The sequence below is a fragment of the Methylomarinovum tepidoasis genome (assembly GCF_030294985.1).
Taxonomy (GTDB): domain Bacteria; phylum Pseudomonadota; class Gammaproteobacteria; order Methylococcales; family Methylothermaceae; genus Methylohalobius; species Methylohalobius tepidoasis.
Genome location: NZ_AP024718.1, coordinates 2,341,273 through 2,394,769 on the forward strand (window position 1 = coordinate 2,341,273; position 53,497 = coordinate 2,394,769).

General features: G+C 64.8%; 63 protein-coding genes and 1 tRNA gene (2 of these 64 running past the window's edge). 24 read left to right on the forward strand and 40 right to left on the reverse strand.

The genetic code is table 11. The annotated features are described in order from the left end of the window. The 3 genes in view from MIN45_RS11795 to MIN45_RS11805 are tightly spaced (each overlapping or abutting the next) and all read right to left on the reverse strand, a layout consistent with a single transcriptional unit that may run on beyond the window. On the reverse strand, positions 1-843 hold the 5' portion of the coding sequence (locus MIN45_RS11795) for a phosphotransferase enzyme family protein (protein WP_286292474.1). 180 nt of this gene lie to the left of the window's left edge; only the first 843 of its 1,023 coding nucleotides appear in the window; it begins with the start codon at positions 841-843; its stop codon lies off the left edge, out of view. Beyond that, positions 840-1,412, reverse strand: coding sequence for a DNA endonuclease SmrA (gene smrA / locus MIN45_RS11800; RefSeq protein ID WP_286292475.1), 573 nt, complete (start codon positions 1,410-1,412; stop codon positions 840-842). The genes MIN45_RS11795 and smrA overlap by 4 nt, the downstream gene beginning before the upstream one ends. After that, positions 1,402-2,208: an alpha/beta fold hydrolase gene (locus MIN45_RS11805; protein WP_286292476.1), complete on the reverse strand. Its 807-nt coding sequence runs from the start codon at positions 2,206-2,208 to the stop codon at positions 1,402-1,404. Before MIN45_RS11805 ends, smrA begins: the two co-directional genes overlap by 11 nt. Before the next feature lie 66 nt (positions 2,209-2,274). Here MIN45_RS11805 and MIN45_RS11810 point away from each other — a divergent pair, with 66 nt between their 5' ends. Genes MIN45_RS11810 through MIN45_RS11825 form a run of 4 tightly spaced genes read left to right on the forward strand, consistent with a single transcriptional unit; the run spans position 2,275 to position 5,763 of the window. Further along, positions 2,275-3,408: an MlaE family ABC transporter permease gene (locus tag MIN45_RS11810; RefSeq protein ID WP_286292477.1), complete on the forward strand. Its 1,134-nt coding sequence runs from the start codon at positions 2,275-2,277 to the stop codon at positions 3,406-3,408. A 3-nt stretch (positions 3,409-3,411) separates the two neighbouring features. After that, positions 3,412-4,167 carry an ABC transporter ATP-binding protein gene (locus MIN45_RS11815; protein WP_286292478.1) on the forward strand — a complete coding sequence of 252 codons (756 nt, stop codon included), beginning with the start codon at positions 3,412-3,414 and terminating at the stop codon, positions 4,165-4,167. Then, positions 4,160-5,122, forward strand: coding sequence for an MlaD family protein (locus MIN45_RS11820; protein WP_286292479.1), 963 nt, complete (start codon positions 4,160-4,162; stop codon positions 5,120-5,122). The genes MIN45_RS11815 and MIN45_RS11820 overlap by 8 nt, the downstream gene beginning before the upstream one ends. Next, positions 5,119-5,763 (forward strand): PqiC family protein, encoded by a 645-nt coding sequence (locus tag MIN45_RS11825; protein WP_286292481.1) that lies wholly within the window; start codon positions 5,119-5,121, stop codon positions 5,761-5,763. Before MIN45_RS11820 ends, MIN45_RS11825 begins: the two co-directional genes overlap by 4 nt. Here MIN45_RS11825 and MIN45_RS11830 read toward each other — a convergent pair. Beyond that, complete coding sequence (locus MIN45_RS11830) at positions 5,687-6,481, reverse strand: M48 family metallopeptidase (protein WP_286292482.1); 795 nt, start codon at positions 6,479-6,481, stop codon at positions 5,687-5,689. The two genes, MIN45_RS11825 and MIN45_RS11830, sit on opposite strands and share 77 nt — an antisense overlap. Before the next feature lie 101 nt (positions 6,482-6,582). On the opposite strand from MIN45_RS11830, the gene MIN45_RS11835 reads away from it, so the two are divergent. Both MIN45_RS11835 and MIN45_RS11840 read left to right on the forward strand, forming a co-directional pair. After that, the gene (locus MIN45_RS11835) at positions 6,583-7,029 is read left to right on the forward strand and encodes an Rsd/AlgQ family anti-sigma factor (RefSeq protein WP_286292483.1); all 447 of its coding nucleotides are present in this window, start codon (positions 6,583-6,585) and stop codon (positions 7,027-7,029) included. Beyond that, positions 7,026-7,586, forward strand: a complete 561-nt coding sequence (locus MIN45_RS11840; protein WP_286292484.1) for an NUDIX hydrolase — start codon at positions 7,026-7,028, stop codon at positions 7,584-7,586. The genes MIN45_RS11835 and MIN45_RS11840 overlap by 4 nt, the downstream gene beginning before the upstream one ends. Before the next feature lie 19 nt (positions 7,587-7,605). On the opposite strand, the gene MIN45_RS11845 is transcribed toward MIN45_RS11840, so the two are convergent. From MIN45_RS11845 to MIN45_RS11920, 16 genes are all read right to left on the reverse strand, one after another. Further along, positions 7,606-7,690 (reverse strand) — tRNA-Leu (locus MIN45_RS11845). An 8-nt stretch (positions 7,691-7,698) separates the two neighbouring features. Beyond that, positions 7,699-8,070 carry a preprotein translocase subunit SecG gene (gene secG, locus MIN45_RS11850; RefSeq protein WP_286292485.1) on the reverse strand — a complete coding sequence of 124 codons (372 nt, stop codon included), beginning with the start codon at positions 8,068-8,070 and terminating at the stop codon, positions 7,699-7,701. 1 nt (position 8,071) lies between these two features. After that, positions 8,072-8,833, reverse strand: a complete 762-nt coding sequence (gene tpiA, locus MIN45_RS11855) for a triose-phosphate isomerase (protein WP_286292486.1) — start codon at positions 8,831-8,833, stop codon at positions 8,072-8,074. Positions 8,834-8,880: 47 nt separating this feature from the next. After that, a complete protein-coding gene (gene glmM, locus MIN45_RS11860; protein ID WP_286292487.1) occupies positions 8,881-10,230 on the reverse strand; it encodes a phosphoglucosamine mutase in 1,350 nt (449 codons plus the stop codon). Positions 10,231-10,452: 222 nt separating this feature from the next. After that, positions 10,453-11,697 (reverse strand): bacterial ammonia monooxygenase, subunit AmoB, encoded by a 1,245-nt coding sequence (gene amoB / locus MIN45_RS11865; protein ID WP_286292489.1) that lies wholly within the window; start codon positions 11,695-11,697, stop codon positions 10,453-10,455. Between the two features lie 49 nt (positions 11,698-11,746). Next, on the reverse strand, positions 11,747-12,490 hold the full coding sequence (gene amoA / locus MIN45_RS11870; protein ID WP_286292490.1) for a bacterial ammonia monooxygenase, subunit AmoA: 744 nt from the start codon (positions 12,488-12,490) through the stop codon (positions 11,747-11,749). A gap of 134 nt (positions 12,491-12,624) precedes the next feature. Beyond that, positions 12,625-13,446 (reverse strand): bacterial ammonia monooxygenase, subunit AmoC, encoded by an 822-nt coding sequence (gene amoC / locus MIN45_RS11875; protein ID WP_286292491.1) that lies wholly within the window; start codon positions 13,444-13,446, stop codon positions 12,625-12,627. 237 nt (positions 13,447-13,683) lie between these two features. Beyond that, positions 13,684-14,010, reverse strand: a complete 327-nt coding sequence (locus MIN45_RS11880) for a DUF4389 domain-containing protein (protein WP_286292492.1) — start codon at positions 14,008-14,010, stop codon at positions 13,684-13,686. A 2-nt stretch (positions 14,011-14,012) separates the two neighbouring features. Further along, positions 14,013-15,068: a DUF2333 family protein gene (locus tag MIN45_RS11885; protein WP_286292493.1), complete on the reverse strand. Its 1,056-nt coding sequence runs from the start codon at positions 15,066-15,068 to the stop codon at positions 14,013-14,015. 50 nt (positions 15,069-15,118) lie between these two features. After that, a complete protein-coding gene (gene xerC, locus MIN45_RS11890) occupies positions 15,119-16,024 on the reverse strand; it encodes a tyrosine recombinase XerC (protein ID WP_286292494.1) in 906 nt (301 codons plus the stop codon). After that, the gene (locus tag MIN45_RS11895; protein WP_286292496.1) at positions 16,021-16,722 is read right to left on the reverse strand and encodes a DUF484 family protein; all 702 of its coding nucleotides are present in this window, start codon (positions 16,720-16,722) and stop codon (positions 16,021-16,023) included. The genes xerC and MIN45_RS11895 overlap by 4 nt, the downstream gene beginning before the upstream one ends. Beyond that, positions 16,719-17,528 (reverse strand): diaminopimelate epimerase, encoded by an 810-nt coding sequence (gene dapF / locus MIN45_RS11900; protein WP_422732692.1) that lies wholly within the window; start codon positions 17,526-17,528, stop codon positions 16,719-16,721. Before dapF ends, MIN45_RS11895 begins: the two co-directional genes overlap by 4 nt. Positions 17,529-17,545: 17 nt before the next feature. Next, on the reverse strand, positions 17,546-18,793 hold the full coding sequence (lysA, locus tag MIN45_RS11905; RefSeq protein WP_286292497.1) for a diaminopimelate decarboxylase: 1,248 nt from the start codon (positions 18,791-18,793) through the stop codon (positions 17,546-17,548). After that, a complete protein-coding gene (gene lptM / locus MIN45_RS11910) occupies positions 18,794-18,904 on the reverse strand; it encodes an LPS translocon maturation chaperone LptM (RefSeq protein WP_286292498.1) in 111 nt (36 codons plus the stop codon). It lies immediately after the preceding gene. A gap of 1 nt (position 18,905) precedes the next feature. After that, positions 18,906-20,291, reverse strand: a complete 1,386-nt coding sequence (locus MIN45_RS11915; RefSeq protein ID WP_286292500.1) for a TRAP transporter large permease — start codon at positions 20,289-20,291, stop codon at positions 18,906-18,908. Positions 20,292-20,295: 4 nt separating this feature from the next. Continuing rightward, entirely contained in the window at positions 20,296-20,820 is a 525-nt protein-coding gene (locus tag MIN45_RS11920) for a TRAP transporter small permease subunit (protein ID WP_286292501.1), read from the reverse strand. Positions 20,821-20,884: 64 nt separating this feature from the next. On the opposite strand from MIN45_RS11920, the gene MIN45_RS11925 reads away from it, so the two are divergent. The 4 genes from MIN45_RS11925 to MIN45_RS11940 are packed head-to-tail and all read left to right on the forward strand — an operon-like array spanning position 20,885 to position 25,662. Next, entirely contained in the window at positions 20,885-23,266 is a 2,382-nt protein-coding gene (locus tag MIN45_RS11925) for a Lon protease family protein (RefSeq protein ID WP_286292502.1), read from the forward strand. 50 nt (positions 23,267-23,316) lie between these two features. Then, positions 23,317-23,808 (forward strand): LEA/WHy family protein, encoded by a 492-nt coding sequence (locus tag MIN45_RS11930; protein ID WP_286292504.1) that lies wholly within the window; start codon positions 23,317-23,319, stop codon positions 23,806-23,808. Next, positions 23,808-24,659, forward strand: a complete 852-nt coding sequence (locus MIN45_RS11935) for a radical SAM protein (protein WP_286292505.1) — start codon at positions 23,808-23,810, stop codon at positions 24,657-24,659. Before MIN45_RS11930 ends, MIN45_RS11935 begins: the two co-directional genes overlap by 1 nt. 58 nt (positions 24,660-24,717) lie before the next feature. After that, the gene (locus tag MIN45_RS11940) at positions 24,718-25,662 is read left to right on the forward strand and encodes a hypothetical protein (RefSeq protein WP_286292506.1); all 945 of its coding nucleotides are present in this window, start codon (positions 24,718-24,720) and stop codon (positions 25,660-25,662) included. On the opposite strand, the gene MIN45_RS11945 is transcribed toward MIN45_RS11940, so the two are convergent. Further along, positions 25,659-26,828 carry a mitochondrial fission ELM1 family protein gene (locus tag MIN45_RS11945; protein ID WP_286292507.1) on the reverse strand — a complete coding sequence of 390 codons (1,170 nt, stop codon included), beginning with the start codon at positions 26,826-26,828 and terminating at the stop codon, positions 25,659-25,661. The two genes, MIN45_RS11940 and MIN45_RS11945, sit on opposite strands and share 4 nt — an antisense overlap. On the opposite strand from MIN45_RS11945, the gene MIN45_RS11950 reads away from it, so the two are divergent. The 10 genes from MIN45_RS11950 (at position 26,757) to rfbD (ending at position 34,550) form a co-directional block, all read left to right on the forward strand. Next, the gene (locus MIN45_RS11950) at positions 26,757-27,923 is read left to right on the forward strand and encodes an ABC transporter substrate-binding protein (protein WP_286292508.1); all 1,167 of its coding nucleotides are present in this window, start codon (positions 26,757-26,759) and stop codon (positions 27,921-27,923) included. The two genes, MIN45_RS11945 and MIN45_RS11950, sit on opposite strands and share 72 nt — an antisense overlap. A 4-nt stretch (positions 27,924-27,927) precedes the next feature. Further along, complete coding sequence (locus MIN45_RS11955) at positions 27,928-28,887, forward strand: PQQ-dependent catabolism-associated beta-propeller protein (RefSeq protein WP_286292509.1); 960 nt, start codon at positions 27,928-27,930, stop codon at positions 28,885-28,887. Further along, positions 28,884-29,618 (forward strand): ABC transporter ATP-binding protein, encoded by a 735-nt coding sequence (locus MIN45_RS11960; RefSeq protein ID WP_286292510.1) that lies wholly within the window; start codon positions 28,884-28,886, stop codon positions 29,616-29,618. The genes MIN45_RS11955 and MIN45_RS11960 overlap by 4 nt, the downstream gene beginning before the upstream one ends. 159 nt (positions 29,619-29,777) lie before the next feature. Continuing rightward, complete coding sequence (locus tag MIN45_RS11965) at positions 29,778-30,578, forward strand: ABC transporter permease (RefSeq protein WP_286292512.1); 801 nt, start codon at positions 29,778-29,780, stop codon at positions 30,576-30,578. Continuing rightward, positions 30,575-31,633, forward strand: coding sequence for a dTDP-glucose 4,6-dehydratase (gene rfbB / locus MIN45_RS11970; protein WP_286292513.1), 1,059 nt, complete (start codon positions 30,575-30,577; stop codon positions 31,631-31,633). The genes MIN45_RS11965 and rfbB overlap by 4 nt, the downstream gene beginning before the upstream one ends. After that, positions 31,630-32,511 carry a glucose-1-phosphate thymidylyltransferase RfbA gene (gene rfbA / locus MIN45_RS11975; protein WP_286292515.1) on the forward strand — a complete coding sequence of 294 codons (882 nt, stop codon included), beginning with the start codon at positions 31,630-31,632 and terminating at the stop codon, positions 32,509-32,511. The genes rfbB and rfbA overlap by 4 nt, the downstream gene beginning before the upstream one ends. A gap of 29 nt (positions 32,512-32,540) precedes the next feature. Continuing rightward, positions 32,541-32,801: a DUF4160 domain-containing protein gene (locus MIN45_RS11980; RefSeq protein WP_286292516.1), complete on the forward strand. Its 261-nt coding sequence runs from the start codon at positions 32,541-32,543 to the stop codon at positions 32,799-32,801. 2 nt (positions 32,802-32,803) lie between these two features. Then, the gene (locus tag MIN45_RS11985; protein WP_286292517.1) at positions 32,804-33,082 is read left to right on the forward strand and encodes a DUF2442 domain-containing protein; all 279 of its coding nucleotides are present in this window, start codon (positions 32,804-32,806) and stop codon (positions 33,080-33,082) included. Beyond that, positions 33,079-33,636, forward strand: coding sequence for a dTDP-4-dehydrorhamnose 3,5-epimerase (gene rfbC, locus MIN45_RS11990; RefSeq protein WP_286292519.1), 558 nt, complete (start codon positions 33,079-33,081; stop codon positions 33,634-33,636). Before MIN45_RS11985 ends, rfbC begins: the two co-directional genes overlap by 4 nt. Continuing rightward, positions 33,633-34,550: a dTDP-4-dehydrorhamnose reductase gene (rfbD, locus tag MIN45_RS11995; protein ID WP_286292521.1), complete on the forward strand. Its 918-nt coding sequence runs from the start codon at positions 33,633-33,635 to the stop codon at positions 34,548-34,550. Before rfbC ends, rfbD begins: the two co-directional genes overlap by 4 nt. On the opposite strand, the gene MIN45_RS12000 is transcribed toward rfbD, so the two are convergent. From MIN45_RS12000 to sdhC, 6 genes are read right to left on the reverse strand one after another with little or no spacing between them, the layout of a single operon-like run. Continuing rightward, a complete protein-coding gene (locus MIN45_RS12000; protein ID WP_286292523.1) occupies positions 34,524-34,940 on the reverse strand; it encodes a protein YgfX in 417 nt (138 codons plus the stop codon). The two genes, rfbD and MIN45_RS12000, sit on opposite strands and share 27 nt — an antisense overlap. Beyond that, positions 34,913-35,149: an FAD assembly factor SdhE gene (locus tag MIN45_RS12005; protein WP_286292525.1), complete on the reverse strand. Its 237-nt coding sequence runs from the start codon at positions 35,147-35,149 to the stop codon at positions 34,913-34,915. The genes MIN45_RS12000 and MIN45_RS12005 overlap by 28 nt, the downstream gene beginning before the upstream one ends. Continuing rightward, on the reverse strand, positions 35,146-35,928 hold the full coding sequence (locus tag MIN45_RS12010; RefSeq protein WP_286292526.1) for a succinate dehydrogenase iron-sulfur subunit: 783 nt from the start codon (positions 35,926-35,928) through the stop codon (positions 35,146-35,148). The genes MIN45_RS12005 and MIN45_RS12010 overlap by 4 nt, the downstream gene beginning before the upstream one ends. 1 nt (position 35,929) lies before the next feature. Next, positions 35,930-37,720 carry a succinate dehydrogenase flavoprotein subunit gene (gene sdhA, locus MIN45_RS12015; protein ID WP_286292528.1) on the reverse strand — a complete coding sequence of 597 codons (1,791 nt, stop codon included), beginning with the start codon at positions 37,718-37,720 and terminating at the stop codon, positions 35,930-35,932. Then, entirely contained in the window at positions 37,717-38,118 is a 402-nt protein-coding gene (sdhD, locus tag MIN45_RS12020) for a succinate dehydrogenase, hydrophobic membrane anchor protein (protein WP_286292529.1), read from the reverse strand. The genes sdhA and sdhD overlap by 4 nt, the downstream gene beginning before the upstream one ends. Further along, the gene (gene sdhC / locus MIN45_RS12025) at positions 38,109-38,474 is read right to left on the reverse strand and encodes a succinate dehydrogenase, cytochrome b556 subunit (RefSeq protein ID WP_286292530.1); all 366 of its coding nucleotides are present in this window, start codon (positions 38,472-38,474) and stop codon (positions 38,109-38,111) included. Before sdhC ends, sdhD begins: the two co-directional genes overlap by 10 nt. A 207-nt stretch (positions 38,475-38,681) precedes the next feature. Here sdhC and ygfZ point away from each other — a divergent pair, with 207 nt between their 5' ends. From ygfZ to MIN45_RS12040, 3 genes are all read left to right on the forward strand, one after another. Beyond that, positions 38,682-39,554 carry a CAF17-like 4Fe-4S cluster assembly/insertion protein YgfZ gene (ygfZ, locus tag MIN45_RS12030; RefSeq protein WP_286292531.1) on the forward strand — a complete coding sequence of 291 codons (873 nt, stop codon included), beginning with the start codon at positions 38,682-38,684 and terminating at the stop codon, positions 39,552-39,554. Between the two features lie 32 nt (positions 39,555-39,586). Beyond that, a complete protein-coding gene (locus tag MIN45_RS12035; protein WP_286292532.1) occupies positions 39,587-40,417 on the forward strand; it encodes an HDOD domain-containing protein in 831 nt (276 codons plus the stop codon). Between the two features lie 90 nt (positions 40,418-40,507). Then, on the forward strand, positions 40,508-41,557 hold the full coding sequence (locus MIN45_RS12040) for a COX15/CtaA family protein (protein ID WP_286292533.1): 1,050 nt from the start codon (positions 40,508-40,510) through the stop codon (positions 41,555-41,557). On the opposite strand, the gene MIN45_RS12045 is transcribed toward MIN45_RS12040, so the two are convergent. The 7 genes from MIN45_RS12045 to MIN45_RS12075 all read right to left on the reverse strand — a co-directional run bounded on the left by MIN45_RS12045 (position 41,455) and on the right by MIN45_RS12075 (position 46,924). Next, positions 41,455-42,177: a hypothetical protein gene (locus tag MIN45_RS12045; protein ID WP_286292534.1), complete on the reverse strand. Its 723-nt coding sequence runs from the start codon at positions 42,175-42,177 to the stop codon at positions 41,455-41,457. The genes MIN45_RS12040 and MIN45_RS12045 overlap by 103 nt on opposite strands. After that, positions 42,174-42,911 (reverse strand): type III pantothenate kinase, encoded by a 738-nt coding sequence (locus tag MIN45_RS12050; protein ID WP_286292535.1) that lies wholly within the window; start codon positions 42,909-42,911, stop codon positions 42,174-42,176. Before MIN45_RS12050 ends, MIN45_RS12045 begins: the two co-directional genes overlap by 4 nt. Next, positions 42,911-43,891, reverse strand: a complete 981-nt coding sequence (gene birA, locus MIN45_RS12055; RefSeq protein WP_286292537.1) for a bifunctional biotin--[acetyl-CoA-carboxylase] ligase/biotin operon repressor BirA — start codon at positions 43,889-43,891, stop codon at positions 42,911-42,913. Before birA ends, MIN45_RS12050 begins: the two co-directional genes overlap by 1 nt. Positions 43,892-43,927: 36 nt before the next feature. Further along, positions 43,928-44,518 (reverse strand): PilZ domain-containing protein, encoded by a 591-nt coding sequence (locus MIN45_RS12060; RefSeq protein WP_286292538.1) that lies wholly within the window; start codon positions 44,516-44,518, stop codon positions 43,928-43,930. Next, the gene (locus MIN45_RS12065; RefSeq protein ID WP_286292540.1) at positions 44,518-45,369 is read right to left on the reverse strand and encodes a flagellar motor protein MotB; all 852 of its coding nucleotides are present in this window, start codon (positions 45,367-45,369) and stop codon (positions 44,518-44,520) included. Before MIN45_RS12065 ends, MIN45_RS12060 begins: the two co-directional genes overlap by 1 nt. A gap of 2 nt (positions 45,370-45,371) precedes the next feature. Next, on the reverse strand, positions 45,372-46,127 hold the full coding sequence (pomA, locus tag MIN45_RS12070; protein ID WP_286292541.1) for a flagellar motor protein PomA: 756 nt from the start codon (positions 46,125-46,127) through the stop codon (positions 45,372-45,374). A 71-nt stretch (positions 46,128-46,198) separates the two neighbouring features. After that, entirely contained in the window at positions 46,199-46,924 is a 726-nt protein-coding gene (locus tag MIN45_RS12075) for a metallophosphoesterase (RefSeq protein WP_286292542.1), read from the reverse strand. A gap of 93 nt (positions 46,925-47,017) precedes the next feature. Between MIN45_RS12075 and ispG the strand changes: the two genes are divergently transcribed. After that, entirely contained in the window at positions 47,018-48,262 is a 1,245-nt protein-coding gene (gene ispG, locus MIN45_RS12080) for a flavodoxin-dependent (E)-4-hydroxy-3-methylbut-2-enyl-diphosphate synthase (protein ID WP_286292544.1), read from the forward strand. A gap of 85 nt (positions 48,263-48,347) precedes the next feature. On the opposite strand, the gene MIN45_RS12085 is transcribed toward ispG, so the two are convergent. The 6 genes from MIN45_RS12085 to trpB all read right to left on the reverse strand — a co-directional run. Further along, a complete protein-coding gene (locus MIN45_RS12085; protein WP_286292545.1) occupies positions 48,348-48,770 on the reverse strand; it encodes a YybH family protein in 423 nt (140 codons plus the stop codon). A 206-nt stretch (positions 48,771-48,976) separates the two neighbouring features. Beyond that, on the reverse strand, positions 48,977-49,405 hold the full coding sequence (locus tag MIN45_RS12090) for an SPOR domain-containing protein (RefSeq protein ID WP_286292546.1): 429 nt from the start codon (positions 49,403-49,405) through the stop codon (positions 48,977-48,979). After that, entirely contained in the window at positions 49,389-50,678 is a 1,290-nt protein-coding gene (gene folC / locus MIN45_RS12095) for a bifunctional tetrahydrofolate synthase/dihydrofolate synthase (protein ID WP_286292547.1), read from the reverse strand. The genes MIN45_RS12090 and folC overlap by 17 nt, the downstream gene beginning before the upstream one ends. Next, complete coding sequence (gene accD, locus MIN45_RS12100) at positions 50,662-51,618, reverse strand: acetyl-CoA carboxylase, carboxyltransferase subunit beta (protein WP_422732665.1); 957 nt, start codon at positions 51,616-51,618, stop codon at positions 50,662-50,664. The genes folC and accD overlap by 17 nt, the downstream gene beginning before the upstream one ends. Further along, the gene (gene trpA / locus MIN45_RS12105) at positions 51,615-52,436 is read right to left on the reverse strand and encodes a tryptophan synthase subunit alpha (RefSeq protein WP_286292548.1); all 822 of its coding nucleotides are present in this window, start codon (positions 52,434-52,436) and stop codon (positions 51,615-51,617) included. The genes accD and trpA overlap by 4 nt, the downstream gene beginning before the upstream one ends. Continuing rightward, a protein-coding gene (trpB, locus tag MIN45_RS12110) for a tryptophan synthase subunit beta (RefSeq protein WP_286292549.1) crosses the window boundary here: on the reverse strand, positions 52,433-53,497 show its 3' portion. It continues 156 nt past the right edge of the window; only the last 1,065 of its 1,221 coding nucleotides appear in the window; its start codon lies off the right edge, out of view; the stop codon is at positions 52,433-52,435. Before trpB ends, trpA begins: the two co-directional genes overlap by 4 nt.

A 53,497-nucleotide genomic window follows, 5' to 3' on the forward strand; every position in this document is an offset into this window, starting at 1 on the left:
GAACGGCAGGCGCCAGACCGCCTCCGGCACCCAGGCGCGTTCGGCGCGCGTCAACACCGGCCGGGCCTCCCGCCACCAGGCACCCAGCAAGGCCAGCGCCCGCTCGAAATCGAAACGACCAGCGGCGCCACAGGCGGAGCGCACGCAATCGCCCACGTCCCACAACCACAGGCCGGGTTTGAGGGTGTCCGGATCAATCCAGGCCAGGGGCGTGCGGGAGCGGGGATCGAACAGCACGTTGTCGAGCTTGGGATCGCCGTGGATCACCCGCCGGGGCAGGCCGGCCTCCTCCAGGGCCGAAGCCCGGACCCGGCGGGCTTCGATGAATTCGATCAGGGGGGCGATTTCCACATCGACGGGGCCGTCGGCCAACTGCCGATCCAACTGCGCCAGGTAATGGACCATCTCGTGAAACCCCGGCAGGGTGTCGTAGAGGCGGCTGGGTTCGAGATCGGCCAGCCCCCGGTGCAACTGCCCCAGGCTGCGGCCGAGGGCGGCGGCGTCATGAGAATCCCGCAGCGCGGTCAGGGTGATGCCGGGGAGATGTTCGAGCAAACGCCAGGCGTGGCCGCCTGAGACCACCAGATCGCCGCCGTCCACGGCCGGGATCGGCCGCGGCAGGCGGATCGGGGCGGCGGCCAGATGGCGGGAGACGATGCGGAGATTGGCCATGATCCGCTCAGGCCGGGGAAAGACGGCGCTGTTGAGACGCTGCAACACACCCCGCGCTTCGGTGGTGACCACCCGCCAGGTGCCGTTGATCAGCCCCTGCCCCAGAGGCGCGACGGCGACGACGCGCCCCGGCAGGGCGAAACGGGCGGTGATGGCGGCCGGATCGGTCATCGCTCCGCCAACTGATAACGGCGGCGGTTGCGTTCCTTCTCCAGCTCACTTTTCCTCACCAGCACGTAGAGCGCGCCGCTGCCGCCCTGGTGGCGCGGGGCGCTGTGGAACGCCATCACCTCCGGCAGCAGCGGCAGCCACCGCAGCAGGCACCCCTTGAGCAAGCCGGGCGATTGCGGCGTCCCCTTGCCGTGGATGATGAGGGCGCAACGCACCGACTGCTGCAGGCACGTCTGGACGAAGTGATAGACTTCGCGCCGGGCCTGTTCGACCGTCATGGCGTGCAGGTCCAACAGCGCCTCGGCCGGATATTCGCCGCGCCGCAGCTTGCGAAACACCCCGTCCTGCAGCCCCGGCCGGCGGTATTCCAGAATCGCGTGCGGTGGCAGCGGCTCGATGAAACTGGTGGGCAGGAAGTTGCTGTCATCCAATGGCCGCCGGGCCGCCTCCCGCCGGTAGTCCTGGCCCGGGGTCGGGCGGGCGGCGTGTCGTATCGGCACTTTGTCACAGCGAAGCGGCCGAGCGTCGGCCATCGCTTCCCGGAACAGGTCCTCGTCTTCAATCGTCATCGCTCACCTCCTCTCCCGGTGCCACCCGCTGTAGCCAGCCGTAGATGCGCTCCACCAGCCACGTCTCCCGGCCCCGGTAATCGTGCCCGGTTGCACTGACGCGCCACTGACGGAAATCATCAAGCTCCTTGAACAGCAAGCGGCGACGCGAAGCGCTGTGCAGCACCGTGCGGTCGTCACGTTCGCCGTAAACGTCCAGCACCGCCACTGCGGCAGCCTTGCTCCAGGTTTCCAGGGTATCGGCATGGTCCGCCGGCCACCAGGGGCCGAGGAGAACGGCGGCATGCACGCTGTCGTCGCCGCCCTGGCCGAGATAGCGCAGAGCCGCCGTGGCGCCGAATCCGTGTCCCAACAGGGCGATGTTGCCGATCCCGGCCGCTTTCATGCGTGCCACCGCCGCAGCGATCCGGGCCGCCGCCTGGGGCAGAAGATCCCAGTATTCCTGCGGTTCGGCCTCGGCCTCCAGGACCGGCAGCTGCAGACTCAGGGTACTCCAGCCGTGGGGGGGCAGCCCCCGCCGCAGCGCCCGCAACACGCCGGCATCGGCACGCGCGCCGGCCTCGGGCAGCAGAATCGCCACGCCCTTCATCCGCTGGGTGGCGGCCTCGTCGAGAATGGCCTGAAACGGCCCCGCCGGGGCGGTCAGGGTCAGCGTCTTGGCGCCGCCGTCCAGATGCAGACCTTCCAGCAGCCGGGATTCCTCCAGGGCGTTGCCGCCGGCCCAGACAACACCCCAGCCGCCCCAAAGCAGCCAGTGCATCGTCAGCACCATGGCGCGCATCACGTTGTGGGACATGGGGGACTCCTGTAAGATGAAGGCTATTTCAATATACAACGTTTTCCATCCCTGGTTCCCGCGCCCATGCACGCTGACGACCGCTCCCCCAGACTGAGCCACCGGCGCGAGGGCGAACGGTTGCTCATGGGCCTTGCCGGCGACTGGCTGCTGTCGGACCCTGCCCGCCTCCGCATCGATGCCATTGCCGACCTGCTGGACGCCCCGGTCCGTACCGTGACGGTCCGGGACGAAGGCATCGGCCGCTGGGACAGCAGCCTAGCGCTGTGGCTGCAGCAGCTTTACGACCTGTGCCAGAGCCGCGGCCTGGAACTGCACGTCGATCAGTTGCCTGAAGGACTGCGTCGTCTGCTGCAACTGGCCACCGCGGTGCCGCCGGCGCGCACGGCGCCGCCGCACCCGGAACGCGGCTGGCTGGCCCAGATCGGCCGGGGAGTGCTGCAGATCCTCGACGAAACCTACGCCTTCGTCCATTTTATCGGCGAGGCGACCCTCGCCGCCCTGCGTTTCATCCGCGGCAAAGCCCGCTACCGTCCCGTCGACCTGTGGCTGCTGCTGCAGGAATGCGGCCCCGGCGCCTTGCCCATCGTCACTCTGATCGCCCTGCTGGTGGGCCTGATCCTGGCCTACGTCGGCGCCTTGCAGCTGCAGATGTTCGGCGCCCAGATCTACGTCGCCAGCCTGGTGGGCATCGGCACCCTGCGGGAGATGGGGGCGATGATGACGGCGATCATCATGGCCGGACGCACCGGTTCGGCCTACGCGGCCCAGCTGGGCACCATGCAGGTTAATGAGGAGATCGACGCCTTCAGGACCCTGGGACTGTCGCCGATGGAGTTTCTGGTCATCCCGCGTATGCTCGCCCTCATCGTCATGGTGCCGCTTCTGACCCTGTATGCCGACCTGGTGGGCATGTTGGGCGGCGCCCTGGCGGCAGTGACCGTGTTCGATCTGACCCTGCTGGAATACATCACCCAGACCCGCGCCTCCCTGGGACTCTCGGACGTGATCGTGGGCCTGGTCAAGGCGGCGGTGTTCGGGATTCTGATCGCTACCGCCGGCTGCCTCCAGGGCATCCGCTGTCAGCGCAGCGCCCAGGCGGTGGGGGAAGCTTCCACCGCGGCGGTGGTGACCGCCATCGTCGCCATCGTGGTGGCCGATTCGCTGCTGACCATTCTCTTCACCCGTCTGGGCGTCTGAGGCATGACGGAAGCGCACCTCACCGTCCGCGATCTGACTATGGCCTATGGCGACCGGATCATCCAGCGGGATCTGAACTTCACCGTCAACCGCGGCGACATCTTCATCATCATGGGCGGCTCCGGTTGCGGCAAGAGCACGCTGCTACGCCATCTCATCGGCCTGCTGCCGCCGGCCCGGGGGCACATCTATTACGGCGACGTGGATTTCTGGGCCGCCCCGCCGACGCGGCGCCAGGCCATCCTGCGCCGGATCGGAGTGCTGTACCAGAGCGGCGCCCTGTGGAGCTCCATGACCCTGGCGGAAAACGTTTCGTTGCCGCTGGAGGAATACACCCGGCTGCCCGAAGCGGAAATCCAGGCCCTGGCCTCGTTCAAGCTGTCACTGGTGGGGCTGCGAGGCTTCGAGGATTTCTACCCCTTCGAGATCAGCGGCGGGATGCAGAAGCGCGCCGGATTGGCCCGCGCCATCGCCCTCGACCCGGAAATCCTGTTTTTCGACGAGCCTTCCGCCGGCCTCGACCCCATCAGCGCCAAGCGCCTCGACGACCTGATCGTGGAACTGCGCGACAGCCTGGGGGCGACCGTGGTCATCGTCACCCACGAGCTGCCCAGCATTCTCGCCATCGGCACCAATTCCGTCTTCCTCGACGCCGAAGCCAAGACCATGATCGCTCAGGGACCGCCCCGCGAGCTGCTGCACCATCCCAACCCCAAAGTCCGAGAATTCCTGACCCGAGGAGGAACCCTCCATGAGTAAACGGGCCAATCCCACCGTCATCGGCGCGTTCGTCATCGGTGCGGTGTTCCTGTTCTTCGCCGCCCTGCTGATCTTTGGCGGCGCCGAACTGTGGTCGGAACGCGAACGCTACATGATCTATTTCCGCGAATCCGTCAACGGCCTCAACATCGGCGCTCCGGTGAAGATGCGCGGGGTCCAGATCGGCAAGGTCGCCGAAATCCGCCTGATCTTCGATCAGGAAACCAAGCAGCCGTTGACCCAGGTGATCGTCGAAATCCAGAAAGGGCACGTGCAGCTGGTCGGTAAAAAACGGCCGCTGCACTATCCGCTGGAGGAACTGATCCAGGCCGGACTGCGGGCCCAGCTCAAGCTCCAGAGCCTGGTGACCGGCCAGCTCTATGTCGATATCGATTTCCGTCCGGAAACCCCGGTGAAGCTGGTTGGCAGATACAACGAGACCCTGGAGGAAATCCCCGCCATTCCCTCCAGCCAGGAGGAAATCGAAAACACCATCACCTCGCTGGTAAAACAGATCAAGGAGTTGCCGCTGCAGGAGCTGTTCGCCAAGCTTGATTCCACCCTGACCCACATCAATGCGGTGGTCTCTCAGCCTGAATTCGAGGAACTGGCCCCTCATCTCGACACCCTACTGGTGAATCTCGATACCAGCATCACCCATCTGGACGAGAACCTGCGGATCTCGAAACGCACCCTGACACACATCGACAAGGCCCTGCCGGCCCTGGCGACGCAATCGGAGGCCACGTTGAAACAGGCCCGTCAGGCACTGGCCCAGGCGGAGACGGCCTTCCGCGCGCTACAGCAAAGCATGGGACCACAGGCACCACTGACGACAGAAGCCCAATTCACGCTCCAGGCGCTTCAGGAGGCCGCCAGGGAGCTGCGCGTCCTCTCCGAGACCCTGCAAACCCACCCGGAAGCGCTGCTGCAAGGCAAAGGAGGCAATCCATGAATACCCGCATCGTCCTGCTGCTCCCACTGTTCCTGCTCGGTGGTTGTGCGCTGACCGGCGGCCGCAGCCCGGCGAGCCATTATTACGTGCTGCCGGCGCCGCAGCCGACCACGGCGGCAACCGATATGGCGACCACGATCGCGCTGGTGCCGGTGCGTCTGCCCCGCTATCTGGACCACCCCCAGATCGTGACCCTGGACCGCCAAGGCCGAGTCCGGCTGGCGGAATTCCACCGCTGGGCCGAACCCCTGAATACCGGCTTCACCCGGGTGCTGGCCACCGCCCTGGCCCGGCAGCTGCCTGAAAGCCGGATCCTGATCCTGCCGGCCCGCAACGCGGCCCCGGCCTGGACCCTGGCGCTCCAGGTGCACGAACTGCAAATTCTGCCCGACCGGCTGAAACTGCTGGCCGAATGGCGCCTGCTACAGGGTCAAACGACCCGTATCTGGCAACGGGAGGAAATCGAACACCGGCTGCCGGCCGCCGATTATGTCGCCATCGCCACCGGCCTGAGCGGATTGGGCGAGGAACTGGCCCGACGCATCGCCCGCAATCTGGCTGGGATCACCGCCGCTCCGGCGGCCGGCAGCGGGGGGTCCGCCCCTGGGCCCGGGCCTGCTGGTACAACGGCATCACCTTAGGCAGATAGGCTTCGATCTCGCGGATGCGGGTTTCGTGGGAGGGATGGGTGGACAGCCATTCGGGCGGCGCCGCCTTGCCGGCCCGGTCCATGTTGCGCCACAGCGCGACCGCCTCGCGGGGATCGAAACCGGCTCTAGCCATCAGCTCCAGGCCGATCAGATCGGCCTCGGATTCCTGAATCCGGCTGTAAGGCAGCAGGACACCCACTTGAGCCCCCAGACCCAACGCCGCCATTGCCAGCTGACCGGTCGCCGAGCCCGGGTTGGCGATGGCCTGAACCAGCGCCAAGCCCTGCTGCACGGCGAACTGCTGCGACATCCGTTCGTTGCTGTGGCGCGCCAGCACGTGACCGATCTCGTGGCCGATGACCGCCGCCAGCTGGTGCTGGTTCTCCGCCACCTGCAGCAAACCGGTGTAGACCCCGATGTGCCCACCGGGCAGAGCGAAGGCGTTGACCTGGTCGGAACGAAACACCACCACATCCCACTGGCCTCCCAGATCGCGGGTCAATGCATCCACCACGCAACGGACATAGGTGTTGAGGGCCGGATCGGTTTCGACCGTTTCCTTCCGCTTGATCTGCTCGAAGGCCTGCAACCCCATCTGCACCAGCTGATCCTCCGGCATCAGCACCAGCTGGCTTCTTCCCATCGGCGACGTGGCGCAGGCCGCCAGCCACAGACACAGGAAAACCCAGCCCCAAATCGTATGCCGCATGTTCACCCTCCCCATGGAAACCGGAAGCCGCCGAGCGTTGCCGTCAGCCTCCGAATGCAATAAAGTATATCGAATTCCTTAATTTCTTCGCTTCGATAAGCATGACGCAAAATCCCCTCTCCGGCAACGAACGCCGTCTCCAGACCAACCGCATGATCGAGGAACTGCTGGCCGAACGCCAACAGATGTGGCAGCTCTACTGGGAACTGGCAGAAATGAAACCGTTCGACAAGCACAAGGAACCGCTCGAACAGATCCTGAGACGCTTCTGCCAGGTCATGATCGATTACATTTCCCTCGGTCACTTCGGCATCTACCGCCGCATCATCGAAGGCACCGAACGCCGGCAACAAGCACTGGAAGCTGCGGAAAAATACTATCCCGCCATCGCCGAGGCGACCGAAGTCGCCCTCAAGTTCAACGACCAATGTGAAAACGCCCGTCTCACCGACCACGACGCGCTCCATCAGGCGCTTTCCGAACTCGGCGAGGCCCTTGCAACCCGTATCGAGCTGGAAGACAAACTGCTCGCCGCCATGCGTCGATGAAGTTCTGCAGTGAGTGCGGAGCACACCTGAACCTGAAAATCCCCCCGGGCGAGGACCGGCTACGTCACGTCTGCGAGCGCTGCGGCACCATCCATTACCAGAATCCCAAGATCATTGCCGGCTGCCTCCCCGAATGGGAAGACCGGATCCTGCTCTGCCGCCGGGCGATAGAACCGCGCAGGGGACTGTGGACCCTGCCGGCCGGGTTCATGGAACTGGGAGAAACCCTGGAACAGGCCGCCCTCCGGGAAACCCTGGAGGAAGCCCGTGCCCGAGTAAAATCTCTGGAACTCTATACGGTCTTCAGCCTGCCCCACGTCGATCAGGTCCACGTGTTCTTCCGTGCCCGGATGACAGAACCCCGCCACGCCCCTGGCGAGGAAAGCCTCGAGACCACGCTGCTCCCGGAAAAGGAGATCCCATGGCGGGAACTGGCTTTTTCCACCGTCAAAAGAACGCTGGAAGCCTATCTGGCGGACAGGAAATCCGGCAATTTCCCCGTCCGTGTGGAGACGCTCAAGCCACCTGCCAAGCATAAAAAAAGCGCCGTCTCCTGACAGCGCTTTGTATTTGATATGGTGCCTCGGGCCGGACTCGAACCGGCACGGCTTTCGCCACCGCCCCCTCAAGACGGCGTGTCTACCAGTTCCACCACCGAGGCGATAAGCTTCAAGGGGTATTTTCTTCGGTCTGCTGGGGTGTTTCCACCGGCACCACCACTGGCGTATCCGTCGGCGCGGGGGCTTCTTTGACCGACGGGACGTCCTCTGCAGACTTTAGAATTTCCACGAAATCTTTCTTATTATCCTGAAGGTCGGCGAAATACGCAAGGGAAAGGCTGGTGAGAAAGAACAGAGTCGCGAGAATCGCCGTAGTCCGCGACAAAAACGACGCCGACCCCCGGGCGCCGAACACGGTCCCGGAGGCACCGCTGCCGAAGGCGGCACCGACATCGGCACCCTTGCCCTGCTGCAGGAGGACGAACACGATGATTCCGACGGCAATGAGAACGTGAAAAACGATCAAAATCTGGTATAGCATCTCACACCGTTTGTGCTGCTGCCTTGACAATGCTCAGGAACGAATCCGCCTTGAGGGAGGCACCACCGATCAGGCCGCCGTCGATATCCGCCATGGCGAACAGCGAAGCTGCGTTGTCGGCGTTGACGCTGCCGCCGTAGAGAATCCGCACCTGGGCCGCAATTTCCTCGCCTTGGGCCGCCAACTGCCGGCGGATATGGGCGTGGACCTCCTGGGCCTGCTGTGGCGTCGCCGTGCGGCCGGTGCCGATGGCCCACACCGGCTCGTAGGCGATCACTGCCTGTTTCAGGGAATCGATGCCGGCGACATCCAGAACCGCCTGCAGCTGCCGATCCACGACAGCGAAGGTTTCACCGGCCTCCCGCTGTTCCAGGGTTTCACCGATGCACAAAAGCGGGCAGATACCGTGCTCTATCGCCTTCTGGTAACGGGCAGCCACCAGGGCGTCGCCTTCGCCGTAGATGAGGCGGCGTTCGGAATGACCGACGATGGCGAGCGTACAGCCAAATTCCTTGAGCATGGGAGCGGAAACCTCGCCGGTGAAGGCGCCGGCATCCTGATCGGCCACGTTCTGGGCCCCCACCTGCACCGGCGTATCCTGCAACTGCTCGGCAACCGCGGGGATGAATACGAAAGAAGGACATACCCCCACCGCCACGGGACAATTGGCGGGCAACCCGCCGGCGATGGCGGCCGCCAGATCACGGGCGCTGGTGCGGGTGCCGTTCATTTTCCAGTTTCCTACGACCAAAGGCTGACGCATGGAATTCCCCCTTCAACAAATTTTCTTATTCTATCCCGCCCGCAGCCTCAAGGCAAATTGTTGAGGATGCGGGCGGCGGTTTCCTCCAGTTCGGCCGCCAGTTGCTCGATCAGGGAGGCGTCACGCCCCTCCAGCATAATCCGGATCACCGGCTCCGTACCGGAAGGCCGCAACAACACCCGCCCCTGACCGTTGAGACGGCGCTCCACGCCTTCCTTCGCCTCACGCAGGGGAGCGATCGCCTCCAGATCGGCCGGTTTCCGCTGGATCCTGAGATTGCGCAGCACCTGGGGATACTTGTCCATCCCCTGCCGCAGCTCCCGTAACGACTTGCCCGAATCCCACATTTCCGCCAGCACCTGGAGCGCGGCGACGATACCGTCACCGGTGGTGGTACGGTCCAGACAGATGATATGACCGGAACCTTCCCCCCCCAGAATTCCATCAGCGGCGGTCAGCATTTCCATGACATAACGGTCGCCGACCTTGGCGCGTCTGAAATCGATCCCCAGTTCGGCAAGCGCATGTTCCAGTCCCAGATTGCTCATCTGGGTCCCCACCACCGGCCCGCGCAGCTGTCCACGCGCCTGTCGAGAGCGGGCGATGATGTAAAGCAGTTCGTCGCCATCGACCATCTCACCGGTATGATCGACCATGATCACCCGATCGCCATCGCCATCGAAGGCGATTCCGAGATCGGCGCCACGGGCGACGACCTCCCGCTGTAGCGTTTCCGGATGGGTCGAGCCGCATCCCTCGTTGATGTTGAAACCATCCGGTTCGACACCGATGGCATGGACCTTGGCGCCGATCTCACCGAACACATGGGGAGCGATGTGATAGGTTGCCCCGTGGGCACAGTCGACGACGATGGAAAGTCCGCTGAGATCCATCCTCGCCGGTACCGTGCTTTTGCAGAACTCGATATAGCGGCCGGCGGCATCCCCGATTCTGAACGCCCGCCCCAGCCCCTCCGAAGACACCGTGGTCATGGGTTTGTCGAGCATCGCCTCAATGGCCGTTTCCACCCCATCCGGGAGTTTGGTTCCCGCCGAGGAGAAAAACTTGATGCCGTTGTCGGGATAGGGATTGTGGGAAGCGCTGATGACGATGCCGGTTCGCGCCCTCAGAGTCCGGGTCAGATAAGCGATTCCGGGTGTCGGCATCGGTCCAAGAAGGTGGGTATCGACGCCAGCGGCCGCCAACCCCGCTTCCAATGCAGACTCAAACATATAGCCGGAAATCCGGGTATCCTTACCCACCAGCACATGGCATGCCCCTTCTTCACGGAACACCTGGCCGGCCGCCCAGCCCAGCTTCAGCACGAAGTCAGGGGTGATGGGGTATTCCCCCACAGTACCGCGGATACCATCGGTACCAAAATATCGCCTGGTCATTTTTCCTCCCCGTTGTCATTGACAGATGAGTCGGCTGGAAGCACGACGCATTCTTCCTGCAGTTTTTCTCGGTGGCCCGATTCAGTCTTTTCAAGTATAAGCAAAAACCGCCTGCTGGATGCAGCCATCTCCGCCCGCAATAAAAAAGCCCCCTCATCAGAGGGGGCTTTGAGTTGGGTATTGTTGTTATTGTTATGCGGTGACCGCGCCGCGGTCCCTTCCTTACATGAAGGTCGGGATCAGCGGAGCGTCAATCATCACCATCTGGCGGTTGCCGGCATCGTCATAGAAGAACAGCATACCACCCATCCGGCTGTCCGGGTCGTAGATGATGTCGGCCAGACGATACACTTCCCAGGCAGCGTCCGATGCGGTCACTTCGAGCGTCTTGGTTTCGCCCGGAGCGATCGGATCGTTCGGCACCACGGTCAGACCTTCGTCCGCCAGCAAGTCTTCCGGATAGCCGGTGTCGTCTTCGCAAACTTCCGGATTCATGAAACGCACGTTGGCGGTCATGAATTCGCACAGCTGGACCGGACGATCACCATTGTTGGTGACGGTCAGCACCATCTTCATGGCACGGCCCGGTACACGGTAGGTGGCTTCGTCCACCTTGACGTCCACAGTCGGGGTGGGCATCTGGATCGGCTTGATGCCACGCAGCACACCCGCCTGCAGCGGAATGGTCACCGGATACTTGCTCTGGGTGCTGCTGTAGCCGAAGATCACCAGCAGAAGGGTGGCGGCGCCAAACAGCATGCCCACCTTCTTTTCGGTCGGGGTGATCAGTTCGTCACCACGGCCGGCATTGACCATCACCATGCGCGGCAGGAACACCGGCTTGCGCACGAAGTAGAGGATCCACGCCAGACCGATGGCATACCACAGCACGTGCCAGAACACGGTGTTGCCCGTGTTGTAGGTTTCCAGGTCGACGGTCTGTCCGGTCAGGGTGGTGATCGGGTTCTTGAACTCGCTCAGCTTCCCTTCAACGATCACCCATTTACCCGGACCGATGATCGGACCACCGCCTTCGACGTTCAGCATCGGGTGAACGTGCCATTCACCCCCGCGGCGGGCTTTGAGCACCACGCGGAAGGCATAGGTGTTGCCGATTTCCAGCCGCACCGAACGCGGCACAAAGGTGTCGCCGATGTAGGATTCCTTGCGGATGAACACAGGCCCAGGAATCCCGACGTTCAGGAACGACACTTCGGGCGGATCCACGGACTCAGGCCAGCCTGAAAAAACGTGGAATTTGCCACTGATTTCCATCTCTTCGTTGACCTTGACCTGGTCAGTAGACCAGTTGAGGTCGAACCAGTGGATGGTACGCATACGCAGGAACGCCGCCTGCGACTTTTCACCGTGGGCAGAAGCCGCCGGGGTGTACATCACCGCCGCCGCCAGGGTCATCAGCAGGCCGACCAGCGACCAGCGGGTGAGCCTATCTCTTATCGTTTTCATCTATTTCCTCCTCAGATGTGTCTGTCGATGTCGATGCGCGCAAAATCCATCAGGTCTTCTTGATGAATTTCACGGTGCCGAACCAGCGGCCCACAAAGTGCCACATGAAGTAGATCAGAATGGACATGAACCCGGCAAAGAAGGCAGACACCGGAACCACGTCCTTACCGAAAGTACGCAGGGTACCCTTTTCCACCATGCGGATGTATTCCGGCGTACCGGTACGCACATAGTGGTAACCCTGAATGTCGGCAATCGACATCAGCATGCCGTTGTATTCCACCGGCACGTGCAGCGGGCCAATGACCGGCCAGTTGCCCGGGTACATCAACAGACCCCAGCCCAGACCACCAATCACGGCGGTGAACAGGAAGCTGCCGGACATCATCAGCACAACATCAAGGAAAATCGCCATGTGGACCGCGGCGGTCGGGAAGCAGAAGTTGATCGGGAAATAGGTCCAACCCCAGAAGTTGAAGTAGCGGTTGATCCATTCACCGAGCAAAATCCCCAGAACACACACCGTGGCACCCCACGGCAGACGCAGGCGCTCCCACAAAACAGCCTGAACCGCCGCCGGGAAGGTGATCATGACGATCGGATACACCGTCACCCACAGACGACGGTCTTTCCAGTCGGACCAGAAGTCCCAGTCACCCATGGTCAGCATGCCATGGATGTGGTAGGAACCGGTCAGTACCATAAACAGGATGAACAGGCCCAGGTAGTCTACCCACCTGGAGGCCTGGACTGCTTCGGCGTGTGACCGAACAACAGATGCAGCAGTGCTCATTATTTACCTCCAAAGTCGCTTGTTGTTGCTTTACCACCAGCCTTTAAGACCGGCTTCTCTTCGCCTCCCTGGCAGGGAGGCCACCAGCGCCCCGGCGGCCTCCCTCAACAAACATCCAGCAAGCTAGATGTCGATCAGTCCATCCACTGAGCCTGGTCTTCGCCGACGCGGGCGACCGCCTGGTCGTAAACCTCACCGCACAGCGGCTTGCCAATCAGATTCAGGAAGCTGGCAAACACCTGAAGCAGCAGCCCCAGAATCGCCAGCGCAAACCACCCAAACACCACAAATCCGTAGTGCAGCGGCGCCACAAACAGCTCTTCCATGAACCAGAAAGTGTGACCCCATTCGTTCAGACCCACGTTCGGCAGAATCATGAACGGCCCCACCACCGAAATCAAATACGGCAGCGACAGACCCTTCTTCTGGTAATTCCAGTACGGAAGACGGGTGTGCGCATAAATAAACGCCGCAAAACCGGTGATGATGTAGATCGGGTAGCTCAGATAGAACTCGATAATGTGGCTCGGCGTGAAGTCCGTGTCACGAACGATGGTCTGATGCCAGGTGCCGTCCTGTTCGGTGAAGTAGCTCGCACCCCAGTAAATCGCCCACGCATAGGCCACCAGCCAGACAAGATGGGTGAAATTGCGGCGCAGCTCTTCTCGCGTCCCGGCAATCGCTTCCACATTGCGGTCACGGGTCCGCCACAGATAGCCCCACAGCACCGAGGCCGTAATAACCTCAGCCACAATCTCGATGTACAGGAAGTTCATCCAGTAAGTCTCAAATTCCGGCGCAAAAGAGTCCAGACCAGCACTCCAGCCGTAAACCCCTTCGTACCACCGGACCCAGGCGTAAAACACCGAATAAATCGCGATCGCAAACACCAGCCAGCGCACGTTCAGAAGCGGGGCTTCCTGCTCTGCGCCAACAGCTTGAGTCGTTGCAGCCATTGAGTTACCTCCTTAAGCTAAGTTTTCGTTGGGTTTCGCTCCATCCCTAAACGCTCCACCTGCAAACCCTAAAGCTCACAGGCGACCTCCTTCCTTCGGTATCCGCCAGTCTAGCATCGGCTTAGGGGTTGTCAAGACGCGAGCGGCGTAAAAATCTTCGCCTCCAAACCTTTGTGTAAACAGAGAAAACAAAGGCATTTATGAAAGCGTCTTTGTTGACGCCGCGTAAGGAAAATCCTACCGGGGCGCGCGTTGTTTGCCGGAAGGCAGCCGCCCTATCCCCTCCAACTCCGCAAAGGGAAACGGCATCTGCTCGGTGTTGAAAGTCAGAAACAGCAGGATTTGATAAACGTAGACCGCCAACGTTGCCCCCAGCTGCCGTGCGTGCGGGTTGTCCTGGCCCGTCAGCAGTTTGCTGGCCACCTGGAACAGCACGACCGCCCACAGCAACATGCGGACAAAACCGAGAATGAAGGCGAATACCGCCATGAAGAAAATCCGCTGCCAAGTATTGGGAGCCTTGATGTGCCGCTGGATCTCCGGATCGAGGGGAGGCACTTGCATGGTTAGATGCTCAACAGGTCGCGCAGGTCGATGAGAGCCGCGTTGGCGTGGGCGATATAGGTCGCCAGCGTCAGCGAATAATTGGCGAAAATGCCGAATCCGCTGCCATTGAGGACCACCGGGCTGAGAATCGGCGCCTGGGTCGCCTCCAGCTCGCGGATGATCTGATGCACCGGCGTTTCCGCTGCTTTCATCTTGAGAATATTGTGGAAGTCGTTTTCGATCGCCTCCATAACGTGAAGCAGGGCCCAAGCATAACCGCGGGCTTCGTAGAAGTTGTCGTCCACCAGCAGCCACGGGGTCCGTTCCATCGGCTTGAAGGCAGTGGAGGGCTTGCCGCGTACGATGAGCGCGGTTTCCTGGTGGACCGAGCTGCTCGCGCTCAGGCGCTGGGTGTAGCTCCCGAGGCGCTTTTCCAGAATCATCACGTACTGGGTCAGGTTGTCGGCGCGGGGATAGAAGGGCGCCTTGCCCTCCCTCAGCCGGGCGAGATAACGCCGGAAGGCATCGATCCCTTTTTGATACTGGTTTTCGGTCGCCGGCAGAATCCAGGAATCGGTTTCGAAGTAATAGTAGGGTTCGCCGACGGCCAGATCCTTGTCCTCCTGGGACTGGGACTGGGCACGGGAGAGATGGTTGCGGAGGGCAGTGGCCAGGTCGCGGGAGGCGACCACGACGCCGAACTCCCAGTTGGGCATGTTGTCGAGGAAGATGCTCGGCGGGGTGACGTCGTTGCTGAGATAACCGCCCGGCTTGTGCAGCAGGTAATCCATGTTGTGAATCAGCACTGCCGTGGTCCTGGCCCCCAGAGGAAGCTTCTTGGGATCGGTCAGTCCGGTTTCCTTGAGCGCAATCTCGGTCACGTCGTAGGTTTCGGGACTGTAACACTGCAGGGTCCAATACCAACCCAGCCCCGTAAACAGCAACAAGATCGAAGCAACAATGCCGACCAGGGTCCAGATGCGCCGCTTGCGCTGCGCCTCCTCGGCCTCGGCGTCGAGGACTTCCTCCGCTTCGAGAGGTGCTTCGGATTCTGTGGATGCGTGTGGCGAAACCATCACAGGAACCTCATCAATCAAATGATGGATAGATTAGCAAATTTGGACCGTCAATTGCGCCGTTTTGCTCGCGGATGGGCGTTATCGTAAACCGAAGCCAGGTGCTGGAAATCCAGATGCGTGTAGATCTGGGTGGTGGCGATGTCGGCATGCCCCAACAGCTCCTGAACCGCACGCAAATCCCCACTGGTTTCGAGCAGATGGCTGGCGAAGCTGTGGCGCAGCAGATGAGGATGAAGCGGCTGCTGAAAACCCAGACGCCGGCCCCACTGGGCCAACCGCTGCTGGACTCCCCGACGTCCCAGACGCCGGCCGAAACGGTTGACGAACAACGCCGCCTCGTCCGCCGCCGCCAGCCGCGGCCGGATCCCCAACCAATGCTGCAACGCCCGACGGGCACAGTGGCCGACCGGCACCAGCCGCTCCTTGCCGCCCTTGCCGTGCCGCACCCGTACCTCGCCTCCGGCCAGATCCAGATCGCCACAGTCGAGCGCCGCCAATTCCCCCAGGCGCAGGCCGGAGGAGTAGAACAGCTCCCACATCGCCCGGTCACGGCGCTCCAGCGGGGTGACCGCTTCGGCCTCGACCAATGCCGCAACCTCATCCACCGACAATACCTCGGGCAGTTTGCGCGCCTTTTTGGGCGCCCGAACCCGCTCTGCCGGATTGGCTTCGAGCCGCCGCAACCGCAGCAGATGGTTCAGCAGGCCGCGCAGGGCCGACAGCTCCCGCTGCAAGGTGGCGGGCCCCGCGCCGGCCTCATGGCGCTGACGCAAATACAAGCGGATCGCGGTCTCGTCCACTTGCCCCCAGTCCATCACTCCGCGTGCCTGGAAAAAGCAGGCGATCCGGGTCAGATCGCGGCGGTAGGCGTCCAGGGTATGAGGGGAAACCCGGCGCTGATCGCGCAACTGCCGCAGATAGGCATCGAGCGCCGCCTCCAGCGCCGGGGTCATGGCGCAACCCGAGCCTGCAGCAGCGCATTCAAACGGGTGCCGATCAGTTCCCCCAGGCGGGTCAGGAACACCCGTCCCAGATCCGGGTGGAAACGGTCCGCGTCCCGGCTGCCGAGGGCAAGCACCCCCTGGAACAGAGGCTGGTCGAACGGCACCAGGGCCCAAGAACGGATCGTCGTCTGCTTCGGGAACAACAAAGACAGCTCGCGTTCGTCCGGGGGGCCGACGTAAACCTCCCGATGACGTTGCAATGCCGCAAAGGCGGACACCTCCTGCGGGCCTGCGAACACCTCGACCTGGCAGGCAGCCTCACGCGCGGTCAGCACCCGCAGCGTCACCCATTCGACGCCGAAATGCTCCCGCAGGGCGGCCTCCACCGTGGCGATGGTTTCGGTTACGTCGTTTGTCTGCAGCAGCGCCAAGGTGAGCGCGTGCATGTGTCCCAACAGGGCGTCGTTGAAACGCGCCACGTGCACCAGACGCTCGATCTGACGGCACAGTTCCTGATTGGTCTGGCGCAGCAACGCCACCTGACGCTCGATCAAGGACACCGCCTCACCGCAATCGTGGGGAATGCTCAAATGCTCCAGCAGCCATTCGTGCTCGACGAAAAACGCCGGATGGTCGAGCAGCCAGGCTGCGATCTCGGTATCCCTCAACCGGTCGCCAGGCAACGGCTCACACGGTTCCCGGGTCATAATTCGATTTCACCCTCGAAGACAGATTCCGCCGGCCCCGTCATCCAGACCGGTTCTCCCCGACCCCGCCACTCGACCGTCAATTCCCCGCCGGGCAGGGCCACCGTGACCGGCGAACGCAACCGCCCCTGGTCGATGCCGACCACGGCGGCGGCGCAGGCGCCGCTGCCACAGGCCAGGGTTTCCCCGCTGCCGCGTTCGTACACCCGCAGCCTGACTTCCCCCGGGGAGACGATTTCCATGAAACCCACGTTGACCCGCTCGGGAAACAGGGGATGCCGCTGCAACGCCGCTCCCACGGCCGCCACCGGCGCCTTTTCCACCGACGGGACCACGATCACCGCATGGGGATTTCCCAGGGAAACCGCCCCGAAGATCACGTCGTGACCGGCGACGGAAACCTGATATTCCGGCATCTCCTCGTGCACCGCCAGAGGAATCGTCGCCGGGTCGAAGTTCGGCACCCCCATGTTGACCCGGACCCGATCCTCGCCCACCAGCGTCAGCGTCATCGATCCTGCGGCGGTCACCACCCGGATCACGTCCCGGTCGATCAGCCCCTTTTCGCGCACGAAACGGGCGAAACAGCGGGCCCCGTTGCCGCACTGGGCCACCTCGGAGCCGTCGGCGTTGAAAATCCGGTAGCGGAAATCGGCTTCCGGGCCGGGGGGCGGTTCCACGACCAGCACCTGATCGCAGCCGACACCGAAATGGCGGTCCGCCAGCCGGCGTATCGCGGCGACATCGAGAGCGACGGGCCGGCTGACGGCATCGATGACCACGAAATCGTTGCCAAGGCCGTGCATCTTGGTGAATTTCAGCTTCACGGCAGCACCTGCTCTCCGCGCCACAAGTCTTCCAGCGTCTCCCGCCGCCGCGCCAGATGGACCCGGTCGCCATCGACCAGGATTTCCGGCGGCCGTGGCCGGGAATTGTAATTGGAGCTCATGGTAAAACCATAGGCCCCGGCGGAGCGAACCGCAAGCAGATCGCCTTCGCTCAGGGCCAGGCGGCGGCCGCGGCCGAGGAAATCGCCGGTTTCGCACACCGGCCCGACGATGTCGTATTCCCGCACTGGCGCCTCCCTGCGGGGGCGCACCGGCACGATCTCCTGCCAGGCATCGTACAGCGCCGGGCGCAGTAGATCGTTCATGGCGGCATCGACGATGGCGAACCACTTGGCCGAGGTGCGCTTGAGATACTCCACCCGGGTCACCAGGATACCGGCGTTGCCGGCGATGGCCCGCCCCGGCTCCAGCAGGATCTCCCAGCCGCGGCCGCCGAGCCGGTCCAGCAGAGCGGCAACGTATTCCGCCGGCAGCGGCGGGTTTTCGTCGCGGTAACGGATGCCCAGACCGCCGCCCAGATCGAGATGGCGCAGGGTGACGCCTTCGACCGCCAGACCTTCGGCCAGCTCCAGGACCCGGTCGAGGGCGTCGAGGAACGGTTCGACCTGGGTCAGCTGGGAACCGATGTGACAGTCGATGCCTTCGACCTCCAGATGGGACGAGTCGGCGATGCGGCGGTACAGATCCAGCGCTTCGGCCACGTCGATGCCGAACTTGTTCTCTTTCAGCCCGGTGGCGATGTAGGGATGGGTGCGGGCGTCCACATCGGGATTGACCCGCAGCGACACCGGCGCCCTGACCCCCATCTCCTTCGCCAGTCGTTCCAGACGGTCCAGCTCCTGCGGCACCTCGACGTTGAAGCAGCGAATGCCCACCTCCAGGGCCCGGCGCAGCTCGTCCTCGCGCTTGCCGACGCCGGAGAACACCACCTTGGCCGGATCGCCCCCGGCCCTGAGCACCCGCTCCAGCTCCCCCACCGAGACGATGTCGAAACCGGAACCGAGGCGGGCGAGCAGATTGAGCACCGCCAGGTTGGAATTGGCCTTGACCGCATAGCAGATCAGATGGGGATGGTCACCGAAGGCGGCGTCGAAGGCGCGCCAGTGTCGCTCCAGAGTGGCGCGGGAATAGACGTAGGCCGGGGTGCCGTGCGCGGCGGCGATGGCGGCGACCGGCACGTCCTCGGCGTACAGCTCACCGTCGCGGTAGTCGAAAAAGTCCATTCAGGGAGATTCCTCCTGCTTGGGTTCCGGTTCGGGAAGATACAACGGGCCTTTCTGACCGCAGGCGGCCAGGCCGATGAGGCAGATGAGCGTCAACGTAGCGATACGCATCTCAGTTTCCGTAAAGTTGTTGCGGCAGCCAGGTGGCCAGCGCCGGCCACAGGGCCAGACCGGCCAGCAGCAGCAGCTGCAGGGCGATGAAAGGCATCACCCCCAGATAGATTTGACCGGTCTTCACCGCCGGCGGCGCCACCCCGCGCAGATAGAACAGGGAGAAGCCGAAAGGCGGCGTCAGGAACGAGGTCTGAAGGTTGAGGGCGATCATCACCCCGAGCCACACCGGGTCCAGCCCCAGGGTCAGCAGCACTGGGCCGACGATAGGCACCACCACGAAGGTGATCTCGATGAAATCGAGAACGAAACCCAGGGCGAACATCACCGCCATCACCACCACCATGGCGCCGAAGGCCCCGCCGGGGAGTTCGGTGAGCCATTCCACCACCATCTCGTCGCCGTAGAAACCGCGGAACACCAGGGAGAACAGGGCCGCACCGATCAGGATCAGAAACACCATGCTACTGACCCGGGCGGTGCTTTGCATCACTTCGCGCAGCCGGGTCGAATCTAGCTCCCGCCGCAGCAACGCCAGCCCCAGCGCGCCCACGGCACCGACAGCGGCCGCTTCGGTGGGGGTCGCCAGCCCGCCGAGAATCGAGCCGAGCACCAGCACGATCAGCACCAGCGGCGGCAACATGCCCCGCAACACCCGCGCCAGCAGGCGGCCGTCCTGCGAACCGTCCGGCCGGGGCGGCATCCACTGCGGTTTGAACCAGGCGACGGCGACGATGAACGCCAGATACAGCCCCACCAGCACCAACCCCGGCAGCAGGGCGCCGGCGAACAGGTCCCCCACCGATACGGTCCTGGGGGCGAACACCCCCATCTCCAACTGGGCTTGGCTGTAGGCGGAGGAGATCACGTCCCCCAGCAGCACCAGCACGATGGAAGGGGGGATGATCTGCCCCAGGGTGCCGGAGGCGCAGATGGTGCCGCAGGCCAGGGCAGGATGGTAACCGCGCTTGAGCATCGTCGGCAACGACAGCAACCCCATGGTCACCACCGTGGCGCCGACGATGCCGGTGCTGGCGGCCATCAGCATCCCCACCAAGGTGACGGCGATGCCCAACCCGCCACGCAGGCGCCCGAACAGGGCCGCCAAGGTATCGAGCAGCGCCTCGGCGATCCGGGCCCGCTCCAGCACCACCCCCATGAACACGAACAGAGGCACCGCCATCAGGGTCTCGTTGGTCATGATGCCGTAGAGGCGGTTGGGCAGGGCTTCGAGGAAGGTGGTGTCGAACAGATCCAGCCAGGTGCCGAGCGCGGCGAAGGCCAGTGCCGTGCCGCCTAGGGCGAAGGCCACCGGATAACCGCTCAACAGGATGACGAAGACCGCCGCGAACAACCCCAGCGCCAGATGATGCTCGCTCAGTTCCATGGCTTCACGCCTCCAGCGGCCGCCCGGCGATGACCGCCAGGGCCTTGAAACCCTGGGCCAGCCCCTGCAGCGCCAGCAGAACGGCGAACAGCGGAATCAGGCTCTTGAGCAGAAACACCGCCGGCAGACCGCCGGCCTCGCGGGAGGCTTCCTTCACCGCCCAGGCGGCGGCCACGTAATCCCAGGAAATCCAGGCGATGAAGGCGCACACCGGCAACAGCAGCAGCCAGGTGCCGAGCAGGTCGATCCAGGCCCGCCCCACCGGCCCCAGGCGCTGGTAGAAAATATCGACGCGCACGTGAGCGTCGTGCTTCAGGGTATAGGCGGCGGCGAGCAGAAACAGGGTCGCATGCAGATAGACCACGCTTTCCTGCAGAGCGATCCAGCCGAGCCCGAAGCCGTAACGCAGCACCACCACCAGGAAGGTGATCGCGACCATCCCCAGGGACAGCCAGGCCACCGTCCGCCCCAGCCAGTCGCTGAAGCCATCGACGCCCTGCACGAAAGCGGCGATAATTTTCCAGAACACCATTGCGCCAATTCGCCATTTGCAAAATGGCGCCCATTATACCGGGAAAAGGAAATCCGCCTCCATGACCACACCCAAACACTCCACCCTGCCGGCCGACGCCCTGCGCCCGCCCCGGCCAGACCTGGATTTCGCCACCACCGCCGAGCTGGAGCCCCTGGAAGGCATCCTGGGCCAGACCCGGGCGGAGACCGCGCTGCGTTTCGCCATCGCCATGGACCGGGGTGGTTATCACGCCTTCGTCGCCGGCGAGACCGGCAGCGGCCGGCTGACCCTGGCCCGGACCCTGGCGGGCGAAACCGCCCGCCGGCGCCCCGCCCCCGACGACTGGATATACCTCAACAATTTCGACGACCCGCGCCAGCCTCTGGCGGTCGCCCTGCCCGCCGGCCGCAGCCGGGAATTCGCCGCCGCCATCGACAACCTGATCGACAAGCTGCTGGACACCTTCCCGGCGGCCTTCGAAAGCCCTTCCTACCAGCGCCGCCGCCACCGCATCGAACGCGAATTCAACCAAAAGTACGACCAGGCGATCCGCCAGGTGGAACGGCGGGCGCTGGAGAAGAACATCGCCGTGTTCCGTGACGGTGACTCGATCACCTTCACCCCCCTGAAGGACGGCGTCCCCCTGGACGACGCCCAGTTCGCCCAGATGCCCGAGGCCGAGCGCGAGGCCTTCGACCGGACCGTCAGCGAGCTGGAGGACTATCTGGCCGACCTTCTCGCTGAGCTGCCCCAGTGGCGCCGGGAAGCGGCGGAGAAACAGCGGCGTCTCGATCAGGAAGTCATCCGTCAGGCCATCGAGCCACTGCTGCACCCGCTGGAGGAACGCTACCGCGACATCGAAGGGCTGACACGCTATTTCCAGACCCTGCGCCGGGATCTGGAACAGACCGCCCAGGAAAAGCTCGGCAACGAGCAGTTGGGCGAGACCGACAAGCGCCGCCTGCTGCAGGAAAGCTACGCGCCCAACCTGCTGGTCACCCACGCGGCTGACGGCGGCGCGCCGGTGATCTTCGAACCCCATCCCAACTTCCCCAACCTCTTCGGCCACATCGAGTACGTCGCCGAACAGGGGGTGATCGAAACCAACCACCGCATGATCTACGCCGGCGCCCTGCACCAGGCCAACGGCGGCTACCTGCTGGTGGAGGTGGACAAGCTGCTGGCCGAACCCCTGGTGTGGCCGGCCCTGAAGCGGGCCCTGCGCCGCCGCCTGCTGGTGATCGAACGCGCCCTCAACGAACCGGTCACCCTGCTGCCGGCCACCCTCAACCCCGAACCGATCCCCCTGGCGGTCAAGGTGGTGCTGATCGGGGAGCGGGCGCATTACGAGCTGCTTCAGTCCCTGGACCCGGAATTCGGCGAGATTTTCAAGATCCTGGCCGACTTCGACGACGACTTTCCCCGCGACCCGGCCACCGTCCGCACCTTCGCCCGCTTTCTCGCCCACCAGTCCCGGGCACTGCAAACCGCCCCGCTCACCGCCGCTGCGGTGACCCGGCTGCTGAACTTCAGCTCGCGGCTGGCGGAAAACCAGCGCAAGCTCTCGGCCCGGCTGGCGGAGGTCTGCGACCTGCTGGCCGAGTCGGAGTGGTGGCGCACCCGGGACTCGGCCCCTCACATCGACGCCGTCCACGTGGAACGGGCCGTCGCCGCCGAGGAGGAACGCGAGGGGCGGCTGGCGCAAGTGATCCTGGAGGAGATCCTCGACGGCACCCTGCTCATCGCCACCGCCGGCAGCGCAGTGGGGCAGATCAACGGCCTGACGGTGTTCGAGACCGGCACCTTCAGCTTCGGCACCCCGGCGCGGATCACCGCCACCGTCTATCCCGGCTCCAAGGGCATCGTCGATATCGAGCGCGAGGCCAATCTGGGCCAGTCGATCCACTCCAAGGGGGTGATGATCCTGTCGGGCTATCTCGGCTCCAAATACGCCCAGCAATTTCCCTTCGCCATCTCCGCCCATATCGCCCTGGAGCAGTCCTACGGCTACATCGACGGCGACAGCGCCGCCCTGGCGGAGGTCAGCGCCCTGATCTCCGCCCTCACCCACCTGCCGATCCGCCAGTGCCTGGCGGTCACCGGTTCCCTCAACCAATACGGCGAGGTCCAGGCGGTGGGCGGCGTCAACGAGAAGATCGAGGGTTTCTTCCGGGTCTGCCGCGCCCGCGGCCTCGACGGCAGCCACGGAATCATTCTCCCCCGGGCCAACCGCGACGATCTGGTGCTCAAGGACGAGGTGATCGAGGCGGTGGCCGCCGGCCGCTTTCACCTCTATCCGGTCACCTGCGTGGATCAGGCCCTGGAGATCCTCATCGGCCGCCCGGCCGGCACCCCGGACGCGGAAGGCAACTATCCGCCCGATTCCATCAACGGCCGGGCCGTCGCCCGGCTCAAGGAGATCGCCGAACTCTACGACCACGAGGACAAGGCTGAAGGCTGAGGGGGTATGCTAAAATGCCGCCAGATCAACCGTCAGCGTTTCCTCCATCCATGCGCCCGTTCGTCATTCTGCTGCTGTTTCTGGGGCTGACCGCCTGCGCCAACCTCTCCACCTTCGAACAACCCCGGGTCACGGTCACCGACGTGCACCTGCGCGGCAGCCATCTCCTGGCCCAGGAGTTTCTGGTCACCCTGCGCATCGACAACCCCAACAAGTACGGCTTCGATGTCAATGGCGTGGCCGCCGACGTGCTCATCAACGGCCAGCCGCTGGCGCGCGGGCTGAGCAACCGGGCAGTGCACGTTCCCGGCTTCGGCAGCGCCGACATCACCCTGGCGGCCACCGTCAGCACCCCGGCACTGTTGCAGCAACTGATCCAGCTCGGCACCCATCAGGGGCTGGAATACGAGATCCGCGGCCACCTCAACGTCGGCCGTGACTGGCTGCGCGACATCCGCGTTCCCTTCGAGGAACACGGCAACCTGGATTTCTGGCGTTTCATCGACGAACAGGCGATCCCCCGTCCCCTGACCCCCGAGTGATGGCCGTTCCGCTGCGCATCGACGACCACCGCCGCGACAGCGCCGGCTTCACCTACGTCTATCCGGTGGTGTCACGCCGGGCCGGCGGGGTCTCCATCGGCATCAACTTCAATCCCAACAACGCCTGCAACTGGCGCTGCATCTATTGCCAGGTCCCCGGACTCAGACGCGGCGCCGCGCCTCCGCTGGACCACGCCCGCCTGCGGCACGAACTTGAGGCCATGCTCGACAGCATCGTCCACGGCGATTTCTACCGCCGTTTCCAGGTGCCTGCGTCCCACCGCCGGATCTGCGACGTCGCCATCTCCGGCAACGGCGAGCCGACCACGCTCAAGGATTTCGGCGCCGCCATCGACACCGTGCTGACCACCCTGGCGGACTATCCGCTGCTCGGCCTGGCCCGGGTCATCATCAGCAACGGCAGCCGGATTCACCATCCCGCCGTACAGCGTGGGCTCGCGCGCTGGGGCCGGGCCGGAGGCGTGCTGTGGTTCAAGCTCGACCGGGCGACGAGCGCCGGCATCGCCCGGGTGAACCAGGTCCGTCTTTCCCCGCGACAGATCCTGGATCGGCTGGAACAGGCGGCCGGCCTGTGCCCGGTCTGGATCCAGACCTGCTGGTTCGCCCTCGACGGCCACCCGCCCCCGCCGCAGGAACGGCAGGCCTATCTGGAACTGCTGGCGCAGGCCAAACGCCGCGGCCTGCCCCTCGAGGGCGTTCTCCTGTACGGCCTGGCCCGCCCCTCCCAGCAACCGCAGGCGTCCCGGCTGTCGCGGCTGCCGGCGGAAATCCTGGAGGAACTGGCCGCCGCCATCCGCCGCTGCGGCTGGCCGGTCAAGGTGACCCCCTAAACCCTTCGAAACAAGTGGTATTATGCTCTCCGTTTCGACACCCAGCCGAGGAAACATCATGGAACACAAAGTCTTCATTCACACCAATCACAAGCAGTGGCTCGGTGCTGTGGTCGCCGCCTACAGCATGAAGCGCAACTCCCCCAACGCCGACAAGTTCGAGGTGGAGATCATCCATCACAAGGATTATCCCTGGCTCCACCAGCGCGAAGGCCAGGAATATCTGCGCGACGGTCAGAGACGGGTCTGGCTCAACGACGATCTGCAGTCCTTCACCCCGCTGCGGTTCATGCCGCCGCAACTGATGAACTATCAGGGCCGCGCGGTGGTGGTCGATCCCGACGTGTTCGCCGTCGGCGACGTGTGGGAGCTGCTCAGCCGCGACATGGGCGACGCCGGCATCCTATGCCGTCCCCGCACCGGCAAGAAGGGCAAGGAGGGGTGCCTGGCCAGCAGCGTGATGCTGCTCGACAACGCCAAGCTGACCCACTGGAAGCCGGAGGAAACCTTCGCCAAGCTGTTCGAGTTCGAGGTCGACTACATGGACTGGATCTGCCTCAAACTGGAACCGCGCGAGCTCATCGAGCTGTTCGAGGACGAGTGGAACGACTTCGACCGCCTCACTCCCAAGACCAAGATGCTCCACACCACCAAGCGCAAGACCCAACCCTGGAAGACCGGTCTGCCGGTGGACTTCCGCCCCGCGGAAAAGAAGAACCTCTGGGGACTGCTGCTGCGCGCCCGCCGCCACCTATTCGGTGAGTATGCTTTCCTCGGCCACTATAAGCCCCACCCCGATCCCAACATCGAGCGCTATTTCTTCGGCCTGGTGAAAGAATGCCTGGAAAACGGCCTGGTCACCGAGGATGACATCCGCCGCGAGATGGCGCAGAACCACGTGCGCCACGACGCCTTCGAAGTCCTCGAACGCATCGAGCCGCTGGCGCCGCCGCCGGGACATCCGCTGGGCTGGGACAGCGCGGCCCAGAAGCAGGCCGCCTAGGCCAGCAGGGCTTTCACCCGCGCCGCCGTCCGCGCCAGTTCGTCCGGCAGCGACGGCGGCGTCCGTCGGAACGTCTCGCCGAGCCAGGCGGCATGACCGCCGTCGATCAGGGCCCGGTGCATGGGGCGGATGTCCCGGCGCAGGCGCTGCGGCGCCAATCGCAGCGCTAGATCGCTGCGCCAAGCCTTGAGCCGGCGGCGGTGCCACCACGGCAATCGCGGGAGGATGGGGGCATCCGGGCGCATCGCCCAGCGGCCGTACCCGAAGGGAAAGAGGAACACCGGCCGGCCGCTGGCGCAAGCTTCGGTGATCATGGAGATGCTGTCGCCGGTGACCACGACCGCCTCGGCCAGTCCCAGAAAAGCCCGGTAGGGATTGTCGCCCTGGCCGTAGCGGTGAAGCCGCATCGGCACCGTCACGGCCGCCTCGAAGGCGGAAACGGCCTCCGCCGACGTGCGGGCGCTGGTGGTCACCAGCAAGGAAGCTCTTTGCGCTGCTGCCAGCTGACTGACCTGACGGGCCAGCTGCCGGGCCGCGGCGGTATCGAACAGATACGGACCACTGTCGCCCCCCAGCAGCACGGTGACGAACGGCCCCGGCACCTGCAGACGGGGACGCCAGCGCTCGGCCTCCCGCCGCAGTACCGCCCGATCCAGATCGTACAGCGGCAGGGTGTTGACCAGGACGTTGTCCCGGGCCGGCAGCCGATACTGCGGCGTGGTGACGATGAGATCGAAACGGGCCAACGACGCCCAGGGGCGGCCCACATGGACGATCCGCACCGGCTTGCCGGCCTGCTTTTGAATCCACAATGCAACGGCTTCGTTGCGGCGGCCGGCGGTGAGCACCAGATCGGGCCAGGGCGGAACCAGCAGATCGCTGCGGCGCCGGTCGATGCCCGCCAGCGTGGCCCCAAAGCGCCCCACCAGCAGTTCATAGGGACGGTAGGCCAGGCGTTTGACCTCGTAAGGCCAGCCCAGAGCCTGCGCCAGGGCCAGAAGCTGGGCGTTGTCCCCGGCCTTGTGGCCGCACAGCAGCCAGACCCGCGGGAGGGATGGGGTATAATTCTCTACCATTTCACTGGGATTGGATTCATGTTGCGGATCGCCACCCTGCTGCTGGGACTGCTTCTCGCCTGCGGCGTTCAGGCCGAAGCCGTCGTCCACATCGCCTTCCTCGGCAAGAAACCGGAGGACATCCGCCCCGCCACCGCCAACCTGGAGCCGGTCTATGCCGACGTCGGCCTCAAGGGGGCGGAACTGGGCATCGAGGACGACAACACCACCGGCCGCTTCACCGGTCAGCGCTTCCGCCTGCTGGGCGCCGTGCTCGGCCGGGGCGAGGACCCGCAACGGGCGCTCTATTTCCTGCTCAAGGAAGGCTACCGCCACGTCGTCGTCAATCTGCCCGCCGCCGATCTGCTGGCCCTGGCGGACATGGAGGGGGCAGAAAATATTCTATTGTACAATGCCGGCGCCTACGACGACGCCCTGCGGGGTCGCCAGTGCCGCGCCAACGTCCTCCACACCCTCCCCAGCCACGCCATGCGCGCCGACGCCCTGGGGCAGTACCTGAAGAAAAAGCGCTGGGAAGACTGGTTCCTAGTGCCCGGTACCCGTGAGCAGGATCTGCGCTTCGCCGCCGCCCTCAAACGCACCGCCAGGCGTTTCGGGCTGGAGATCGTCGCCGAGAAGCCCTGGACCTACGGTTTCGACGCCCGCCGCACCGCCCAGTCCCTGGTGGCCACCTTCACCCAGGGAGTCGATTACGACATCCTGCTGGTGGCCGACGAGGCCGGCCTGTTCGGCGACTATTTCCCCTACCGCACCTGGCTGCCGCGGCCAGTGGCCGGCACCCAGGGGCTGGTGGCCACCGCCTGGCATCCAGCCCATGAGCAATGGGGCGCGGTGCAGCTGCAGAACCGCTTCCGCGAGCACGCCGGCCGCTGGATGAAACCGCGCGACTACGCCGCCTGGCTGGCGGTGCGGGCCATCGGCGAGGCCACCACCCGCACCCAAAGCGCCGATTTCGCCAAAATCCGGGAATTTCTCCTGAGCGACCGGCTGGCGCTTGCCGGCTTCAAGGGGCGGCCGCTATCCTTCCGCAAGTGGAACGGCCAGCTGCGCCAGCCGATCCTGCTGTCCGGCCCCCGGGCGGTGGTGGCAGTGGCGCCGTTGGAGGGCTTCCTGCATCCGGTCAATGAAATGGACACCCTGGGATACGACGAGCGGGAATCTAGCTGCCATTTAGTGAGGAATTGATCCCATGCTGCGAATCATGCTCGCCATTCTGTGCATCTCCGCCGCCTTCTTGGCCCACGCCGACACGGTTCTGGTCACTCTGGAAAAGGACAACGCCCTGGCGGTGGTGGATGGCGACACACTGGCCTTGAAAAAGACCGTCAAGATCGGCCGCCGGCCGCGCGACATCAAGCTCAGCCCGGATTTCAGGAAAATCTACGTCGCCACCAGCGACGACGACACCATCCAGGTGCTCGACGCCGAAACCTACAAGGTCATCGGCGATCTTCCCTCGGGCGAGGACCCGGAAACCTTCGCCATCGCCCCGGACGGCAAACGCATGTACGTCTCCAACGAAGACGACAACCAGGTCACCGTGATCGACCTGGAGACGGCGCAGGTGGTCAAGACGATCCCCGTGGGAGTGGAGCCGGAAGGCATCGCCGTCAGCCCCGACGGCAAGTGGGTGGTGAGCACCTCGGAAACCACCAACATGGCCCACTGGATCGACCCCCAAAGCCTGGAAATCATCCACAACACCCTGGTGGACCCGCGCCCACGGGCGGCTACCTTCACCGCCGACTCCAAACAGCTCTGGGTCACCTCCGAGATCGGCAGCACCCTGACCGTCATCGACACCGAAAGCAAGAAAATCGTCAAGAAAATCCATTTCCAGATCCCCGGCGTCACCCAGGCCCTGGTGCAACCGGTGGGGGTGATCGTCGATGACCGGCGCCGCTACGGCTATGTGGCCCTGGGGCCGGCCAATCGGGTGGCGGTGATCGACGCCCAGAAGCTGGAGGTGGTCGATTACCTCATCACCGGCAAGCGGGTCTGGCACCTGGCCTTCTCCAGCGACGGCAAACGGCTGTTCACCACCAACGGCGCCAGCCACGACGTCACCGTGATCGACACCGGCAGGCTCAAACCGGTCAAGTCGATTCCGGTGGGACAGTGGCCCTGGGGAGTGGCGGTCCGGCCATGACCACAGCCGCCCTCGAAGTCGAACACGTCAGCTTCGCCTACGGCCCCAAAAAGGCTCTCGACGACGTCACTTTCAGCGTCGATCCCGGCCGCTGCGCCATCCTGCTGGGGCCCAACGGCGCCGGCAAGACCACCCTGTTCAATCTCATCACCCGGCTGTTCGACAGCCCCACAGGCGCCATCCGCATCGCCGGCTACGACAACCGCAGGCAGCCGTGCCAGGCACTGGCCCACCTGGGGGTGGTGTTCCAGCAGCCGACCCTGGACCTGGATCTGACCGTGGCGCAGAACCTGCGCTATCACGCCGCCCTCCACGGTCTGAGCCGGCGGGAGGCCGACCGCCGCATCGCCGCCGAACTGGCGCGGCTGGAGATGACCCAATACCTCAAAACCAAGGTCCGGGCCCTCAGCGGCGGTTACCGCCGCCGGGTGGAGATCGCCCGCGCCCTGCTCCACCGCCCCACCCTGCTGCTGCTGGACGAACCTACCGTGGGTCTGGACATTCCCAGCCGCATGGCGCTGGTCGAGCACGTTCACGGCCTGGCCCGCGAGGGCATGGGAGTGTTGTGGGCCACCCACCTGATCGACGAGGTGGAACCCTCCGACGCCCTGATCGTGCTGCACCGGGGCGAAGTGCGCGCCACCGGCATCGTCACCGAGGTGATCCGGCGGCTGGAGGTGGCCACCCTGGCTGAGGTGTTCGAGGTGTTGACGGCGAAGGAGGCGGCCTGATGGTGTCATGCCGGTATCATGAAGGCCTGGGCCGACGACCTCAGGGGCCGCCGTGAACCCTTCCCTGGGGGCTCGGTACCCGGCCGTCCGGGCCGGGTACGCCCCTGGAGCCGTCGTCCCAGCCCTTCCCTGAGAGGCAACAAGAGAAATCGAGATAATATGCGTCTGCTCCATTACCTGCGGGCCCTGAACGCCATCGTCGGCCGCGAGTTGCTGCGTTTCCTGCACCAGCGCGGCCGCTTCGTCGCCGCTCTGGTGCGCCCCCTGGTGTGGCTGTTCATCTTCGCCGCCGGCTTCCGTTCCACCTTGGGGATCGCCGTCACCCCGCCTTACCAGACCTACATCCTCTACGAGGAATACATCACCCCCGGACTGGTGGGGATGATCCTGCTGTTCAACGGTATGCAAAGCTCCCTGTCGATGGTGTACGACCGCGAGATGGGCAGCATGCGCATCCTGCTGGTGGCCCCGCTGCCACGCTGGTATCTGCTGTCGAGCAAGCTGCTGGCCAGCACCTGCGTCTCCATCCTGCAGGTGTACGTGTTTCTGGCCATCGCCTATCTTTACGACATCCAGCCGCCGCCGGTCGGTTATCTGGCAGTGCTGCCGGCCCTGGTGCTGGTGGGCCTGATGCTGGGGGCGCTGGGGATGTTCCTGTCGTCGTTCATCAAACAGCTGGAGAACTTCGCCGGGGTGATGAACTTCGTCATCTTCCCCATGTTCTTCCTCTCCACCGCCCTCTATCCCCTGTGGCGGCTACAGGAATCCAGCCCGCTTCTGGCCACCCTGGCCCGCTACAATCCCTTCTCCCAGGGGGTGGAGCTGATCCGCTTCGCCCTCTACGGCCAGTTCAACCGCTATGCCTTCCTCTATACTTTGGTTACCATGTTCGTTTTCCTGGCCCTGGCCATCTGGGGCTACAACCCGTCCAAAGGACTCATGACCCGGAGAGGCAGATGACCCGACCCACCTGGCTGGTGACCGGCGGCGCTGGTTTCATCGGTGCCAACTTCGTCTTGAAGCAGATCCGCGAGCGCCGCGCCCGCATCGTCAACCTCGACGCCCTCACCTACGCCGGCAACCTCGACACCCTGGCACCGGTGATGGACGACCCCGACCACGTCTTCGTCCACGGTTCCATCGGCGACCGGGAATTGGTCCGCAGGCTGCTGGCCGAGCACCGCCCCCAGGCGATCGTCAACTTCGCCGCCGAAAGCCACGTGGACCGCTCCATCGATTCCCCCGGCGATTTCATCCACACCAACGTGGTCGGCACCTTCGAGCTGCTGGAGGCGGCCCGCGGCTACTGGCGGGAACTTCAGGCCGCCGAACGGGAGGCCTTTCGCTTTCTGCACGTCTCCACCGACGAGGTCTACGGCTCCCTGGGAGAGACCGGCAAGTTCACCGAGGAGACCCCCTACCGTCCCAACTCCCCCTATTCGGCCTCCAAGGCTGGTTCCGATCACCTGGTGCGGGCCTACCACCACACCTACGGCCTGCCGACCCTGACCACCAACTGCTCCAACAACTACGGTCCCTACCAGTTTCCGGAAAAGCTGATCCCGCTGATGATCCTCAACGCCCTCGAAGGAAAGCCTCTGCCGGTATACGGCCGGGGGCTCAACGTGCGCGACTGGCTCTACGTGGAGGATCACTGCCGCGCCATCGAGCGGGTGCTGGCCGCCGGCAGCCCCGGTGAGGTGTACAACATCGGCGGCAACAACGAGAAGAAGAATATCGAAGTGGTCCAGACCCTCTGCCGCATCCTCGACCGGTTGCATCCGGAAGGCGCTCCTCACGAGCGCCTCGTCACCTTCGTCGCCGACCGCCCCGGCCACGACCTGCGCTACGCCATCGACGCTTCCAAAATCAAGCGGGAGCTGGGCTGGAGCCCGCGGGAAACCTTCGACAGCGGCATCGAGAAGACGGTGCGCTGGTACTTGGCCAACCGCGACTGGTGCCGGCGGGTCACCGACGGCAGCTACCGCCGCGAACGCCTGGGGGTGGCGGTATGACGCGCCGGGGCATCATCCTCGCCGGCGGCAGCGGCACCCGCCTCCATCCCCTCACCTACGCCGTCAGCAAGCAACTGCTGCCGGTGTACGACAAGCCGATGATCTACTACCCCCTCGGCACCCTGATGCTGGCAGGCATCCGCGACATCCTGGTCATCACCACCCCCCACGACGCCCCCCTGTTCCAGCGCCTGCTCGGCGACGGCACCCAGTGGGGGATCGATCTGCGTTATGCGGTCCAGCCCAAACCGGAGGGGCTGGCTCAGGCCTTTGTCATCGGCGAGGACTTCGTCGCCGGCGATCCCTGCTGTCTGGTGCTGGGAGACAACATCTTCTACGGCCACGGCCTCACCGACATACTCCAGCGCGCCAGCGAACGCACCGAGGGAGCCACCGTGTTCGGCTACTGGGTCAAGGACCCCGAACGCTACGGGGTGGCGGAATTCGACGACGCTGGCCGGGTGATCGGCCTGGAGGAAAAGCCCGCCCGCCCCCGCTCCCACTGGGCGGTCACCGGCATCTACTTCTACGACGGCCAGGTGTGCGAGCTGGCCAAATCCCTCGAACCCTCGGCCCGGGGCGAGCTGGAGATCACCGACCTCAATCGCCGCTATCTGCAGCAAGGACGACTGCGCCTGGAACGCCTCGGCCGCGGCATCGCCTGGCTCGACACCGGCACCCACGAGTCACTGATGCAGGCCTCCCAGTTCATCCAGACCATCGAGGAACGCCAGGGGCTCAAGGTCTGCTGCCCGGAGGAAATCGCCTACGCCCAGGGCTGGATCGACGCCGGACAGTTACTCCGGCAGGCGGAGAAACTCAACAAGAACGAATACGGCGCTTATCTGCACCGCATTCTGGAACAGGAACTTCCGTAACGCTGCAAGCAAAAATTCGAGAAGCATTGATGCCTGAAATCAGCCGATTCTTTGGTATCGTTATCGCCATGTTCTATGACGATCATGCCCCACCTCATTTCCATGTCCGTTACGGAAATCAGAAAGCAATCGTCGGTATCGAACCGCTTGGGCTGCTGGAAGGCAAATTGTCTCCCCGCGTCCTCAGTCTGGTCATGGAATGGGCTGCCAGACACCAATCGGAGCTGATGGACAATTGGCAACGGGCGGAGCGCTATGCCCCTTTGAAACCGATACCACCATTGGAGTAACTATGCTCGTCGATCTCGTTGAAGCCCGTCCGCTTGGCAACCACCATGTCTATTTGCGCTTCGAGGATGGTCTTGAAGGCGCGCTGGATTTGGGAGCACATCTTTCTTTCCGCGGCATCTTCGCGCCTCTGCGCGACCCTGAACGCTTCCGAACCCTTCGGGTGGACCCAAGCTTGGGTACGATCTGTTGGCCCAACGGCGCCGATGTCGCCCCGGAAGCGCTTTATTCCTGGCTTAAAAAAACCTTAGAACACGAAAAAACCCAACCCGCATCCGCATGAAAGTCAGCGAAACCAAACTCCCCGGCGTGCTGCTGATCGAACCGGACGTCTTCGGCGACCGGCGCGGTTTCTTCATGGAAACCTGGAACCGGCGCCGCTATGCCGAGGCCGGTCTGGACCTGGACTTCGTCCAGGACAACCTGTCCCTGTCACGCCAGGGGATCCTGCGCGGGCTCCATTACCAGTGGCCCCAGCCCCAGGGCAAGCTGGTGCAGGTGCTCAAGGGGGCGGTGTTCGACGTCGCCGTGGACATCCGCAAAGGCTCGCCCACCTTCGGCCAGTGGGTGGGGTACGAACTGTCGGCGGACAACCACCGCCAGCTCTACGTCCCCGAGGGCTTCGCCCACGGCTTCTGCGTTCTGAGCGAGGAAGCCCTGTTCGCCTACAAGTGCACCGACTTCTACAACCCGGCCACCGAGCACAGCCTGCTGTGGAACGACCCGGACATCGGCATCGACTGGCCGGTGACCGAACCCCTGCTGTCGGACAAGGACCGCCGGGGATCGCGTCTGCGTGACATCGCGGCAACCGACCTGCCCGGCTATCGGCCATGACCCGCCCCATTCTCGTCATCGGCCGCCAGGGCCAGGTGGCCTTCGAACTGCGCCGCGCCCTGCTGCCCTTGGGTCAGGTGATCGCCCTGGACCGCTGCAGCGAGCCGGCCGTCGATCTGGCCGATCCCGACTGCATCGTTCCCGCCCTGCGACGGATCAGACCCGCTTTGATCGTCAACGCCGCCGCCTACACCGCCGTCGACCGGGCCGAATCGGAACCGCAACTGGCCGAGAAGATCAACGCTACCGCCCCCGGCATCCTGGCGGAGGAAGCCCAGCGCCTGGGGGCCGGGCTGATTCATTACTCCACCGACTACGTCTTTGCCGGCGACGGCGACCGCCCTTACCGGGAGGACGATCCCACCGGCCCCCAAAACGCCTACGGGCGCACCAAACTGGCAGGCGAAGAGGCGATCCGCGCCACCGGCTGCCGCCACTGGATCCTGCGCACCGCCTGGGTCTATGGCGCGCGCGGGAAAAACTTCCTCCTCACCATGCTGCGGCTGCTGCGGGAAAAGGAGCTGATCGGCGTGGTGGCAGACCAATCGGGCACCCCCACCTGGAGCCGGGTCATCGCCGAAACCACCGCGCAAATGCTGGCCCGCCGCGATCTGCCGGCAACCTGCGGCACCTATCACCTCACCTGCACGGGCGCCACCACCTGGCACGGTTTTGCCGACGCCATCCGCCGTCTGGGAATCGACGCCGGGCTGTTGCCGGAGACCGCCGCCCGGATCGATCCTATCACCACTGCCGACTACCCCACCCCCGCCCACCGACCGGCCTGGTCGGTGCTCGACACTGGCAAACTGAGCGCCACCTTCGGCCTCACCCCGCCCGCCTGGGACACGGCCCTGGACCTGTGCCTGGAGGAACTGGCCGGACTGTCACCCCCACCGCAAACGTGCCTGTAACCTGCGGTAATCGGCGGCCGCCAGGGCGTCTTTCCAGACCGGCACGGCGAGAAAATCCCCCTGTTCCGTACGCCAGTGCAATACCGTAACCCAAGGACTCATCCAGGTGGAGGGACATAATCGGGTGGAAACCCGATTCCCTCTGGCATCCTGCAGGCGCCAGTGACCGTCACGGTAGCTGAGGCGCCAGCCGACGAAGCGGTGACGCGCGAACCAAGCACCGCTGCCGTGGGCCAGCACCAGCAGCGTCAGCACCACCGGCCAGGGTGGCGGGATCGCGCTCATCACCACGGCCGTCAGGGCGAGGCCGTGACCGCCCATAAGCCAGAGCGACTGCCAGCGGGAAGGGCAGAAACGGAGATCTAGACCGAAGCGCGAATCCGACAGCACAGGGCGGCCAGTTCCTCGTCAGGCCCGGGGTGACCGGCCACCAGCCAGTCCCACAGCAGGGGATCGGGATAGCTCAGCAGTCGCGCGAAAGCTGCCTGTTCCGCCGCCGTCGCTGTCTCCCAATGGCGGGCCAGCCACCTTTCCAGCAGGACGTCCAGCTCCCGCATGCCGCGGCGGCAGCGCCAGCGCAACGGTTCCGGCGCGGTCACAGCTTGCGTTCGATGAGAAGCTTCTTGATCTCGGCGATGGCTTTGGCGGGATTGAGTCCCTTGGGACAGGTATCCGTACAGTTCATGATGGTGTGGCAACGGTACAGCTTGAAGGGGTCTTCGAGCTGGTCGAGGCGTTCGCCGGTGGCCTCGTCGCGGCTGTCGGCGATCCAGCGGTAGGCCTGCAGCAGCACCGCCGGCCCCAGATAACGGTCGCCGTTCCACCAGTAGCTGGGACAGGACGTGGAGCAGCAGGCGCACAGGATGCAGTCGTAGAGACCGTCGAGCCGGGCGCGTTCCTCGGGGCTCTGGAGACGCTCGCGGTCGGCCGGGGCTGGGGTGAGCGCCTTGAGCCAGGACTGGACCGAGGCGTACTGGGCGTAGAAGTGAGTCATGTCCACCACCAGGTCCTTGTGCACCTCCAGGTGGGGCAGCGGATAGAGGGTAAGGGTGTCGCCCACCTCGGCCAGCGGCTTGATGCAGGCCAGGGTGTTGCGGCCGTTGACGTTCATGGCGCAGGAACCGCACACTCCCTCGCGGCAGGAGCGGCGGAAGGCGAGGCTGGAGTCGATCTCGTTCTTGATGTGGAACAGGACGTCGAGCACCATCTTGCCGCAGCGGCTGCGGTCCACCAGATAGGTATCGAGGCGGGGATTGTCGCCGGATTCGGGATCGTAGCGGTACAGCTTGACCGTGAGGATGTCCTCGGCCCCTTCCGGGGCGGGCCAGATTTTCCCCGGCTTGACCTTGGCGTGGGCCGGCAGGGTGAATTCCACCATCTCAGTACACTCGCGGCTGGGGTGGGATGGGCTCGACGTCGGCGGTCAACGGCTTGAGATGTACCGGCCGGTAGGCGATGCGGGAAGCGTCGCCCCGGTCGAGCCAGATCAGGGTGTGCTTGAGCCAGTGGTCGTCGTCGCGCTCGGGATAGTCCTCTCGGGCATGGGCGCCGCGGCTTTCGGTGCGGTTGAGGGCGGCGGCGACGGTGACCAGGGCCTGGGGCAGCAGGTTGGCCAGCTCCAGGGCTTCCACCAGATCGGTGTTCCACACCAAAGAGCGGTCGCTGAGGCGGATGTCCTCGAAACTGGCGGCGATTTCCCTGAGCTGGTCCAGACCTTCCCGCAGCACCTCGGCGTTGCGGAACACGGCGGCGTGATTCTGCATGCAGCGCTGCATGCGCTCGCGCACCTCGGCCACCCGCAGGCTGCCGTCGGCGTGGCGGATGCGGTCGAAGCGGGTCAGCAGCGGCTCGAGCGCGGCATCGGACAGCGTCTTGTGGGGACGGCGCGGCTTGACCAGCTCGGCACAGCGGATGGCGGCGGCGCGGCCGAAGACGACGATGTCCAGCAGGGAATTGGAGCCCAGGCGGTTGGCGCCGTGGACCGACACGCAGGCGGCCTCGCCGATGGCCATCAGCCCCGGCACCGGGGTTTCCGGGTCGTCGTTCCTGAGGGTGACCACCTCGGCGTCGAGATTGGTGGGAATGCCGCCCATGTTGTAATGGGCGGTGGGAATGACCGGAATCGGCTCCCGGGTGACATCGATCCCGGCGAAGATGCGGGCGGTCTCGGCGATCCCCGGTAGGCGTTCGTGAATGATCTTCGGGTCCAGGTGTTCCAGGTGCAGCAGCAGATGGTCCTTGTGGGGACCGACGCCGCGGCCTTCCCGGATTTCGATGGTCATGGCGCGGCTAACCACGTCACGCGAGGCCAGATCCTTGGCGTGGGGTGCGTAGCGCGCCATGAAGCGTTCCCCTTCGGAATTGGTCAGGTAGCCCCCCTCCCCGCGGGCGCCCTCGGTGATGAGGCAGCCGGCGCCGTATATGCCGGTAGGGTGGAACTGGACGAATTCCATGTCCTGCAGCGGCAGACCGGCGCGCAGCACCATGGCGTTGCCGTCACCGGTACAGGTGTGGGCCGAGGTGCAGGAGAAATAGACCCGCCCGTAACCGCCGGTGGCGATCACCGTCATGTGGGCGCGAAACAGGTGCAGGCTGCCGTCCTCCAGGCACCAGGCCAGCACGCCGCGGCAGACCCCATCCTCGTCCATGACCAGATCGAGGGCGAAGTATTCGATGAAGAACTGAGCCTGATGCTTGAGGGACTGCTGGTACAGGGTGTGGAGGATGGCATGGCCGGTGCGGTCGGCGGCGGCGCAGGTTCGCCGGGCCTCCCCCTTGCCGAAATGGGTGGTCATGCCGCCGAAGGCGCGCTGGTAGATCTTGCCGTCCGGGGTGCGGGAGAAGGGCACCCCCATGTGCTCCAGCTCGATCACCGCCGGGATGGCCTCGCGGCACATGTACTCGATGGCGTCCTGATCGCCGAGCCAGTCGGAACCCTTGACGGTGTCGTACATGTGCCAGCGCCAGTCGTCCTCCCCCACGTTGCCCAAGGCGGCGCTGATCCCTCCCTGGGCGGCGACGGTGTGGCTGCGGGTCGGAAACACCTTGGTGATGCAGGCGGTCTTGAGCCCCCGCGCCGCCATTCCCAGGGTCGCCCGCAGGCCGGCGCCGCCGGCGCCGACCACGACGGTGTCGTAAGTATGGGTGGTGATGGGATAGGCCGGCTTCATCCGGCACCTCCAGTGGCGATGATTCGAATCAGGCCGGTCACCCCCACGAGCACCACCCCCCCCATTCCCAGCCGGACGCCGATCAGGGCGGTCAGTTTTCGGACCGGATGATGCACGTAATCCTCGATGACCACCTGCAACCCCAGGGCGGCGTGATAACCGGCAGTGACCAGATAGGCCAGCAACAGTCCCGCCTGCCAGGGGCGGGCCAGCCAAGCCAGCATCTCGCCATGAGGCAACCGGCTCAGCTGCGCCAAAAACCAGATCAACCAGCCGGTCAGCAGAACCAGGGCGATGGCGGTCAGCCGTTGCCGCCACCAGTGCCCGCTGCCGCTGTGAGCGCTGCCGAGGCCAAGCGCCCGGGCCAGGGGAGTACGGAAGGCGGGCTTCAAATCCATAACCAGGCCAGGCAAGTCAATCCTAGCGCGGCCAGCAGTTCCAGCAGGCTGTGGCGCGACAGCCGCTCGCGCTCGAACCCCAAGATCACGTCCCAGAGCAGATGACGGATGCCGTGGCAGAAATGCGAAAACAGGGCCAGCAGCCACAAAAACAGCCACACCCGGCCCCAAAAGCCGTGCAGAAACGCCTGCAGGGCTCCATAGCCTTCCCCGGCCCCAGCAATCGCCAGCACCATGCCCACCAGCACCAGCAAACCGAAACTGAGCACGACCCCGGTGATCCGATGGGTGATCGACAGCCAGGCGGTCAGCGGCAGCCGGTAGATTTGCAGGTGCGGGGACAGGGGTCGGTTCACGGCCGGGCCTCGAATGGCGGGGGGAATGAATTACACGGCGAAACAGAAAAAATTGTAGGGCCTTGTCAGCCGAGCCGCAACCCATTCAGGAACTGCTTGAATCTTTCCCAATCAATGAGCGATAGTCAATTTCTGCAAACCTGAATCCAAAACGGCACGACTATGACCACAGCCTCAAACCTCCTAGAAATAACAGAAATAACGCCCGTGACCGATCTGGCCGTGGCGAAGGTTGGCGGCCGCGACGCGGCAGCCTTTCTTCAGGGCCAGATCACATGCGACGTGCACCGTATCAATGAGGGCCAAAGCGGCCTGGGCGCCGTTTGCAATCCCCAGGGGCGGGTACTGGCGAACTTCAGGATTCTGAAACACGATGCGGCGTTCCTGCTGGTGCTGGCCGCCGATCTGGCGGAGGACATCGCACAACACCTGCGTCGTTACGTGCTGCGTGCCGACGTCACCCTAGCGGTGACGGAATGGGCCTGTCTCGGAATCCGGGGCGAGCTTCTCCGGCTGCCGCAAACGCCTCCCCGAGTGGGGGACGAAATCATCTGGATCGGCCGGATCGCCTGGATCCGGGTGCCCGACACTCTACCCCGCTGGCTGCTGCTGGGACAGCGAGCCGATCTGGAAGCAGGTCTGCGGCCGTCAGAAGCCCGTGAAGCGCCGCCGGCATGTTGGCGCCTGCATGACATCCGCAGTGGTCTGCCCTGGGTGACCGCCGCCACCAGCGGCCGCTTCCTGCCCCAGATGCTCAACCTCGACCTGCTCGGGGGGATCAGCTTTGACAAGGGGTGTTACACCGGCCAGGAGATCATCGCCCGGACCCACTACCGCGGCCAGGTCAAACGGCGGCTGTACCGCTTCTTCGCCGCCGGCGCCGAACCGCCGCCCCCCGGCACGGCGCTGGTCGCCGGGGAGGAAGGCGTCGGGCAGGTGATCAATTCCGCCCCAGCTGCAAAAGGGACGGAACTGCTCGCGGTGGTCCGCTGTGATGCGGTTCACGGTTCCGCGCTCCGGTTGACATCCGCACCGCAGCACCCGCTGCAGCGGCGCGATCTCGCCTATACTGTTCCTTGAGCCGTCAACCAACACAGGGAACCCTGACCGTCATGCAAGCCGTCACCCCCCAGCAATTTCTCGCTCGTCTGAAAGAAGAAATCGAAAAGGATCGCATCACCCTGCCAACGCTGCCCGAGGTCGCCCTCAAAGTGCGCGCTGCGGTGGAAGGCGGCAAGGCGACCGCCTCCCAGCTGGCGGACATGATCGCCGAGGATGCCGCCCTCAGCGCCAGGCTGCTGCAAGTGGCCAACAGCCCCCTCTACCGCGCCCGTACCGAGATCACCAACCTGCAGATGGCGATCATGCGCCTGGGTTACGACACCGTGCGAACCCTCATCACCGGCCTGGCGATGAAGCAGGTCTTTCAGCCCGATTCCGCCCTGTTGGAGCGCTACTTCCGGGACATCTGGCGCACCAGTGTCGATGTCGCCGCCATCAGCCGCGCGCTGGCGACCCTCACCCCCCACCTGGACGCCGAACATGCGCTCCTGGCAGGGCTCATCCACCAGATCGGCAAACTCCCCATCCTGGTGCTGGCCAACCGCAACCAGGCACTGGCCAGGGACCAGACCGCCCTCGACCGACTGCTCGACGAACTCCATCCCGCCATCGGCGCCCTGATCCTAAGCCACTGGAACTTCCCCGACACACTCCGCCAGGTCGTCAGCGACTACCGCCAGTGGAATCGGCAGAGCCCCGACGGGGAGGCGGATTACGTAGACATCATCCAGGTCGCCTACCTGGAACACCTGGCCAGCCAGGGGGAGGAACCACCGGTCGATCCCACCACCATCGGCGCCTTCAGCCGCCTGGGACTGACACCGGACATCGAGGTCGTCGAAATCGAGGGCATCGACGAAACACGTCAGATCTTCGCCTGACGCCTGCGGCGCACGGCCGGCGCAGGGTGCCGCTGGTCGCGAAGGTTGGTGTATCATGGGCGTTCCAACGAGCCACCACCGGAAACCGACATGCACGAGGACACCCTGCGCCGTTTCCGCCGCATCGGCACCCTCACCATCGCCACGGTCTATTTCCTGATCCTCGTGGGCGCCATCGTCCGGGCCTCGGGCGCCGGCATGGGTTGTCCCGACTGGCCCACCTGCTTCGGACAGTGGATTCCGCCCACCGACGAATCCCAGCTGCCGGCCAATTACCACGAAATCTACGCCCAGCGGGGATACGCCGACACTCGCTTCAACCCGGTCAAGACCTGGACCGAATACCTCAACCGCCTCACCGGAGTGACCACCGGCCTGCTCATCATCCTCACAGTCTGGGCCGCCCTACCCTTCCGGCGCGGCGATCCACCGGTGTTCTACGCGGCGCTGGCCGCTCTGTTGCTAGTCGTGTTCCAGGGCTGGCTGGGGGCGGTGGTGGTAAGCAGCAACCTCCATCCCCTGATGATCACCGCCCACATGCTGATGGCGCTGGTCATCGTCGCGTTGCTGATCTACGCGGTGATCCGGGCCGAACGGGAAGCGCTGACGCCCGTCCACCTTCGCTCCCTGCAACGCCGCCACGTCTGGCTACTGGGAGCGCTGTTGCTCGTGACCCTGATCCAGATCGGTCTCGGCGCTCAGGTCCGCGAAGCGGTGGACGCCATCGCCAAGGCCCACCAGTTCACCGGCCGCCGCCACTGGCCCCAGGAACTGCCGTGGGTGTTCTACTGGCACCGGGGGTTCGCCCTGGCGCTGCTGTGCGCCAATCTGGCCATGGCGTGGCGGCTGCTGCGCCTACTGCCCCAGCGGCATCTATTGTTCCGCCTTACCCTGGCGCTGGGCCTGTTGGTCTTCCTGGCGGTGGGAACCGGTATCGGCATGGAGCGGCTGGGGATACCACCGTGGCTGCAACCGCTCCACCTGCTGATCGCCAATCTGATCTTCGGGATTCAGTTCACCCTGCTGGTGACGCTGCATTACTGCTGCAGCGTACCTGCGTTCCCCTCCGAACGGGTACAGGGCTTCACCGACCAACCCCAGGCGGCCACCGAGGCCCGCCAGCCGGGAAAAGGTTCCTGAGCCGATTCGAGCCAGAAACGCCGTCCCCGGACTTGGCGCGGCAGGATTTCCACCTCGACGCCCTGGGCGTGCAGCTGCGCCGCCATCGCCTCGGCCCGGCTGCGCTGGGCGTACAGCCCCAGGGAAATGGCACCACGCCAGCGGCCGCGTTCGAACAACCACAGATCCTTCCACCCCAGTTGCCGCAGCCGGGCCAGATTGCGGCGCGCCGTCGCCAGATCGGCGGCCGGCGGGTACATCAGCCAGTAGCCGGTCACCTCCTCGGCTTCTTCCTCGGCCACCCGGGCGGCAAGCCCCAATTGAAGGAACTGGGTCAGCAGACGCACGGCGGCCTTGCGGCCATTCAAAGGGCCAAGGCGATGACATTGGGATTTCCGCACAGGGGGACGGGACTCGGCGTTGACGCCTTGAGTCCTCGGCGCTGTGGCAGGCGCTTCGGCCGCAGATTCAGCCTCAGCGATCTGCCTGGATGCCCGGGTCACTTCGTCCACCAGGATGATGCGCTCCAGAGAAACGCCGGAGACGACCCGTTGCCACGGCGCGGCATTTCGGCCGTATGTCGCCCACAGGAAGAACAGCAGATTGGCGACCAGGAGGATATAGGTGAGCCGCCGACTCATGGCTGCCGGCTGACCAGCGCCAGCCCCCGCAGCACCAGATCCGGCGCCAGTTGTGCGGGCCGGGAAAGATTCCGCGCCAGGCGGACGGCATCCCCGCCGGTCAGTACCAGGTGCAGGTCAGGCCAGCGCGGCGCCAGCCGCGCCAGGCTTCGCTCCACCAAGCCGGCCAGCGCCGCCTCCACCCCGAGCGCGACGGCGGCGGCGGTGTGATCGCCCAACAGCGCATCAATTTCGTGCTCCTCTGTTTTCACCTGCGCGGTTCCCCACCCCAGACTCTGGCGCATCAATGCCGCCCCGGGGCAGATCAGGCCACCGTGGTGACGACCGTCGCTGTCGAGCACGTCCAGGGTCAGGGCGGTGCCGCAATCGACGATACAGGCCGGCAGGGGATGATAATGGCGGGCGGCGATCAACGCCAGCCAGCGGTCTACCCCCAGCTGCCGGGGATCGCGATAACCGCTGCGGACTCCGCAGGCATCCCGACGGGAACTGACGAAATTTCCCGTCTTTCCCCAGCGGCTTTGCAGCCAGCGCTCCAGACAGACGGCTACCGCTTCGCCAGCGACGTTGGCGATCCACACCCGGTCGGGGACCGGCAACTCTCCCCAGAGACGGTCCAGTCGTGCCGGCGTCAACTCCCTGCCTCCGAGCGCTGACCGGGCCGGACCGATCACGCCGCGTTCCAGCACAGCCCACTTGAGGCGGCTGTTGCCGCTGTCCACCAACAATTCCATCACGCGCCCAGTCGCAGTTTCACATCGCCGGCGTTGATCTTGTGGCGGCGCCCGCCGGCATCCACCAGCACCAGAGCACCGTCGGGCGCCACGTCCACGGCGGTGGCGGTATAGACCCGCTCCCCCTGCTGCACGCTCACCGACCGCCCAAGCACGCAGTTGTGCGCCCGCCAGCGCTCTATCCATACCGCCGCCCCCGCCTCCTCGTAAGCGTGGAGCAGCGCCAGCAGCTCGGCGATCACGCAGGCGGTCAGACGGTTACGGGGCGGCGGACGCCCCAACAGGGTATGGAGGTCCACCCAGGGCTGGTCGATCTGACGGGCGGCCGTGGCCGGCATCGTGCCGTTCACGCCCACGCCGATCACCAAGCTGCAGGGCCCCTGCTGCTCGCTGACCGCCTCGATCAGGATGCCAGCGAGCTTGCTTCCCTGCCAGAGCAGGTCGTTGGGCCACTTGAGTTCGATTCCCTCGATGCCGAGCCGCTGCAGCGCCTGGCGCACCGCCACACCGACGGCAAGGCTTAAGCCTGCGGCGGCAGCCGCATCGTCGAAGCGCCATAACAACGACAGGTACAGATGGCAACCGAACGGTGACACCCAGCGCCGCCCCAGGCGGCCACGCCCGGCGGTCTGGGCTTCCGCCAGACAGACGCTGCCCCGAGGCAACCCGCCCGCCCGCGCCAGCAGCCATGCATTGGTGGAGGGCAGGCAAGCGTGAACCGTCAACCCGAGCGGGGCGTCCGCCCCGAGGGTCTGGAGCTCCCTTGCGATCGTCTCTGGATCCAGCAGCTCCAGAGGCGGATACAGGCGGTATCCCCGCCCGGGCACCGAAGTGACCGACACGCCCGCCGCCTGCAGCTGGCGGATCCGCTTCCACACCGCTGCCCGGCTGATGCCCAGGCGGGCGGCCAGCACGGTTCCGGAATGAAAGCGTCCGTCGGCCAGTTCGTGCAACAGCGCTTGTGCCGCTGCCGTGAGCATTCACCTGTCCGATATTTGCCGAGAGAACAGTATAAATCAGCTTGCCGGCGGATGCTTCCGGGCCCGGATCAGGGTGAGCTGGCGTTTGACCACGTGGCGGATCAGCACCTCCCTGTCCTGCTCGCGCATGCTGAGGAAATCCACGCCGACCCGCCAACCTTCCCCCTCCTCCAAGGGCGTACAGTAGACCACCTTGCCAAAGGTGACGATTCCCACCAGCGAGGGCGGCAGTACCATCTTCAGTTCCAACAGGCCGCCTTCCGCCAGTGGCTGGTCGGCGGTGAAGGCGATGCCGGCGGCGCTGAGATTGACCTTGCGGGTCGGCTGGTCAGCAAGACGGTTGTTACTGATCATCACGGCCTGGGCCAGCGCCTCGATCTTGCGTTCCAGCGTCTTGAGATAGTCGGCCACGGCCGGATTTTCACGCTCGATGCGGTGCAGCTGCGCCTGGGATTCCTGGGTCAGGTACGCCAACGTCGAGGTCAGGGAAAAATGATCGACCAGCTGATTTTGGAATGCCTCCACCGGAGGCATGTCCTCCGGAGCGATAGGGCGGTAGACCAGGACAATCTCGTCCTCGACCCGAAAGAAACGCCGGCGTTCCGGCAGTTGTTCGCTTGTCTCCATCAATGTTTCTCCTGTTCCAGAATGATTTCGACCCGCCGGTTGCGCGCCCGGTTGGCGGCGCTGGTGTTGGGAACCAGCGGCTGGGTGTCGGCGTAACCGACCACCATCAGACGCTTGGGATCGACACCGCCCCTGAGCAGCTCATGGGCGACGGTCACCGCCCGCGCCGCCGACAGTTCCCAATTGGAACGATACCATTCGGTGCGGATGGGGACGTTGTCGGTGTGGCCGGCGACGATCACCTTGCCCCGGCTGCGTTTGACCACGTCGATGATCTTTTTCATCGCCGGACCGAAACCGCTGTTGAGTACCGCACTGCCGGAGGGGAAGGAGCCTTTCTCATGGATGCGGACGATGATCTTGTCTTCCTGCATCTCCACACTGATCTTGCCAGCCTTGATTTCCTCCAGCAGCGACTCGCGGATCCGGGCCGCCTCGGCTTCCAGTTCCTTGCGTTTTTCCTCCGCCAGCATTTTTTCCATGGCTTCCTTGTCCATCTCCCCCTCGCCTTCCGTGGACTTTTCCTCGGTGGACTCGGGGATATCGAGATTGGGGAGATCCTCGGTGGTGGACTGGCGGATTTCGTCCAAGGGCGTGGGTTCCACTGTCGCCGGGCTGAAATGCTGGGCGATGACGCTGGTGCCCTTGACGATTTCATAAGCGACGATCTCGGTCTGCACCCCGAAGGCGTTCTTCAGGGACGCCGCCATCTGCCGGAAGCGAATCACGTCCATGGTGGCGAACGACAACAGCAGCACGAAGAAGCACATCAGCAGCGACATCAAGTCGGCGAAGGTCATCACCCACGCCGGGGCCCCGGCGGGGCATTTGGGACATTCTTCCTCAGCCATGATCAGTCACCTGTGCTTCGTTTCTTTTCCGGAACGTAGGCGTTGAGGAGGGTTTCCAGCACCTTGGGATTCATCCCCTCCTGGATGCCGTTAATGGTTTCGATGATCAGCGACTTGGCGATCTTCTCGTAGCCGCTGATCAGCGCCAGCTTGTCCGCCAGAGGAATGGCGAAGGCGTTGGCGATCACCGCCCCGTACAGGGTCGTCAGCAGGGCCACCGCCATCGCCGGACCGATGCTGGCCGGATCGGACATGTTGGCGAGCATTTGCACCAGACCGACCAGGGTGCCGATCATCCCCATGGCCGGAGCCATGTCGCCGATGGACTTCCACATATCCTGTCCCACCTCGTGACGGGCGATGGCCTGGTTGATCTCCTCGGTCAGCATCTTGCGGATCAAGGCCGGGTCGTGACCGTCCACGCACATGGAAATGCCCTTTTGCAGAAAGGGATTCTCCACCGTTTCGTTCTCAAGCGCCAGCAGACCGTTCTTGCGCGCCACGTCCGCCAGGCGTACCGCTTCCTCGATCAGCTTGGCCGGATCGTCGGGCTTGTTGAAGAAGGCCTTGGCCGCCACCCCGAAGGAACGGAAAAAATCCCCCAGGGTGATGCGCATCAGAGTCACCATGAAAGTGCCCCCGAACACGATCAGGATGGACGGCACGTTGACGAACAACATGAAGTCGCCGCCCATGGCGATGGATGCCCCGATGATGCCGAGACCGCCAAGCAGACCGACCAGGGTTGCGATGTCCAAGGGTGAACCTCCTCACATTTTTTGCAGCACTACCTAGAAAAGTAGCACGCAAATGCGGGAAAGAAAGGCGGTCAGATCTCGACCACCCGCCCCGGACGGAATTCCTCGACCGGCCTGCGATCGTGATACCCCCGTGGATTGCAAAGGATGCGGGTGTCGCCGCAGCGATAATCCCAGACCACATGGGTATGGCCGTGAAACCAGGCGGCGATGTCATACTCGTACATCAGCTCGCGCAGGTCGTTACAGTAGGCGAAGCGGTTGAGGGCCGAGGGACGGTTGTCCCAGCTCCAGAAGCTGGGGGCATGGTGGGTCACCACCACGGTCTTGCCTGAAAAGGGCCTCTGCAGCGCCCGCGCCAGCCAGGTCCGCGAGCGGCGGTGCAGGGCGAGGTAGTGTTCGAAGCGGTAAGGACGGCCGTCGAAACGGATCCGGTGGAAATCGTTGACGCTGTCCTCCAGGCGGCTGACATCCTCGTCCCCGGCGCCCAGATCGGTCCACAGGGTGCAGCCGAGGAAACGCACCCCGTCCAGCACATGCACCTTGTTCTCCAGAAACCGCACCGGCGTCCCCAGGGCCGCCTGCTCCAGCCGCGGCAGCAGCTCGACATGGTCATGCTGGTAGAATTCATGGTTGCCGGCCACATAGATGACCGGTTTGTCAAGCTGCGCCAACCAGCGCATCCCCTGCAGGCCGACACCGATGTCTCCGGCGGCGACGACCACGTCCGCCGCCACCTCCGGCAGCTGCAGCGGCCCGAATTCCAGGTGGATGTCGGAAAAATAATGAACCCTCACCGAACCCCGCTTTCCCTTATAATGTTGCGATCCCGTGCCGCTCGGCGGTATTCCCATAATTGAAGACTAGCAGCAGAAACGCACTTCGAAACCATGAGCACACCCCCAATTCCCAGAAGGCCCTCCATCGGCGTCAAGGTCGGCAAGGTGCAGATCGGCGGCGGCGCCCCGGTGGTGGTCCAGTCCATGACCAACACCGCCACCGAGGACGTGGACGGCACCGTCAGGCAGGTACGGGAACTGGCCCAGGCCGGTTCCGAAATCGTCCGCCTCACCGTCAATACCGAAGCGGCCGCCGCCGCGGTGCCAAAAATCCGCGAGGAACTGGACCGCCGCGGCTGCGACGTCCCCCTGGTGGGCGACTTCCATTTCAACGGCCACCGGCTGCTGGCCAAGCATCCTGCCTGCGGCGAGGCCCTGGCCAAGTTCCGCATCAATCCCGGCAACGTGGGCCGGGGTTCCAAGCGCGATCCCCAATTCGCCCAGATGATCGAATTCGCCCTCCGGTTCGACAAGCCGGTGCGTATCGGCGTCAACTGGGGCAGCCTGGATCAGGCGGTGCTCGCCCGCTTGCTGGACGAGAACGCCCGTTCCGCCAACCCTCGCGATCTGGACGAAGTGATGCGCGACGCGGTGGTCACCTCCGCCCTGGAAAGCGCCGCCAAGGCCGAGGAACTGGGGCTGCCTCCCGAAAAGATCGTCATCTCCTGCAAGATGAGCGGAGTGCAGGAACTGATCGCCGTCTATCAGGATCTGGCCCGGCGCTGCAACTACGCTCTGCATCTGGGGCTCACCGAAGCGGGCATCGGCACCAAGGGCATCGTCGCCTCCACCGCCGCCCTGGCGGTGCTGCTGCAACAGGGCATCGGCGACACCATCCGCATCTCCCTGACCCCGGAGCCCGGCGCCTCGCGCGCCAAGGAGGTGATCGTCGCCCAGGAGATCCTGCAGACCATGGGGCTACGCGCCTTCACCCCCATGGTCATCGCCTGCCCCGGCTGTGGCCGCACCACCAGCGACTACTTCCAGCGCCTGGCGCAGCAGATCCAGGATTACCTGCGGCGCAAGATGCCCGAGTGGCGCGACCGCTATCCCGGAGTCGAGGACATGCACGTGGCAGTGATGGGCTGCGTGGTCAACGGCCCGGGGGAAAGCAAGAACGCCAACATCGGCATCAGCCTGCCCGGCACCGGTGAGAGCCCGGTGGCGCCGGTGTACGAGGACGGCCAGAAGACCGTGACCCTCAAGGGGGACCGCATCGCCGAGGAATTTCAGGCCCTGGTGGAACGCTACGTGGAAACCCACTACGGCCCGGCCGCCGAAGCACAGCGGGCATAAAAAAACCGCCTGGAAAGGTGTCCCGGCGTTGCCGGGGCCTTTCTTCCGCGGTTCCTGAAAGGATTCAGGATGTCAGGTCAGCGCATCAGTTCCAGCGTTGCGCCTGGGCTTTCCAGGTGCCGTCGGCCTGTTTCTTGAAGACGTTGTAGATCACGCCGTCGTAGGCGTATTTCAATTCCCCGTCCACGTTGGTCCAGCGCAGGGTGGACACCACGGTGTCGCCCTTGGCGGACAGCACGTCGTTCACATCCACTTCGAAGCGGCCGTGCCGGCCAGCCAGCACCTTCTCCCAGAAGCGGCGGATCTCCCTCGGATCCTTGATCACCTTGCCATCGGGCAGCAACACCATCGCATCCTTGGCGTACAGGTGCATCAGCTCATCCACCCTGCCCTGATTCAGCGCCTGGTTCCAGCGGGCGACGGTTTGATCCACGGAACGCGGCACATCGTCCGCCCAGGCGGTTCCCAGTCCCAAAGCCAAAGCGGCTGCGAGCAACCCTTTCTTCATCGTGATAACCTCCATACCGAGTTCTAAAGTTAGAATTCAAAATTATTATAGTATCTATCAATAGAATTTCAACTTTATACTATTTGTTTACCTATAAAAAACAATTAACGCCGATTGTCTCCGGCAAGGACATGACGAACCGTTACGGCTCAGATTAACCATAGCCCAATCCCGTGACAGGACTGTGACCACAGCCGTGGAAAAAATCAGGGGTGGGAAACGACGAAGCCTTTGAGACCGAAGCGTTCGCTCAGGCGGCGGGCGAGGGTTTCGGCTTCGTCCTTGCGCAAGACCGGACCGACGCGTACCCGGTACAGAGATTTCCCGGCACGATCGAGCCGGGCGAGGTAGGCGGGAAACCCCGCCTGACGCAGACGGGCGACCAGGGCGTCAGCGTTGGCGGCGCTGCTGAAGCTGCCGACCTGCACCACCCAGCCGGACGACAGGGGGAGATGGGGGCGGTCCGCCACCGCGATCCGAGCCGGGGCCTTGCCCGGTGCCGGAGGCTCCGGCATGGCACGGTCGAACGGCGCAGGCGAACGCAGCCCGTCCTCGAACAACATCGGCAGGAAGATGACCGCCAGCAGCACCAGCACGGCGCCACCGACTAGACGGCGTTTAAGCTGCAGATCCATCGTCGGCCAGCAATTCGGCAACCAGGAAAAACGAACCGAACACCACGATCAGATCCTCCGGTGCGGCCATCCGTTCCAGAGCACCCAGGGCGGCTGCGACCGTGGGGAAACCGTGCAACGGCCGGGGAAGCCCCGCCCGCTCGAAGGCGGTCAGCAGGCGCTCGGATGAGGCCGCCCGGGGATTTCCGACCAGCGGCGCCAGAGCCCAGACGTCCACCACCCCGCCCATCCGGGTCAACATCCCTTCGATGTCCTTGTCCGCCATGGCGGTGAACAGGGCCAGGACGCGCCTTCCGGGCCAGTTGCGGCGCAGGTGCTCGGCCAGCAACGCCGCGGCCTGGGGATTGTGGGCCACGTCCAGCAGCCGCTCGGGCGTGCCCGGAAGCAGTTGATAGCGCCCCGGCAGCCGGACCGTGGCCAGACCCCGACGCAGCGCGGCCGTGGAGACGGTCAGGCGGGAGGCCAGGCAGCGGAGCACCGCGATCACCGCCGCGGCGTTGTCAAGCTGCTGCCTCCCCGGAAGGGAAGGCCAGGGAAGACCATCCAGTTCGCCATCCCAGCCCTGCCAGCACCAGCCATCCGCCCGTCTGCGGTGATCGAAATCCTGTCCCAGACAATGCAGCCGCGCCCCCAGTTCCCGGGCCCGCAGCACCAGGCTGCGGGGAGGATCGCGGTCCCCCACCACCGCCGGACGCCCCGCCCTGAGAATACCGGCCTTTTCCCGGCCGATGCTGTCGCGGTCCTCCCCCAGCCATTCCTTGTGGTCGATATCGATGCTGGTGACGAGCACCGCATCGGCGTCGATCAGATTGACCGCATCCAGCCGTCCTCCCAGCCCCACCTCGAGCAGCTGGACGTCCACCCCGGCGCGGGCGAACAGATCCAGCGCCGCCAGGGTGGCGAACTCGAAGAAACTGAGGCTGACCCCGTCGCGCACCGCCTCGATGCGGGCGAAAGCCTCGCAGATGTCTTCGTCCCCGGCCTCGCGGCCGTCGATGCGGATACGCTCGTTGTAACGCAGCAGGTGCGGCGAGGTGTAAGCACCGACCCGCAGTCCCTGGGCCCGCAGAACGGCGTCGAGCAGCGCGATGCATGAACCCTTGCCGTTGGTGCCGCCGACGGTGATGGTCAGCGGCGGCCGATAGCCGGGCCGCAGGCGTTCGAAGACTCGACGCACCCGCGCCAGCCCCAGATCGATCGGGCGCGGATGCAGGGACTGCTGCCAGGTGAGCCAATCCGCCAGGGTGCGGCGGGAGTCAGTCTTCCCCGTCACCCGCAGCGCCTGCCTGGGGGACGACGGCCGAATCCAGACCGATTTCATCACGGGCGCCGGTATCGCCGCGGTGCAGGTCCGCAGGCCGGGCGGAATGGGTCAACATCGCCAGCAGGCTGGCGATCACGTCGCGCAGGTCGCGGCGATCGACGATCATGTCCAGGGCTCCGTGCTCCAGCAGAAATTCGCTGCGCTGGAAGCCCTCCGGCAGTTTTTCGCGCACGGTCTGCTCGATCACCCGGGGACCGGCGAAGCCGATCAGCGCCCCGGGCTCGGCGAGGTTCAGGTCTCCCAGCATCGCCAGACTGGCCGACACCCCCCCCATGGTGGGATCGGTCATCACCGAGACAAACGGCAGCCCGGCGGCCCCTAGCCGCGCCAGGGCCGCCGAGGTCTTGGCCATCTGGAACAGAGACAGCAAAGACTCCTGCATCCGGGCCCCGCCGCTGGCGCTGAAGACCACGAAAGGCGCTTTCTCCTCCAGGGCGCGGTTCACGCCGCGGACGAAACGCTCGCCCACCACCGAGCCCATGGAGCCTCCCATGAAATGGAAGTCAAAGGCGGCCGCCACCAATACCTGCCCCTTGAGCAGACCGCGCATGACGATCAGGGCGTCGCTCTCGCCGGTGGCTTTCTGGGCCTGGGCGAGGCGGTCCTTGTATTTCTTGGTGTCCTTGAATTTGAGCGGGTCGGCGGATCTCAGTTCGGCGCCGATCTCCTCGCGCCCCTCCGGGTCGAGGAACACATCCAGCCGCTTGCGGCCGCCGATGCGCATGTGGTGGTTGCACTTGGGGCACACCTCCAGATTGCGCTCCAGCTCGGCCTTGTAGAGGATCGCGCTGCAGGCCGGGCACTTGCTCCACAAGCCTTCCGGCACCGCGCTCTTGCGGTTGCCCTCGGTACGGATGCGGGCCGGGACCAGTTTCTGAAACCAGCTCATGCCGCAGCCACCTCCCGATCCATCGCCTGCCGCATCGCCGCCAGCAGCGCGGTGATCTCCGCCTCGATGCGGGCCGGATCGCCCAGATTCTCCTCGACCCGGCGCACCAGGGCGCTGCCCACCACTACGGCATCGGCCAGGCGCGCCATCCTGGCGGCGGTTTCGGCGTCCTTGACCCCGAAACCGACGCCCACCGGCAATTGCGCCAGGGCCCTGACCGCCGCCACCTTGCGGGCCACGTCGTCCAGGTCCAGATGGCCGGCGCCGGTCACCCCTTTGAGAGAGACGTAGTAGAGATAACCGCGCCCGGCCGCATCGGCCTGTTCGATGCGCTGGCGCGGGCTGGTGGGGGCGAGCAGGAAGATGGGATCGATGCCAGCCTGGTACAGCAGCGGCAGCATCTCGTCTCGGGCCTCCTCCACCGGCAGGTCCACAGTCAGCACCCCGTCCACACCGGCCGCCCTGGCCCTGTCCACGAAGGTGCGGTAACCCAGGCACTCGATGGGATTGAGATAGCCCATCAGGACGATGGGGGTTTCGGCGTCCTTGCGGCGGAATTCGGCCACCATGTCGAGCACCTGACGCAGCGAGGTCCGGTGCCTGAGGGCGCGCTCGGAGGCGCGCTGGATCACCGGACCGTCGGCCATGGGATCGGAGAACGGCACGCCCAGTTCGAGGATGTCGGCGCCGGCTTCGACCATTTTGTGCAGCAGCGGCACGGTGAAGCCCGGCTCGGGATCGCCGGCGGTGATGAAGGGAATCAGGGCCTTGCGCCCTTCCTGACGCAACTGGTCGAACTTTGCTTGAATACGGCTCACAGCTTCAGCCCCTCTCGTGCGGCGACGGTGTGGATGTCCTTGTCTCCCCGGCCGGAGACGTTGACGATCATGATCTGATCCCGATCCATCTGCGGGGCCAGCTTCATGGCGTAGGCCAGGGCGTGGCTGGATTCCAGCGCCGGCATGATGCCTTCGATACGGGTGAGGCTGTGGAACGCTTCCAGGGCCTCGTCGTCGGTGACGCTGACGTAGGTGGCCCGCCCGCTGTCCTTGAGCCAGGCGTGCTCCGGGCCGACGCCGGGATAGTCGAGACCGGCGGAGATCGAATGGGTCTCGATGATCTGACCATCTTCGTCTTCCATCAGATAGGTGCGGTTGCCGTGCAGCACCCCGGGGCGGCCGGCACACAGGGGCGCCGAGTGCTTGCCGGTGTCGATCCCGTAACCGGCGGCCTCGACCCCGTACAGGGCCACCTGCTCGTCCTCGATGAAGGGATAGAACAGACCGATGGCGTTGGAGCCGCCGCCAACGCAGGCCACCAGGGCGTCGGGCAAGCGGCCGGCCTTCTCGATGATCTGGCGCTTGGCCTCGCGGCCGATGACCGCCTGGAAGTCGCGCACCATGGCCGGATACGGATGGGGGCCGGCGACGGTGCCGATAATGTAAAAGGTGTCGTCCACGTTGGTGACCCAGTCACGCAGGGCTTCGTTGAGGGCATCCTTCAAGGTCTTGGAACCGGAGGACACCGGCCGCACCTCTGCCCCCAGGAGCGACATCCGATAGACGTTGAGCTTCTGCCGCTCCACGTCCACCTCGCCCATGTAGACCACGCATTGCAAACCCAAGCGGGCGGCGACGGTGGCGGTGGCCACGCCGTGTTGCCCCGCGCCGGTCTCGGCGATCACCCGCCGTTTGCCCATGCGCTTGGCCAAAAGCGCCTGGCCGATGGTGTTGTTGACCTTGTGGGCGCCGGTGTGGTTGAGGTCCTCGCGCTTGAGGTAAATCTGCGCCCCGCCCAGTTCCCGGCTCCAGCGCTCGGCGTGGTAAAGGGGCGAGGGCCGGCCCACGTAGTCGCTCAGGTCGCGGTCGAGCTCGGCGAG

Excerpts from the sequence above, each read along its gene's own strand:
- smrA (WP_286292475.1), bottom strand. The coding sequence starts at position 1,412 with ATGACGATTGAAGACGAGGACCTGTTCCGGGAAGCGATGGCCGACGCT.
- MIN45_RS11805 (WP_286292476.1), bottom strand. The coding sequence starts at position 2,208 with ATGTCCCACAACGTGATGCGCGCCATGGTGCTGACGATGCACTGGCTG.
- MIN45_RS11810 (WP_286292477.1), top strand. The coding sequence starts at position 2,275 with ATGCACGCTGACGACCGCTCCCCCAGACTGAGCCACCGGCGCGAGGGC.
- MIN45_RS11815 (WP_286292478.1), top strand. The coding sequence starts at position 3,412 with ATGACGGAAGCGCACCTCACCGTCCGCGATCTGACTATGGCCTATGGC.
- MIN45_RS11820 (WP_286292479.1), top strand. The coding sequence starts at position 4,160 with ATGAGTAAACGGGCCAATCCCACCGTCATCGGCGCGTTCGTCATCGGT.
- MIN45_RS11825 (WP_286292481.1), top strand. The coding sequence starts at position 5,119 with ATGAATACCCGCATCGTCCTGCTGCTCCCACTGTTCCTGCTCGGTGGT.
- MIN45_RS11830 (WP_286292482.1), bottom strand. The coding sequence starts at position 6,481 with ATGCGGCATACGATTTGGGGCTGGGTTTTCCTGTGTCTGTGGCTGGCG.
- MIN45_RS11835 (WP_286292483.1), top strand. The coding sequence starts at position 6,583 with ATGACGCAAAATCCCCTCTCCGGCAACGAACGCCGTCTCCAGACCAAC.
- MIN45_RS11840 (WP_286292484.1), top strand. The coding sequence starts at position 7,026 with ATGAAGTTCTGCAGTGAGTGCGGAGCACACCTGAACCTGAAAATCCCC.
- secG (WP_286292485.1), bottom strand. The coding sequence starts at position 8,070 with ATGCTATACCAGATTTTGATCGTTTTTCACGTTCTCATTGCCGTCGGA.
- tpiA (WP_286292486.1), bottom strand. The coding sequence starts at position 8,833 with ATGCGTCAGCCTTTGGTCGTAGGAAACTGGAAAATGAACGGCACCCGC.
- glmM (WP_286292487.1), bottom strand. The coding sequence starts at position 10,230 with ATGACCAGGCGATATTTTGGTACCGATGGTATCCGCGGTACTGTGGGG.
- amoB (WP_286292489.1), bottom strand. The coding sequence starts at position 11,697 with ATGAAAACGATAAGAGATAGGCTCACCCGCTGGTCGCTGGTCGGCCTG.
- amoA (WP_286292490.1), bottom strand. The coding sequence starts at position 12,490 with ATGAGCACTGCTGCATCTGTTGTTCGGTCACACGCCGAAGCAGTCCAG.
- amoC (WP_286292491.1), bottom strand. The coding sequence starts at position 13,446 with ATGGCTGCAACGACTCAAGCTGTTGGCGCAGAGCAGGAAGCCCCGCTT.
- MIN45_RS11880 (WP_286292492.1), bottom strand. The coding sequence starts at position 14,010 with ATGCAAGTGCCTCCCCTCGATCCGGAGATCCAGCGGCACATCAAGGCT.
- MIN45_RS11885 (WP_286292493.1), bottom strand. The coding sequence starts at position 15,068 with ATGGTTTCGCCACACGCATCCACAGAATCCGAAGCACCTCTCGAAGCG.
- xerC (WP_286292494.1), bottom strand. The coding sequence starts at position 16,024 with ATGACCCCGGCGCTGGAGGCGGCGCTCGATGCCTATCTGCGGCAGTTG.
- MIN45_RS11895 (WP_286292496.1), bottom strand. The coding sequence starts at position 16,722 with ATGACCCGGGAACCGTGTGAGCCGTTGCCTGGCGACCGGTTGAGGGAT.
- dapF (WP_422732692.1), bottom strand. The coding sequence starts at position 17,528 with ATGCACGGCCTTGGCAACGATTTCGTGGTCATCGATGCCGTCAGCCGG.
- lysA (WP_286292497.1), bottom strand. The coding sequence starts at position 18,793 with ATGGACTTTTTCGACTACCGCGACGGTGAGCTGTACGCCGAGGACGTG.
- lptM (WP_286292498.1), bottom strand. The coding sequence starts at position 18,904 with ATGCGTATCGCTACGTTGACGCTCATCTGCCTCATCGGCCTGGCCGCC.
- MIN45_RS11915 (WP_286292500.1), bottom strand. The coding sequence starts at position 20,291 with ATGGAACTGAGCGAGCATCATCTGGCGCTGGGGTTGTTCGCGGCGGTC.
- MIN45_RS11925 (WP_286292502.1), top strand. The coding sequence starts at position 20,885 with ATGACCACACCCAAACACTCCACCCTGCCGGCCGACGCCCTGCGCCCG.
- MIN45_RS11930 (WP_286292504.1), top strand. The coding sequence starts at position 23,317 with ATGCGCCCGTTCGTCATTCTGCTGCTGTTTCTGGGGCTGACCGCCTGC.
- MIN45_RS11935 (WP_286292505.1), top strand. The coding sequence starts at position 23,808 with ATGGCCGTTCCGCTGCGCATCGACGACCACCGCCGCGACAGCGCCGGC.
- MIN45_RS11940 (WP_286292506.1), top strand. The coding sequence starts at position 24,718 with ATGGAACACAAAGTCTTCATTCACACCAATCACAAGCAGTGGCTCGGT.
- MIN45_RS11950 (WP_286292508.1), top strand. The coding sequence starts at position 26,757 with ATGTTGCGGATCGCCACCCTGCTGCTGGGACTGCTTCTCGCCTGCGGC.
- MIN45_RS11955 (WP_286292509.1), top strand. The coding sequence starts at position 27,928 with ATGCTGCGAATCATGCTCGCCATTCTGTGCATCTCCGCCGCCTTCTTG.
- MIN45_RS11960 (WP_286292510.1), top strand. The coding sequence starts at position 28,884 with ATGACCACAGCCGCCCTCGAAGTCGAACACGTCAGCTTCGCCTACGGC.
- MIN45_RS11965 (WP_286292512.1), top strand. The coding sequence starts at position 29,778 with ATGCGTCTGCTCCATTACCTGCGGGCCCTGAACGCCATCGTCGGCCGC.
- rfbB (WP_286292513.1), top strand. The coding sequence starts at position 30,575 with ATGACCCGACCCACCTGGCTGGTGACCGGCGGCGCTGGTTTCATCGGT.
- rfbA (WP_286292515.1), top strand. The coding sequence starts at position 31,630 with ATGACGCGCCGGGGCATCATCCTCGCCGGCGGCAGCGGCACCCGCCTC.
- MIN45_RS11980 (WP_286292516.1), top strand. The coding sequence starts at position 32,541 with ATGCCTGAAATCAGCCGATTCTTTGGTATCGTTATCGCCATGTTCTAT.
- MIN45_RS11985 (WP_286292517.1), top strand. The coding sequence starts at position 32,804 with ATGCTCGTCGATCTCGTTGAAGCCCGTCCGCTTGGCAACCACCATGTC.
- rfbC (WP_286292519.1), top strand. The coding sequence starts at position 33,079 with ATGAAAGTCAGCGAAACCAAACTCCCCGGCGTGCTGCTGATCGAACCG.
- rfbD (WP_286292521.1), top strand. The coding sequence starts at position 33,633 with ATGACCCGCCCCATTCTCGTCATCGGCCGCCAGGGCCAGGTGGCCTTC.
- MIN45_RS12010 (WP_286292526.1), bottom strand. The coding sequence starts at position 35,928 with ATGGTGGAATTCACCCTGCCGGCCCACGCCAAGGTCAAGCCGGGGAAA.
- sdhA (WP_286292528.1), bottom strand. The coding sequence starts at position 37,720 with ATGAAGCCGGCCTATCCCATCACCACCCATACTTACGACACCGTCGTG.
- sdhD (WP_286292529.1), bottom strand. The coding sequence starts at position 38,118 with ATGGATTTGAAGCCCGCCTTCCGTACTCCCCTGGCCCGGGCGCTTGGC.
- MIN45_RS12035 (WP_286292532.1), top strand. The coding sequence starts at position 39,587 with ATGCAAGCCGTCACCCCCCAGCAATTTCTCGCTCGTCTGAAAGAAGAA.
- MIN45_RS12040 (WP_286292533.1), top strand. The coding sequence starts at position 40,508 with ATGCACGAGGACACCCTGCGCCGTTTCCGCCGCATCGGCACCCTCACC.
- MIN45_RS12045 (WP_286292534.1), bottom strand. The coding sequence starts at position 42,177 with ATGAGTCGGCGGCTCACCTATATCCTCCTGGTCGCCAATCTGCTGTTC.
- MIN45_RS12050 (WP_286292535.1), bottom strand. The coding sequence starts at position 42,911 with ATGGAATTGTTGGTGGACAGCGGCAACAGCCGCCTCAAGTGGGCTGTG.
- birA (WP_286292537.1), bottom strand. The coding sequence starts at position 43,891 with ATGCTCACGGCAGCGGCACAAGCGCTGTTGCACGAACTGGCCGACGGA.
- MIN45_RS12060 (WP_286292538.1), bottom strand. The coding sequence starts at position 44,518 with ATGGAGACAAGCGAACAACTGCCGGAACGCCGGCGTTTCTTTCGGGTC.
- MIN45_RS12065 (WP_286292540.1), bottom strand. The coding sequence starts at position 45,369 with ATGGCTGAGGAAGAATGTCCCAAATGCCCCGCCGGGGCCCCGGCGTGG.
- ispG (WP_286292544.1), top strand. The coding sequence starts at position 47,018 with ATGAGCACACCCCCAATTCCCAGAAGGCCCTCCATCGGCGTCAAGGTC.
- MIN45_RS12085 (WP_286292545.1), bottom strand. The coding sequence starts at position 48,770 with ATGAAGAAAGGGTTGCTCGCAGCCGCTTTGGCTTTGGGACTGGGAACC.
- MIN45_RS12090 (WP_286292546.1), bottom strand. The coding sequence starts at position 49,405 with ATGGATCTGCAGCTTAAACGCCGTCTAGTCGGTGGCGCCGTGCTGGTG.
- accD (WP_422732665.1), bottom strand. The coding sequence starts at position 51,618 with ATGAGCTGGTTTCAGAAACTGGTCCCGGCCCGCATCCGTACCGAGGGC.